The sequence below is a fragment of the Yoonia sp. MH D7 genome, assembly GCF_054439475.1.
In genome coordinates this window covers 974,552-1,032,222 of the sequence record NZ_JBTJCF010000001.1, presented here as the reverse complement: position 1 = coordinate 1,032,222, position 57,671 = coordinate 974,552, and the positions used below count along the sequence as shown (strand labels likewise).

Annotated in this window: 50 protein-coding genes and 1 tRNA gene (2 of these 51 running past the window's edge); 22 read left to right on the top strand and 29 right to left on the bottom strand. The window is 54.5% G+C overall.

Annotated elements, in window-relative coordinates; translation table 11 throughout:
• The 3 genes from ACXLHR_RS05065 to ACXLHR_RS05055 all read left to right on the top strand — a co-directional run.
• Window positions 1-401, top strand: the end of a protein-coding gene (locus ACXLHR_RS05065) for an MBL fold metallo-hydrolase (protein ID WP_458790445.1). It extends 505 nt beyond the left edge of the window; 401 of the gene's 906 nt are visible here — the last part of the coding sequence; the start codon falls outside the window, past its left edge; the stop codon is at window positions 399-401.
• Between the two features lie 66 nt (window positions 402-467).
• Window positions 468-542, top strand: a tRNA-Asn gene (locus ACXLHR_RS05060).
• Between the two features lie 1,031 nt (window positions 543-1,573).
• Window positions 1,574-2,776 (top strand): PKD domain-containing protein, encoded by a 1,203-nt coding sequence (locus tag ACXLHR_RS05055; RefSeq protein WP_458790444.1) that lies wholly within the window; start codon window positions 1,574-1,576, stop codon window positions 2,774-2,776.
• 46 nt (window positions 2,777-2,822) lie between these two features.
• Here ACXLHR_RS05055 and ACXLHR_RS05050 read toward each other — a convergent pair.
• The 6 genes from ACXLHR_RS05050 to ACXLHR_RS05025 all read right to left on the bottom strand — a co-directional run bounded on the left by ACXLHR_RS05050 (window position 2,823) and on the right by ACXLHR_RS05025 (window position 8,845).
• Window positions 2,823-3,955, bottom strand: a protein-coding gene (locus ACXLHR_RS05050; RefSeq protein WP_458790443.1) for an IS3 family transposase whose coding sequence is annotated in 2 segments (ribosomal slippage) — window positions 2,823-3,703 and window positions 3,703-3,955 — 1,134 coding nt in all. Because the reading frame shifts where the segments join, the coding sequence is not laid out codon by codon here.
• Window positions 3,956-4,285: 330 nt separating this feature from the next.
• On the bottom strand, window positions 4,286-4,648 hold the full coding sequence (locus tag ACXLHR_RS05045) for a hypothetical protein (RefSeq protein ID WP_458790442.1): 363 nt from the start codon (window positions 4,646-4,648) through the stop codon (window positions 4,286-4,288).
• A gap of 196 nt (window positions 4,649-4,844) precedes the next feature.
• Window positions 4,845-5,786 (bottom strand): 3-hydroxyacyl-CoA dehydrogenase family protein, encoded by a 942-nt coding sequence (locus ACXLHR_RS05040; protein ID WP_458790441.1) that lies wholly within the window; start codon window positions 5,784-5,786, stop codon window positions 4,845-4,847.
• Between the two features lie 2 nt (window positions 5,787-5,788).
• Complete coding sequence (locus ACXLHR_RS05035; protein WP_458792471.1) at window positions 5,789-7,396, bottom strand: TRAP transporter large permease subunit; 1,608 nt, start codon at window positions 7,394-7,396, stop codon at window positions 5,789-5,791.
• A gap of 110 nt (window positions 7,397-7,506) precedes the next feature.
• Window positions 7,507-8,508, bottom strand: coding sequence for a TRAP transporter substrate-binding protein DctP (gene dctP, locus ACXLHR_RS05030; protein WP_458790440.1), 1,002 nt, complete (start codon window positions 8,506-8,508; stop codon window positions 7,507-7,509).
• A 196-nt stretch (window positions 8,509-8,704) separates the two neighbouring features.
• Window positions 8,705-8,845 (bottom strand): hypothetical protein, encoded by a 141-nt coding sequence (locus tag ACXLHR_RS05025; RefSeq protein ID WP_458790439.1) that lies wholly within the window; start codon window positions 8,843-8,845, stop codon window positions 8,705-8,707.
• A gap of 133 nt (window positions 8,846-8,978) precedes the next feature.
• Between ACXLHR_RS05025 and ACXLHR_RS05020 the strand changes: the two genes are divergently transcribed.
• On the top strand, window positions 8,979-9,923 hold the full coding sequence (locus ACXLHR_RS05020; protein WP_458790438.1) for an AraC family transcriptional regulator: 945 nt from the start codon (window positions 8,979-8,981) through the stop codon (window positions 9,921-9,923).
• 689 nt (window positions 9,924-10,612) lie between these two features.
• Window positions 10,613-11,239 (top strand): class I SAM-dependent methyltransferase, encoded by a 627-nt coding sequence (locus ACXLHR_RS05015; RefSeq protein ID WP_458790437.1) that lies wholly within the window; start codon window positions 10,613-10,615, stop codon window positions 11,237-11,239.
• On the opposite strand, the gene ACXLHR_RS05010 is transcribed toward ACXLHR_RS05015, so the two are convergent.
• Window positions 11,229-13,526 carry a Tex family protein gene (locus ACXLHR_RS05010; protein WP_458790436.1) on the bottom strand — a complete coding sequence of 766 codons (2,298 nt, stop codon included), beginning with the start codon at window positions 13,524-13,526 and terminating at the stop codon, window positions 11,229-11,231. The two genes, ACXLHR_RS05015 and ACXLHR_RS05010, sit on opposite strands and share 11 nt — an antisense overlap.
• A gap of 160 nt (window positions 13,527-13,686) precedes the next feature.
• On the opposite strand from ACXLHR_RS05010, the gene ACXLHR_RS05005 reads away from it, so the two are divergent.
• Window positions 13,687-14,865 carry a metallophosphoesterase family protein gene (locus ACXLHR_RS05005; RefSeq protein ID WP_458790435.1) on the top strand — a complete coding sequence of 393 codons (1,179 nt, stop codon included), beginning with the start codon at window positions 13,687-13,689 and terminating at the stop codon, window positions 14,863-14,865.
• A complete protein-coding gene (locus ACXLHR_RS05000) occupies window positions 14,862-18,260 on the top strand; it encodes an AAA family ATPase (protein ID WP_458790434.1) in 3,399 nt (1,132 codons plus the stop codon). Before ACXLHR_RS05005 ends, ACXLHR_RS05000 begins: the two co-directional genes overlap by 4 nt.
• A gap of 84 nt (window positions 18,261-18,344) precedes the next feature.
• On the opposite strand, the gene ACXLHR_RS04995 is transcribed toward ACXLHR_RS05000, so the two are convergent.
• Complete coding sequence (locus tag ACXLHR_RS04995; protein WP_458790433.1) at window positions 18,345-18,845, bottom strand: hypothetical protein; 501 nt, start codon at window positions 18,843-18,845, stop codon at window positions 18,345-18,347.
• 531 nt (window positions 18,846-19,376) lie between these two features.
• Between ACXLHR_RS04995 and lexA the strand changes: the two genes are divergently transcribed.
• The gene (gene lexA, locus ACXLHR_RS04990) at window positions 19,377-20,066 is read left to right on the top strand and encodes a transcriptional repressor LexA (protein WP_458790432.1); all 690 of its coding nucleotides are present in this window, start codon (window positions 19,377-19,379) and stop codon (window positions 20,064-20,066) included.
• On the opposite strand, the gene ACXLHR_RS04985 is transcribed toward lexA, so the two are convergent.
• A complete protein-coding gene (locus ACXLHR_RS04985) occupies window positions 20,063-22,192 on the bottom strand; it encodes a ComEC/Rec2 family competence protein (protein ID WP_458790431.1) in 2,130 nt (709 codons plus the stop codon). The two genes, lexA and ACXLHR_RS04985, sit on opposite strands and share 4 nt — an antisense overlap.
• A gap of 43 nt (window positions 22,193-22,235) precedes the next feature.
• Between ACXLHR_RS04985 and gltX the strand changes: the two genes are divergently transcribed.
• Together gltX and ACXLHR_RS04975 are read left to right on the top strand one after the other, a co-directional pair.
• Window positions 22,236-23,639: a glutamate--tRNA ligase gene (gltX, locus tag ACXLHR_RS04980; protein WP_458790430.1), complete on the top strand. Its 1,404-nt coding sequence runs from the start codon at window positions 22,236-22,238 to the stop codon at window positions 23,637-23,639.
• Between the two features lie 94 nt (window positions 23,640-23,733).
• Window positions 23,734-25,029, top strand: coding sequence for a citrate synthase (locus ACXLHR_RS04975; RefSeq protein ID WP_458790429.1), 1,296 nt, complete (start codon window positions 23,734-23,736; stop codon window positions 25,027-25,029).
• 416 nt (window positions 25,030-25,445) lie between these two features.
• Here the strand turns inward: ACXLHR_RS04975 and ACXLHR_RS04970 are convergent, their stop codons facing one another.
• The 9 genes from ACXLHR_RS04970 to murI all read right to left on the bottom strand — a co-directional run bounded on the left by ACXLHR_RS04970 (window position 25,446) and on the right by murI (window position 32,486).
• The gene (locus ACXLHR_RS04970; protein WP_458790428.1) at window positions 25,446-26,222 is read right to left on the bottom strand and encodes an enoyl-CoA hydratase-related protein; all 777 of its coding nucleotides are present in this window, start codon (window positions 26,220-26,222) and stop codon (window positions 25,446-25,448) included.
• 69 nt (window positions 26,223-26,291) lie between these two features.
• Window positions 26,292-26,735, bottom strand: coding sequence for a cytochrome c-type biogenesis protein (locus ACXLHR_RS04965; RefSeq protein WP_458790427.1), 444 nt, complete (start codon window positions 26,733-26,735; stop codon window positions 26,292-26,294).
• The gene (locus ACXLHR_RS04960; RefSeq protein WP_458790426.1) at window positions 26,732-28,705 is read right to left on the bottom strand and encodes a heme lyase CcmF/NrfE family subunit; all 1,974 of its coding nucleotides are present in this window, start codon (window positions 28,703-28,705) and stop codon (window positions 26,732-26,734) included. Before ACXLHR_RS04960 ends, ACXLHR_RS04965 begins: the two co-directional genes overlap by 4 nt.
• A gap of 99 nt (window positions 28,706-28,804) precedes the next feature.
• Window positions 28,805-28,999 carry a pseudouridine synthase gene (locus ACXLHR_RS04955; protein ID WP_458790425.1) on the bottom strand — a complete coding sequence of 65 codons (195 nt, stop codon included), beginning with the start codon at window positions 28,997-28,999 and terminating at the stop codon, window positions 28,805-28,807.
• On the bottom strand, window positions 28,986-29,489 hold the full coding sequence (locus ACXLHR_RS04950; protein WP_458790424.1) for a holin family protein: 504 nt from the start codon (window positions 29,487-29,489) through the stop codon (window positions 28,986-28,988). The genes ACXLHR_RS04955 and ACXLHR_RS04950 overlap by 14 nt, the downstream gene beginning before the upstream one ends.
• Complete coding sequence (locus ACXLHR_RS04945) at window positions 29,480-30,091, bottom strand: holin-associated N-acetylmuramidase (protein ID WP_458790423.1); 612 nt, start codon at window positions 30,089-30,091, stop codon at window positions 29,480-29,482. Before ACXLHR_RS04945 ends, ACXLHR_RS04950 begins: the two co-directional genes overlap by 10 nt.
• A gap of 45 nt (window positions 30,092-30,136) precedes the next feature.
• On the bottom strand, window positions 30,137-30,595 hold the full coding sequence (gene ccmE, locus ACXLHR_RS04940) for a cytochrome c maturation protein CcmE (RefSeq protein ID WP_458790422.1): 459 nt from the start codon (window positions 30,593-30,595) through the stop codon (window positions 30,137-30,139).
• The gene (gene argC / locus ACXLHR_RS04935; protein WP_458790421.1) at window positions 30,592-31,620 is read right to left on the bottom strand and encodes an N-acetyl-gamma-glutamyl-phosphate reductase; all 1,029 of its coding nucleotides are present in this window, start codon (window positions 31,618-31,620) and stop codon (window positions 30,592-30,594) included. The genes ccmE and argC overlap by 4 nt, the downstream gene beginning before the upstream one ends.
• A 53-nt stretch (window positions 31,621-31,673) precedes the next feature.
• Complete coding sequence (murI, locus tag ACXLHR_RS04930) at window positions 31,674-32,486, bottom strand: glutamate racemase (RefSeq protein WP_458790420.1); 813 nt, start codon at window positions 32,484-32,486, stop codon at window positions 31,674-31,676.
• Window positions 32,487-32,859: 373 nt separating this feature from the next.
• On the opposite strand from murI, the gene ACXLHR_RS04925 reads away from it, so the two are divergent.
• From ACXLHR_RS04925 to grxD, 4 genes are all read left to right on the top strand, one after another.
• The gene (locus ACXLHR_RS04925) at window positions 32,860-33,765 is read left to right on the top strand and encodes a LysR family transcriptional regulator (protein WP_458790419.1); all 906 of its coding nucleotides are present in this window, start codon (window positions 32,860-32,862) and stop codon (window positions 33,763-33,765) included.
• Window positions 33,766-34,105: 340 nt separating this feature from the next.
• A complete protein-coding gene (gene purL, locus ACXLHR_RS04920) occupies window positions 34,106-36,265 on the top strand; it encodes a phosphoribosylformylglycinamidine synthase subunit PurL (protein ID WP_458790418.1) in 2,160 nt (719 codons plus the stop codon).
• Window positions 36,266-36,316: 51 nt separating this feature from the next.
• On the top strand, window positions 36,317-36,553 hold the full coding sequence (locus ACXLHR_RS04915) for a BolA/IbaG family iron-sulfur metabolism protein (RefSeq protein ID WP_458790417.1): 237 nt from the start codon (window positions 36,317-36,319) through the stop codon (window positions 36,551-36,553).
• 68 nt (window positions 36,554-36,621) lie between these two features.
• Window positions 36,622-36,981 (top strand): Grx4 family monothiol glutaredoxin, encoded by a 360-nt coding sequence (gene grxD / locus ACXLHR_RS04910; RefSeq protein ID WP_458790416.1) that lies wholly within the window; start codon window positions 36,622-36,624, stop codon window positions 36,979-36,981.
• Window positions 36,982-37,134: 153 nt separating this feature from the next.
• Here grxD and ACXLHR_RS04905 read toward each other — a convergent pair whose 3' ends face one another.
• Both ACXLHR_RS04905 and ACXLHR_RS04900 read right to left on the bottom strand, forming a co-directional pair.
• Window positions 37,135-37,518 (bottom strand): cell division protein ZapA, encoded by a 384-nt coding sequence (locus ACXLHR_RS04905; RefSeq protein WP_458790415.1) that lies wholly within the window; start codon window positions 37,516-37,518, stop codon window positions 37,135-37,137.
• Window positions 37,519-37,521: 3 nt separating this feature from the next.
• Window positions 37,522-38,013: a hypothetical protein gene (locus ACXLHR_RS04900; RefSeq protein WP_458790414.1), complete on the bottom strand. Its 492-nt coding sequence runs from the start codon at window positions 38,011-38,013 to the stop codon at window positions 37,522-37,524.
• A gap of 80 nt (window positions 38,014-38,093) precedes the next feature.
• Here ACXLHR_RS04900 and ACXLHR_RS04895 point away from each other — a divergent pair, with 80 nt between their 5' ends.
• Both ACXLHR_RS04895 and tkt read left to right on the top strand, forming a co-directional pair.
• A complete protein-coding gene (locus ACXLHR_RS04895) occupies window positions 38,094-38,237 on the top strand; it encodes a hypothetical protein (RefSeq protein ID WP_458790413.1) in 144 nt (47 codons plus the stop codon).
• Between the two features lie 23 nt (window positions 38,238-38,260).
• Window positions 38,261-40,279, top strand: a complete 2,019-nt coding sequence (tkt, locus tag ACXLHR_RS04890; RefSeq protein ID WP_458790412.1) for a transketolase — start codon at window positions 38,261-38,263, stop codon at window positions 40,277-40,279.
• Window positions 40,280-40,291: 12 nt separating this feature from the next.
• Here tkt and ACXLHR_RS04885 read toward each other — a convergent pair whose 3' ends face one another.
• Window positions 40,292-40,681, bottom strand: a complete 390-nt coding sequence (locus tag ACXLHR_RS04885; protein WP_458790411.1) for a DoxX family protein — start codon at window positions 40,679-40,681, stop codon at window positions 40,292-40,294.
• 202 nt (window positions 40,682-40,883) lie between these two features.
• Between ACXLHR_RS04885 and gap (ACXLHR_RS04880) the strand changes: the two genes are divergently transcribed.
• The 3 genes from gap (ACXLHR_RS04880) to gap (ACXLHR_RS04870) all read left to right on the top strand — a co-directional run bounded on the left by gap (ACXLHR_RS04880) (window position 40,884) and on the right by gap (ACXLHR_RS04870) (window position 43,188).
• Window positions 40,884-41,888 (top strand): type I glyceraldehyde-3-phosphate dehydrogenase, encoded by a 1,005-nt coding sequence (gap, locus tag ACXLHR_RS04880; protein ID WP_458790410.1) that lies wholly within the window; start codon window positions 40,884-40,886, stop codon window positions 41,886-41,888.
• A gap of 61 nt (window positions 41,889-41,949) precedes the next feature.
• Window positions 41,950-42,093: a hypothetical protein gene (locus ACXLHR_RS04875; protein WP_458790409.1), complete on the top strand. Its 144-nt coding sequence runs from the start codon at window positions 41,950-41,952 to the stop codon at window positions 42,091-42,093.
• Window positions 42,094-42,183: 90 nt separating this feature from the next.
• A complete protein-coding gene (gene gap, locus ACXLHR_RS04870) occupies window positions 42,184-43,188 on the top strand; it encodes a type I glyceraldehyde-3-phosphate dehydrogenase (protein ID WP_458790408.1) in 1,005 nt (334 codons plus the stop codon).
• A gap of 845 nt (window positions 43,189-44,033) precedes the next feature.
• Here gap (ACXLHR_RS04870) and coaD read toward each other — a convergent pair.
• The gene (gene coaD / locus ACXLHR_RS04865; RefSeq protein ID WP_458790407.1) at window positions 44,034-44,525 is read right to left on the bottom strand and encodes a pantetheine-phosphate adenylyltransferase; all 492 of its coding nucleotides are present in this window, start codon (window positions 44,523-44,525) and stop codon (window positions 44,034-44,036) included.
• Between the two features lie 63 nt (window positions 44,526-44,588).
• Window positions 44,589-45,023 (bottom strand): CBS domain-containing protein, encoded by a 435-nt coding sequence (locus tag ACXLHR_RS04860; RefSeq protein ID WP_458790406.1) that lies wholly within the window; start codon window positions 45,021-45,023, stop codon window positions 44,589-44,591.
• A 327-nt stretch (window positions 45,024-45,350) separates the two neighbouring features.
• On the opposite strand from ACXLHR_RS04860, the gene ACXLHR_RS04855 reads away from it, so the two are divergent.
• On the top strand, window positions 45,351-45,695 hold the full coding sequence (locus ACXLHR_RS04855; protein ID WP_458790405.1) for a cupredoxin domain-containing protein: 345 nt from the start codon (window positions 45,351-45,353) through the stop codon (window positions 45,693-45,695).
• Window positions 45,696-45,853: 158 nt separating this feature from the next.
• Window positions 45,854-46,867 (top strand): enoyl-CoA hydratase/isomerase family protein, encoded by a 1,014-nt coding sequence (locus ACXLHR_RS04850; RefSeq protein WP_458790404.1) that lies wholly within the window; start codon window positions 45,854-45,856, stop codon window positions 46,865-46,867.
• A 9-nt stretch (window positions 46,868-46,876) separates the two neighbouring features.
• On the opposite strand, the gene uvrA is transcribed toward ACXLHR_RS04850, so the two are convergent.
• The gene (uvrA, locus tag ACXLHR_RS04845) at window positions 46,877-49,732 is read right to left on the bottom strand and encodes an excinuclease ABC subunit UvrA (protein WP_458790403.1); all 2,856 of its coding nucleotides are present in this window, start codon (window positions 49,730-49,732) and stop codon (window positions 46,877-46,879) included.
• Window positions 49,733-49,966: 234 nt separating this feature from the next.
• On the opposite strand from uvrA, the gene ACXLHR_RS04840 reads away from it, so the two are divergent.
• The gene (locus ACXLHR_RS04840) at window positions 49,967-50,818 is read left to right on the top strand and encodes a DUF4394 domain-containing protein (protein WP_458790402.1); all 852 of its coding nucleotides are present in this window, start codon (window positions 49,967-49,969) and stop codon (window positions 50,816-50,818) included.
• 63 nt (window positions 50,819-50,881) lie between these two features.
• Here the strand turns inward: ACXLHR_RS04840 and lpdA are convergent, their stop codons facing one another.
• From lpdA to ACXLHR_RS04815, 5 genes are all read right to left on the bottom strand, one after another.
• Complete coding sequence (lpdA, locus tag ACXLHR_RS04835) at window positions 50,882-52,276, bottom strand: dihydrolipoyl dehydrogenase (RefSeq protein WP_458790401.1); 1,395 nt, start codon at window positions 52,274-52,276, stop codon at window positions 50,882-50,884.
• A 93-nt stretch (window positions 52,277-52,369) separates the two neighbouring features.
• Entirely contained in the window at window positions 52,370-52,942 is a 573-nt protein-coding gene (locus ACXLHR_RS04830) for a DUF924 family protein (RefSeq protein WP_458790400.1), read from the bottom strand.
• A gap of 64 nt (window positions 52,943-53,006) precedes the next feature.
• Complete coding sequence (locus tag ACXLHR_RS04825; RefSeq protein WP_458790399.1) at window positions 53,007-54,272, bottom strand: MFS transporter; 1,266 nt, start codon at window positions 54,270-54,272, stop codon at window positions 53,007-53,009.
• A 101-nt stretch (window positions 54,273-54,373) separates the two neighbouring features.
• A complete protein-coding gene (gene queA / locus ACXLHR_RS04820) occupies window positions 54,374-55,423 on the bottom strand; it encodes a tRNA preQ1(34) S-adenosylmethionine ribosyltransferase-isomerase QueA (protein WP_458790398.1) in 1,050 nt (349 codons plus the stop codon).
• Window positions 55,420-57,671: the 3' portion of a DUF3971 domain-containing protein gene (locus ACXLHR_RS04815; protein WP_458790397.1), read on the bottom strand. Its footprint extends 1,030 nt past the window's final position; only the last 2,252 of its 3,282 coding nucleotides appear in the window; the start codon falls outside the window, past its right edge; its stop codon occupies window positions 55,420-55,422. The genes queA and ACXLHR_RS04815 overlap by 4 nt, the downstream gene beginning before the upstream one ends.

Below are 57,671 nucleotides of genomic sequence, written 5' to 3'. Positions count from 1 at the left end.
ATGCAATATTCACCGGTGATCATGTGATGGGCTGGGCCAGTTCGCTGGTCTCGCCGCCCGACGGCGACCTGACGGATTTCATGCTATCTTGTGAAAAACTACAACAAATCCCCGCACGGATTTACTATGCAGGTCACGGTGCGCCGATCAATGTCCCCAAGGCGCGGCTTACATGGCTGATCGCCCACCGGAAATCCCGCGAGGCGCAGATTCTTGCCGCGCTGGGCGATCAGCCGGCAACAGTGCAAACGCTGACCCGTGACATCTATACCGACGTACCTATGGCACTATTGCCAGCAGCAGAACGCAACGTCTTTGCGCATCTTGTCGACCTGCATCAAAGGCGGCACGTCGCGGCAAATCCAGACCTCTCACAGCATGCAATTTTTAAACTTTTGTAAGAAAAGCAAAAAATTGCAAAAAACCTCTAGACGCCCCTGAACACCATTGCTATATCGCCCCCATGTTCCGACGTAGCTCAGTGGTAGAGCAGTTGACTGTTAATCAATTGGTCGTAGGTTCGACCCCTACCGTCGGAGCCATTTTACTCTTTGAGTTAAATGGCATAGTCACTCAAATTGAAGTGTGCCTCTGCACTTCAAACTGTACGGAAAGCATAGCGAAAGCAACATGCTTAGAGTGCTATGCGCTGCAGTCCAGCAACAGATATGTATAAAAAATTATTATGCATTTATGCAATCAGATAGGTCCGCGGCTCGAGTCCGTGTGGGGCACCGTCTATCCACTAAATTTAAATGCTTAGATGATTTTGAATTTTGGAAAAATTGGCGAAAATAACTCGGAATCTGATTTGAAGCTATGTCGTTTGAAATACGACCCAACAATCTTATCCTTCGGATGTTGAACAAAGTTGATTCGGACCGTTCGGCCCATTCCAGACATTTACCAAGCCACCCTGCGCATAAAGGCATCAGAAAGCTAAATTGAAACCTAATATTAACTCGTTTATTTTATAAAAAGCGTAGTTTTGCCGCTTTCAAACATTGATTATGTAACATAACTTCTGCAGACGCTGAAAAATTAACCAATGTTCTGCGACAACGGTCCGGAATCACCGGATGCAAATTGCATCAGATTTATGCGCAATATTTGCGTGCGCGCAAAGGTGTGCCGCGTGCGCAAGTCGACGCAGCAATAACAACATATACCGCCTGATGGTTGGGCAGGGTAACCGGAGGCCGCGATGCCAAATTCAAACTGGATCAAACGGGCCCTATACACTGTTAGCATAGGCGCAGCCGCATTAAGTGCGTCGGCGCCTGCCACGTCCGCGTTCACGGCCGCAGACACCATGTCCGCATCGGGACCTTTTGGAGTAAGGTCGTGCACCGTGAATCGCCAGGTGACACCGGCCGGTAACGCCTTCGTCAAAGTGTTTAACGGATTCAATTATTTTCATGTGGACGAGACATCCTACGATAATGGCCTACCAAAGCATGAGGTCAACACGATCTTTCCCGCTCTTCTAGCGTGGTGCCTCAATACCCCGGAGACAAATATAAAGTACTTCTCACAAAACGGGGCGGACGGCGCATTTTCAACAGACACATACATGGGTTTCAAATTCACGCTCTTGGTCGCGGCGGGCGGCTTGTTCGCAGGGGTACACGAATACAATGTTGGGCCTGGCTCATTAAACACGGCACCCACCGCCAACGCCGGAACGGATGCCAACGCAGCCTCTGCCGCGACCGTCACGCTAGGCGGTGCCGCGTCAAACGCAAACGATGCGGGGCAAACACTGACCTACGCTTGGACCCAGACCGGTGGCACTTCTGTCACCCTCTCGGATGCAACTGCACAAAGCCCGACATTCACCGCACCAACGCTGGCCGTGGGTGATGCAGATGAGGCACTGACCTTCTCGCTGGTCGTGAATGATGGCATTGAGGCATCATCAGCCGATGCCGTAACCATCACTGTCACAGCCCCATCTGACACGACACCTCCAGATGCGCCAACAGCTGCAAACACATCAATCACGACTAATTTTGATGGGTCTATCACCGTTTCCGGTACAGATGTAGAATCTGGCGCGACGACGAGTGTTACTTTCCCTGACGGAACAATTGGCGCTGTGGCGATATCATCCAGTGGGACCTATTCTGTCACGTCAGGTCCATCACAACCTACCGGCAACGTTGGCATTGTTATTGTCGATGCTGCTGGAAATGCCTCTGGCATCCTGTCTCAGAGCTTTGTTGCGGTTCCATCTGTCGCGCGAATACAGACAGAAATCGCCACCTATATGCAAAACCGTGCAAGCTTGGTAATTGCCGCCCAACCCGACCTTATTGGTCTGCTGTCCGGCAATGTTGCTAATGCGTTCAACGCACAGGCCACCCAAGCCAACGGTACATTCGATTTCGCCACCGCTCGCAATCAGCCTGTTTGGGCGCGTATCCAAGGGAGCTGGACGAACAGCGGAGATCACAAAAACAATTACTTCTTCGGAGTTGCTGGTGCCCACGTTAATCTGTCGCCTGATGCAATCGCGGGTGTAATGTTACAATTCGACCGACTGTCTCAGAAGAACAGCGATAGCATAACAGAAGGAAATGGCTACCTTGTCGGACCTTACTTTGTCGCCAAATCGCCTGACCAACCGCTCTATTTCGAAGGACGCTACTTGTTTGGCAAAACGGATAACTCCGTTAGCATTGACGGCGTCGCTGAGCAGAACTTCGAGACCGATCGTAATTTGTTGAGTATGAAAGTCGCAGGCGAACTAAGTTACGGCGAGAGGTGGTCCTAGATTTTAGACCAGTTTACATCCTTGTTAAGGTGGATCTGGGTTTTATTTAGGCTGCTAATCTCATTGGTTCTGTTTTGCTGACATAGGCCTCATCTGGGGTCAATATGCCGTGAGTTGAATGCGGGCGCTCAGAGTTGTAATACGTCAGCCATTTGCCGATCCCAGCCCGCATTTCCGAGCCTGTCTCAAAGGCATTCAAATAGACGCATTCATACTTCAACGATCGCCAGAGCCTTTCGATCATGCGATTGTCGCGCCATGCGCCTTTTCCGTCCATGCTGATCTTGATGTCTGCGTCGACCAGCACGTCGATCCAAGCGCCGCTGGTAAATTGGCTGCCCTGATCGGTGTTGAAGATTTCCGGCGTGCCGTGCTTGGCGAGCGCCTCTTTCAAAGCCTCGACGCAAAAGTCTGCATCCATACTGTTGGACAGCCGCCACGAAAGCACTTTGCGGCTGTGCCAATCCATGATCGCCACGAGATACAGGAAGCCGCGTCGCATCGGTATGTAGGTAATATCTGCGCACCAAACCTGATTTGGGCGGTCAATTGCCGCATTCCTCAGCAAGTAAGGCCAGATCTTGTGATGCGGATGCTTTTTACTTGTGTTGGGCTCCTGATAGATCGGAACCAGACGCATAAGCCGCATCAAGCGCCGGATCCGGTGGCGGCCACATTGGTGATTGTTGCGCTTCATGTACCGGGCCATCTGACGCGATCCATACCAAGGCGTTTCCAGGAACTGTTTGTCGATGATTTCCATGAACCGCAGGTTCTCAGCGCTCTCGCCGACGGGCTGGTAGTAAAGCCGCGAACGCGACAACTGCAATAGTTCGCACTGTTTACGCATGCTTAACTTATGATCTCGGCTCACCATTTTTTGCCTCGCATCCCGAGCAACTGCTGCGAGGCATCCGCCAAAAAATATCGCTCCACAACAAGCTGACCTATCTTGGAATGCAGCTTGTCGACGTCAACGGCACTTACCCCATCGGGCGCTGAACCTTTGCGCGTAAATGCCGTCGCCATATTCTCTATCGCCGCCCGTTTCCAAGTCCCTATCTGGGTCGGATGAACGCCATATTTTTTGGACAGTTCCGCCATCGACATCTCCTCGCGGATTGCTTCAAGCGCAACCTTGGCTTTGAAATCGGGCGAATGGTTCTTTCGTTTTGTCATTTGGGATCACTTCTTTCGTCATGCGATCCACCTTAACAACTGGTCCGAAAATCCGCGACCACCTCTGTTGCCAGTGGCCGCCTGACCTTGACAGGAGGTATAGCGGGCATCTGGTCTGCAGCAGACGGCGATGGTTTTGCCAGAACGGTTACACCCGAGTTTGATGGCCGCCGTGGACGAATTCATCTTGGCACAGCTTACATGTTAAACAATGGGACGACATTGAGTGCCGGTGCTACCTACGATGGCATTGGAACAGATGACTATGAGACCTGGGGACTGAACCTTGGTCTTGAAATGAAAATCTAAAGATCGGCAAAACCAGCCTAATCAATCAACACAGAAAAATGAAGGGCGGGGAAATTCCTTGCCCTTTGCTATGCTGGCACTTACCGCTCTCCCCTCGGTCACGCTCGGCGATGTCGGCGCGTTGATCTCCAACGTATTATGGGGTCGTAAGTCCGGTTTAGCGCTCTGTTGATCAGAGAAACGTAAGCGGGAGAAAACCAGTTTGCCGTTAGGTTCGCTAGGCTGCAGGACGATACGATCAATCAAACCGCGTAGTGTGTCCTTTTCTTCAAACATGCCATCAGGTCGCAAAAGTTGACCGATATGCGTCGCGACCATGCCAAGATCGGCCTTACCATATCCGTTGTTTTCTGAAGGGCGTCGCTTCAGCGTTCTTGCAATCATTGATCACTTCAGCCTTTAGAATTAGTGCTGATATTTGAATCGGCGTTACCTAGGCCAACAGATTGCATCCTTTTCCCTGACTTCCACTGTTCTCCAACATCCACTTCTATCAATGGGTGAAGGTTGCGGTTACATCATGGACATGTTCTGCAGCAACTTTCGCGTTGATCGCATATTTTACAAATACTCTTTCAATTCACTTGGCGATGTTTGATTGGTGACTGGTCGCTGCCAATACATATTGAAGCACCAATTCATCTCGCTTTTTTGCCAAATCCGACATGGAGGTATTTTCAACGGCCGCACGGACCCCCGCCTCCAGCGCATCGACAACTTCAGGGGTAATCCGAGGCTGACCAAGATCTTCCCACCAGCTTTCAAACGGGCCGCCCAAATGTTTGCAGAACGCACGAATGCCGCCTTCTCCACCGCCTAGATGCAGTAGTGTATTTGGCCCCATCGCCGCCCATCGCAATCCTGGGCCAAAGGCGACTGCCTTGTCGATGTCTTCCACACTTGCAACGCCCTCCATAACTAGGTGAATGGTTTCGCGCCAGATTGCCGCCTGCAAACGGTTTGCGATATGTCCTGGAACCTCTTTATTCAGGCGCACACATACTTTGCCGATGCTTTCGTAGAAATCGCTCGCTGCCTGTAAAACGCCAGCATCAGTCAGTTCGTTTTCCATAAGCTCCACGAGCGGAATAAGATGTGGTGGATTGAATGGGTGCGCCAGAATAAAGCGTCCAGGGTTTTCGAACCCCGCCTGCATTTCAGAAAGTTTCAGGCCAGAGGTTGAGCTACCGATTACTACATCGCTCTTTAGATGCGGCTCGATCTGAGCATAAAGTTGGTGTTTGACATCCAAACGCTCAGGAACACTTTCTTGAATGAAATCCGCATCAGAAACAGCTGCTATAGGGTCATCTGTAAAACTCAGTTTCGTGATGTCGCCTGCATGCTCCCAGCCAAGGGCTGCAATTGTTTCTGCGGCATTTTCCATGAACGCCAGTACTCGGTATTTGGTCTCGGGAGACGGATCATACACGGTAACGTTTCGCCCAGTCGCCGCAAATAGAGCGGCCCAGCTCATTCCGATTGTGCCTGCACCCAAGATCGCAATATTTGGATAAATCATGTTCATGTTTCCTCTTTCAGTCCGGCATAGATTGCGTTTCGCAATTCAATACGATGGGTGGCTCGGTGGTCAGGTGCATGCGTCAGAAACACGACAATGAGATCGTTTTCCGGATCAACCCAGAAGTTTGCTCCAGAAACGCCGGGCCAGAGGACTTCACCGATGCCACCTGGAAGATGTTCCGTAACTTGTGTTCCTACTGCAAACCCAAGACCAAATCCCAAGCCGTTCTCTGGCCAAGGCGCCGTGATGCCCAATGCAGCAGTGTATGTGCCATAGCCCACGTTTTCCGGCAAGTAGTCCTGACACATGAGAGCGAGTGTTTCAGGTCGAAGGATTTGAGTACTATCTAAGCTGCCGCCATTCAAAAGCATGCGTGCAAATCGCATATAGTTCGCTACGGTCGAACAAAGCCCGGCCCCGCCTGACCACCAAAGTTGTTCTGAAGAAATCAGTGGAGCAACAGTATCCCGAATAAGCGAGGCGGGAATGTCAGCCAGTGGACCATAGACGATCATTGCGATGCTCGGTGGGATCAAAATGCCCAATGTGCCTCCGGCAGCAAGAACACCGTAAGCCAGTTCTGGTTTATATCCCGCGCGTATCATTTCCGGTCCAGCGACACGCCCCATGGTGGCTGCAGTCGCAATACTGGACCCTGAAACAGCGGCAAAAATACCGGATGCAAAAATCGACGCATGCGCTAAACTTCCGCGAATTCGCCCCATTCCAAGACGTGCAGCCTCAAACATCTCGGACGACGCGTTGCTGCGGACCAAGATCGAACCCATTAGAACGAACATCGGGATCGCAGCAAATTCAAACGTGTTGACAGCTTCCCACGAGCGTTCACCAATATAATTGAGCGTCACGGGTGGAAGCCAAAAGATCATCGCAAAGATACCAATGGCAAAAAGGCAAAAAACGACAGGAAGACCGGAAAACAGTAGGAAAAACAAGACGGCGATAAGGGCCATGGACTTAACTGAGAGTCCCGCATCATTGGTCAAAATGAAAAGTATAACGACGGGTATCACCACTATTCCAACAACAATCAATGCCCGTACACCTCCGGCCAGTCCTGCGCTGATTATTGTCAATACACCCAGACAAAGGATCGACGTTGAAGGCGACAAACCAAAGGACAGCAATCCAGTCCCGTCAATCATAGCAAGCACCATGGCGGCGAGGACAGGCAGAGCAGCAAATACGCCAAATTTTGCAGTCTCGTTGAAAGTCATTGCAAGCACGAGCGCTGCAAGACCAATTACGGCTGATAGTTGAGGTATCCAGAGCGGCGTATTCAGCAGACTCCAGCTTCGCGCACCGCTGTCAAAGTTCTCTTTCCAAAAACCAGTTACCTTCCACAACGCCACAAGTGCTACAAAGATCGCAATCCAAGTCAGTGAATTCTTAATTTCAATCTGTCGTTGCTCAGAAAATAGCTTCAACACCAAATCCACCCGAACGTTACCGTCTCGGGACGCCACAAAGGCGGCTCCAATGAAGGTGATGATCACGACAAGGTAAGTTGAAACCTCAGTAACCCAGATTGTGGCGTGACCAAAGAAACTACGGCCAATGACCTCGTAGTTCACGCTAACAAGCATCGCTAGAACCGACAGAATTGCGAGCCATCGCGATATGGAGCCGATGAATTGCCCAAGTGTCGGGGGCGTTGCCGCTCCCGACTGGGTTTCTCCCTGTGAACCCATTGGTTTTACTCGACAGCCGATTGGGCTGTTGCCAGCACGGCGTCGGCGTCGAGTCCCACACGTTCCATGTCTTCACGCCATGCAGCAATAACAGGAGCCTGAATTTCTTCAGCATAGACACGCGCTGTCTCTTCGCTAGATATTTCGGTGAATTCTACGCCCTCCTCGCGCCACAATCCGGGCATTTCAGCCGCGCGTTCACGCCAACGCGCTTCGAAATCCGCTTCGATCGCCTCGAACTCTGCGGCGACTTTAGATTGCAGATCTTCCGGCAAAGCATTCCAAGCGTCATTATTTACCAAGACGTGTGCAGGAACGACACTGCCCAGTTTCCAGTCCGATGCATGAGTGACAACCGTACCAAAGCCTGCGCCATAGGCCCAGCAACTGTCGGTGATTACGCCTTCAATCACACCACGCTCCAACGCTGGCAGAACTTCGCCCGCCGAAAGCGAAACGGTAATTGCACCGAGTTCCGCGCCCATAAGTCCGGTGCCGCGGTTGTTAACACGTAGCTTACGGCCGTTCCATTCGTCCACTGTCGTGATCGGAGCAGTGGAGAACAGAGTTTGTGGGCAGAAAGCCGTCTCCATCAACTGGGTCGAGTTGTAAGTATCATTATAAACGGCACGTACCTGATCTCCATATTCCGATGCTGACAGCGCCTTAAGGTCGTCGTAGCTCTCGGAAATGCCCGGCAAACTGGGAACGGTGAAAAGAGGTTGAGACCCAGTGTAATATCCGGTCAACGGCAGTGTCATCTGCACCAATCCATCGCGCACGCCCTCAAGCAGGCGATTGCCCTTAACCAGCGATGAATTCGTAGTGATGATAAGCTGGCCATCTGTGGCTGCAGAAATGCGCTCAGGGATCGCAAGGGCCACTTCTTCATAAATGGTGCCCTGGACTGCCAGATAGGCCAACGTCCAGTTGGTTGTCTCTGCCTGTGCCGCTACAGCAAAGAATGAAGTGCTTCCTAAAAGCACTGCAAAAGATATTTTTTTCATCTTGTTCTCCCACAAGTTCTGGATTTTAGACACCTTGTCTGATGCCGATAGATACGAAAATCAAAGCGATTGCCCCCTAGGTCAGACCTCACCGGACCGCTTCTTTAAACAGCGCGTTGCCAACGAGTTCAGGGACAATCTTTAACCCATTTACCACAATCACATTTTCAATGCTGTGTAGCTATCCTCAGGTCATTTAGCCAAATGAGCCTGTATCGTATGTCATTGCATCGTCGCTCTCGAGGCAAAGCAACAGTGTGTCGTCGCAATGGCCAGATACAACATAATTACTCCCATCACACGATACGATCAAATCATACTGCGGTGTTCCGTTCATAACGAATCCTCCCTAGGTTCGAACTATAATATGATTATTTCTTGGCGCTCCGCTTGCGTCCGAAGACACTATTTTTTGTGACAGCGTCCACTTTCACTTGCTCGTTTATTCAAAACGCGCAACACTCCAACCTATGGATCATAATCATCAACTCCCCTTGATAGGCCGAACATCGGATGTCGATCACGCTCGGATTGAGGAACACTGGCGCTCTGTCTTTAGCGGTGTATGGGGCGGGAATTTAGAGTTTCAGCCTGTTAAGGAAGGTCAGATATCTGGAAGCCTCCATAGCCAAAAGGTTGGTGACTTAACGTTCAACAGAATAGAATTTGGACATCAGCAGTTTGAACGATCAAGGGGCCGACACAAGCAGTCGGATGAACCATTTTATTCGCTCACATTTCCAGAGAGCGGCGAGGCAATGTGTCAGATTGGTGAATTAAATACCCGCTTGGTCCCCCAGAAAGCCTATTTGTTGAACAATGGTTTGACTGCGAAACTGCGGGTGGAACGCGATTACTCAACCTTCAATGTACAAATTCCAGTTTGTGCGTTGGAACACCGGCTCGGGCGCAAAACGAATGTACTGTCCAAGCCAATTGTTCAACCTGACGCTATCTTTCATATGATGCAAAGGTTGGTAGCGGAACTTCTCAATAACGTAGAAACGTTCGATGCGAAAACAGCTGGTTTCATGACCAATCAAATGCTGGATACGGTCGCATTTTTCCTCACTTCGAGCGGGAGTGAGTCTGAAGACAGTTTGGCGATGCAAGCTGTAAGGGCGCGGATCCTAGCTTTCATCGATGCCCGATACAACAATCCCGATTTGACGCCAAAAACTATAGCGCAACATTGTGGAATTTCTCGCAGCTATCTGTACAAAGTGTTTGCGGAAGGCCCGTCTGTGATGGAGAGGCTTCGGCATCGCCGTCTGGAAGCCGCAAGAGGTATGATTGAGTTTCAAACACCTTCCTTGAACATGACAGAGGTCGCAATGGCTTGCGGGTTCTCAAATTCAAGCGAGTTTTCTAGACTATTCAAAGGAGAATATGGCACGGCTCCCAGCAAGTATTAGTCGATTGCTGTAGACCCCGTACGCCTGCAGAACCTTCGCAAAGACCTTGACGCGATCCTCTAGTCACTTGGAGGTGCCGGGGTATAAGGTTTTGTCCATCAGCATTTCCTCACAACTGACATTGGAACCGAGGTGGTCCCAATAATTCGACCAGTTTGCGGCCAACTAAAGCTGGATCAGCGTTTCATTTAGTCTGCCACTCTCATTAGTTCCATTTTTCTGACATATCCTTCATATGGGATGAATATTTCCTGCGTGGAATATGACCGTTCTGCGTTGCAATACGCTATCCATTTTTCAATTCCGGTGCGTACTTCTGAACCGGTCTCAGATGCCTTGAAAAATTGCACCCATAGCAACCGCCTGCTGGATTGCACCTTGCACAACGTCCACCGCGAAGGTCGCCAGCAGGCGTAGAACTTGCACGTATCCCGGCTTTAGCTGCAGAGTTGCGTCACCAACTTGCATTAGCTATAAAGTACTACATTATACTTTGCCATCGACCACGGTTACGTCACAATAATTTATTTAATTTCCAATGACTTACAACGTCATCGAAAATGGCTCTGGCCTCTACCGTCGGAACCACAGGACTGAAGGACCTGATGATAAATCACCGGGTCCTTTTTCTTTTTGACGTGTAAGGTGCTGTCATTACAGATTTCTTAAGACGAGCAACGGGGTAAATCATGAAAGACGAACGCGGCATTAAACGGGCGACCCCGCTGCAAGTGGATTTTGTGTCGGGCGCAGTGGGACACCGCTTGCGGTTTGGTGGCGGACGCGGTCAGGACATTGCCAAGGCCATGGGTTTGCGCGCGGGCAAAACGCCCGTGATCATTGATGCAACGGCAGGTTTGGGGCGTGATGCGTTCATGCTGGCATCTTTGGGTGCGCAAGTTACGCTGATCGAACGCTCTGCCACCATGCATGCACTCTTAACTGACGGCATGGCGCGCGCAGAAAATGCGGGTGGTGAATTTGCGGAAATTATCGCCCGCATGACCCTTCTGCACGGCGATGCAAAAGACCTGATCCCCACGCTGAACGGCGAGGCAATCCTGATTGATCCGATGCACCCGCCGCGTCACAATTCGGCGCTGGTCAAGCAAGAGCTACGTCAGGTCCGCGAGATTGTTGGCGCTGACAACGATGCGCTGGCCTTGATGCAAGTGGCGCTAAACCACGCCCGCAACCGCGTGGTTCTCAAGTGGCCCGCCAAAGGTGCGCCGATGGCGGGACTGCGACAATTCACCCATCAAATAAAAGGAAAGTCCACACGTTACGATGTGTTTATGATCCCTGCTAGCGTTTAAGCGCTGCGGCCAAGGCAGACCCTAATGCGCCTTGGCTATCCGCCGTTTGAGGGGCCGCACTCGTCTTTTGTTTGCCCTGCGCCTTCTGCGGTGAAGGTCCGCGTGCTGCTGGTTCGTCGCTGTTGTCCTTGCGCATGGTCAACCCGATCCGTTTGCGCGGCACATCGACTTCGGTGACGCGCACCCGTACAATATCGCCGGTTTTAACGACCTCATGGGCGTCCTTGATATAGCGGTCCGCAAGCTGGCTAACATGCACCAATCCATCCTGATGCACGCCGATATCGACAAACGCGCCAAAGGCCGCAACGTTGGTCACGGTGCCTTCCAGCGACATGCCGGCCTTGAGATCGGTGATACTGTCGATACCGTCGGCAAAGGTCGCTGTCTTGAACGCTGGGCGTGGATCTCGGCCAGGTTTTTCCAGCTCGGACAAAATATCGCGCACCGTCGGCAGACCAAAACTGTCATCCACAAACTGTTCAGGGGTCAGACCCGCAAAAGCCGCGCTATCGCCCATAATCGCGCGCACATCTCGCCCGCAGGCCTGCACAATTTTGCGCGCGACGCCGTAGGCTTCGGGGTGCACCGAGGATGCGTCAAGCGGCTCTGTGCCTTCGGTGATGCGCAAGAAACCTGCGCATTGCTCGAACGCTTTTGGTCCCAGTCCCGCAACCTTCAACAGGGATTTGCGGGACGGAAATGCGCCGTTGGCATCACGGTGAGCGACGATGTTTTGCGCCAGTGATGGCCCAAGTCCTGCGATATGTGACAATAACGGCGCGGAGGCCATATTAAGGTTCACGCCCACCGCGTTCACTGCATCCTCAACGACGGCTGCAAGGGAAAGTGCCAGTTGTCGTTGGTCAACATCATGCTGGTATTGTCCGACGCCAATGGCTTGCGGTTCAATTTTCACCAGTTCCGCAAGCGGATCTTGCAAACGGCGCGCGATCGACACCGCCCCCCTGATCGACACATCTACATCGGGGAATTCGAGCGAGGCAAGTTCCGAGGCGGAATAGACCGACGCACCAGCCTCCGAGACGATCACAGGGGTTGGCCGTGCCACACCTGTGGGCAGGTTTCTCAGCACGTCGGAGACCAGTTTTTCGCTCTCACGGCTGGCGGTACCGTTGCCAATCGCGATCAAGGCAACGCCGTGTTTTTTAATCAGATGCAGCAAGGTCTCCTCAGCGCCGCGCAGGTCTTTGCGGGGCTGGAACGGATAGATCGTGGCAGTGTCGAGCAGTTTGCCAGTCTCGTCGACCACCGCGATTTTACAGCCGGTACGGATGCCCGGATCAAGCCCAAGCGTCGCGCGCGCTCCCGCAGGGGCTGCGAGCAGCAAATCTTTAAGGTTACGTGCGAAAACTTCGATTGCGGTGGCGTGGGATCGCCTGCGTAAATCAGTCATCAGGTCCATGAACATGGTCAGGCTGAGTTTGATACGCCACGTCCAACTGGCCGCGTCTTGCAGCCATTTGTCACCAAGACCCTGCCCTTTGATGCCGATTTCAGCGGCGACAATGGTGATAACCTTCTCAAGACCCGTCTCGGGATCAGGGGCAATATCAACGGTCACAATTTCTTCTTTGGCGGCGCGTAAAATCGCCAATGCTCGGTGCGACGGAATCGTCGCCCACCGCTCGGTATGGTCGAAGTAATCAGAAAACTTCGCGCCCGCCTCTTCTTTGCCTTTGTTCACGCGAGCGGTGACTTGCGCCTCTTGCTGCATGACCTGACGCAAACGTCCTAAAAGCCCCGCGTTTTCGCCCAATTCCTCGGCCAGGATATCACGCGCCCCGTTCAACGCGTCTTTGGTGGTAGCAACGGCCTCGGATAGATACGCCTCGGCCAAACCTGCAGGGTCCGCCGTGCGTTGATCAAGAATAGCCCGCAGCAATGGCTCCAATCCATTTTCACGCGCAATCATCGCTTTGGTGCGGCGCTTGGGCTTGAATGGCAGGTAAAGGTCTTCGAGAACGGATTTTGTATCAGCCCCCGCAATTGCCCGCGCCAGCGCATCGGTCAGTTTGCCCTGCCCCGTGATTTCACCCAAAATACTCGCACGCCGCTTTTCCAGATCACGCAGGTAACTCAACCTCTCGGCCAGTTTGCGCAGTTGCGTATCGTCTAGCCCGCCTGTAACCTCTTTGCGGTATCGCGCCACAAACGGCACCGTGTCGCCTGCATCCAGCAATGCGACAGTAGCATTGACCTGTTCGGGACGTGCGCCGATCTCGGTGGCGATATTACGGGAAATGCGGTCGGCAACAGCGGTCATGGCAAGCTCCTAAAGACGTTCGGAAGGCTTTGATATCCCTGCAAAGGTCGAGGGCCAAGAGCCAAATGCGTTATCTTATGCCAGAATTCGCACCCTTCCCATTGCCTGTCAGGTGGACCCCCTGCATATTGGACCTGACCCAAGAAAGACATTAATCCTCATGCGCCTGCTTATCTCTGCCGACATCCACCTCGGCTCGCCGATCCGCTCGGCCGCGCTGCGCAACCCGTCTCTCGGAGATCGGTTAAAACAAGCAAGCCGTGATACGTTCAAAGACATCATTGATCTGGCAATTTCCGAGAATGTCGATGCTTTGGTGCTGGCGGGCGATATCTTTGACGCCGGCGTTCCCGACCTTAAATCGCGGGCGTTTCTAGTAACGCAGCTCGCGCGGGCCAGTGCGGCCGGTGTGCCAACAGTGCTGATCCGCGGGAACCACGACGCACTGCTTGATCCTTCTGTGCATGGCGACTTGGGGCCAAATATCCACCTGCTACAAAAAGATAACCCTAGCATCGAGATTGCGGGTGCGATGTTTCACGGGCTTTCATTTGACACCAGCCATGTCGCAAACAGCTTTTTGCCCGATTACCCCGCACCCGTGGCCGGCCAGCGCAATATCGGCCTGATGCATACCTCGCTCGGCGGCACGTTCGGCCATGATCCCTATGCGCCCTGCGCAGAAACGGATCTGATGGCGCACGGCTATGATCTTTGGTGTCTGGGGCATATCCATGCACCCTTTGTGCGCAGTGCCGGTCCGGTGCTGGCGGTCATGCCCGGCATCCCGCAGCCGCGTCATTTCGGTGAAAGACTAGGCGGTAACGTGGCGCTTGTTACCCTAGGGGACGGCGTGCCTGTGATGGAACCGCGCCTCGTCGGGCATCTACGTTTTGTTGAAATTGCGGTGGATATTTCCGACTGCGCCAACCAGCAAGAGGTGCTGCAAAGCCTTGATGCCGCTTTCAAAAATGCGCAACATCCAACCTGTGATACCGCAGCACGGCTGATCGTTACGACACGACGCCACACCGGCGACGAGGTGCAGGCGCTGGCAGACGAATTGTTGGAAAACATTGATCGCGTCTATCTTGATAAGGTGAAAACTGCACCCCCACGTCAGGAAAATCAGGACGAGGCCGATGATCTTTTGCGCCTGATGCGCGCGGAATTGCAAGAAATCGGGTTTATGCAAGCCAGCAAACAGGTGCTCGATGAATTACGCGCAGCCTTGCCCGCTGCGATCAGGGATGAACTTAGCGAGGATGCGCTGGGCGATCTGTTAGAAGAAGCGCTGCACGAGGTGTCGCTTTCACTGCATGGGATGGACGCGCAATGAGGTTGAACCGGCTCGACCTGACCCGCTATGGCCGCTTTAGCGATGCACAAATTGTGCTGCCAGCACCCAAAGGCGACGCGGCGGATGTGACTGTGATCTACGGGGCAAACGAGGCCGGTAAATCGACCGCTTTCACTGCATATCTAGAACTGCTGTTCGGGATGAAATCACGCGACCACCCTTACGAGTTCCGCTTCAAACGCAGTGATCTGTTGGTTGGCGCAGAACTGGACTTGCCCAATCACGGACCGGTCGTTTTACAACGCAACAGCAAAAAGAACGGGTCACTGACCGACGACCAAGGCCGCCCCGTCGAGGATACATTCCTGACCGCCGCCCTGCACGGGCTGACGCGCGACGCCTATGTGGAGCGGTTTTCGCTCAATGATGACGGGCTGCGACGTGGCGGCGCGCGGATTGCGGGCGCACAGGGCGATCTGGGGCAATTGCTGCATGCGGGTGTCTCCGGGCTGACCGGCATGGCAACCACGCTGGATCAAATGAGCACACGCGCCGACCAATTTCATAAAAAGGGCGCGCGCGCCACGGTGTTGAAAACCGGCAAAGACCGCATGGTCGAGATCGAGCGTGAATTGCGCGCAACCCAGCTGACCCCTGAACGTGAAGGCGTATTGCGCGCCGCAAACGAAACAGCACAACGGGCGTTTGAAGCTGCCAATGACGATCTTAGCACCGCTCGCCTGCGCGAAGCGGCCTTTAAGGCGGCGCAAATCTGGTATGACCGAACCGGCGATATCGAAACGCTTGACGCCGCGTTGACAGATTTTCCTGACGGACCTGATCTGGGCAAAGGGGCCGCAGAGGCGGTCGCCAGCCTTGTCACAACCTTGTCCGAAAAATCCGAGCGTATTGGTGAGGCGGATCAGACAATCGCGACGCTGGAAACACTTGTGGCAGATAATCCGGTTGATCCTGTCGCAGACGCCATCGCGACCGAGCTTACGCACCTCGACCAGCTGACAATTGACGGCGCGTCCCTGATGGCGCGCGCGACCACGGCCACCTCCGATCTGGATAAACGGTGCGCGGACCGTGATCTTCTATCCACGCAAATCGCTGAAATTCTCACAGGGCTTGGCCTGCCTGATGTATCCGCTGCGTCTTTGGCACTGACCACGCAAGAACTTGAAGACCTCGCACGTGGCGCGCAGGCAGTTTTGACTCTGCAAAATACAGCAACAGCAACATCGGACGCCGCCCTCTCAGCCAAGCAGCAATTGGGCACTGCGCCACCTGCGCCGCAAGACATGTCTGATCTGCAAACCGCATGGGATCACTGGCAAGCGGTGGCGGATATATCCGTGCCGCAAAACGCCGTCACCACAGAAACCGCGCGCCTTGCCAGCGCCGTGGCAGAGCTCCCCGAAAACTGGGCCACACTGGTCAGCGCAGGCCTGCCCGCCCGCGAAACCCTGCTGGATACCGCGCGCGAGACAGTGATCTTGGCGGCTGATCTCGCGTCGGCGCGCGCAGATTTTGACGCCCGCCACGCCGACTACCTTCTCGCGCAAGCCAAACGACAGGCCGAGGCGGACAGCCCATCGTCCGTAGATACCACAGCAACCCAGCAAGCACGGCGTCTGCGCGATGCCACATGGGTATCCCACCGAGACACGTTATCGGCAGAAACCGCTGGTGAATTTGAACGCGCAATGCACAGTGACGATGACATCCACGCCAGCTTTGCCGCAGGGACGGCTGCGCGTGAACAGCTTGCCACCGCACGGCGCGACGAGAATGCAGCGCTGGTCTTGCGTGACACGGCACAGGCACGTCTCGACCGGCTGACACAAACGCAAAGCGATTTGCACGCACAGTCAGCAACGCTTGCCACCGCCCTTGGCTATCCGCCACAGACCAGCTCTGCCGCATTCACAGAACGATACGCGGCACTGATGCATGCCGCACAGGTCGCTGCCCAATTGACCACGGCCCGCGCCCGATTTGAAACGCTTAATGACCAACTCGAAACCCGCACGAAAAACCTGAAAAACGCGGCAAAGGCAGTGGGCATAACCACCACAGACAGCGATTTGCCAAACGCGGTGCGCAGGGTTTTGACACTAGATGACAGCCTGCGCCAGACATGGCAGACATGGAACCGCGCCAATGACAGCGTCACCGAGCTAAACCGCAAGGCCACACAGGCCGCACAGGACCAGGATGCCGCACAAGATGATCTGGCGCGCCTGCTCGCCACCCTGCCCCTGGCCGGATATAACGCCCAAGACTTGATCGATACCCTGCCCCCACTGCGCAATTTGCAGCGCTTGCAAAGCGACCATAGCAAAATTTCCCTACGGATCACCGCGTTAGAGCGAGCCGTTTCCCAATTACGCGACAGCGCGGGCCGGATCACTGCGCTGCTGACAGGCGATCCTTTAGACGACCCACTGACCACCATCGCAACCGCCCGCAATCGGGTCGCAACCGCACAGCGCATGACCGCAATCCGCTCCGACGCCCAACACCGGCTGACGGCAGAAATCGCAACGCGGAAAAGTGCTGAAAACGCTGTGAAAGATGCCAAAACCTCCCTTAACAGCTGGTTTGACGGGCAAAGTGGCGACGATTTACCCCCCATGACACGCATCAAACTGCTGGCCGAGCGTGACGCATTGCGCAGCACCCGCGTAGCACATGACAGCGCGCGCAAGATCGCCCGCACTGGCGCACAGGCCGCACTGTTTGACGCGGAACTGGCCTTGCTGCCTGATGTGACCCGCGCCGCAGTTGTCGCGCAACTCTTGGCTGACACACAAGACGCGCGCGAACATGCCCGCGACGCATACCGCGAAACAACACGGCTATATGCGGCAGCATTTGACGCGGCTGACCGCAGCGAACTCGCCACCGAGCAGGCAACATTGCAAGAGGATTTGCGCGCAGGTGCACGAAGGGCTGTTGTTTCGCGCCTTGGTGTTCTGGCCGCAAAAGGCGCATTGCGCCGCTTGGCATCAGAACGGCGCACCACAATGCTGCGTGACGTCGAGCACGCCTTTGTCGCGATCACAGCGCCAGCATGGAGCAGCGTAGATGTTTGGAGCGAGGTTGAAGGTGAAAAACTGGTCGGCGTGCAACCGGACGGCACCGCAGTCCCCGTAGAGATGATGTCCACAGGCACCATGGGACAGCTCTACTTTGCACTACGGGTTGCCGGCTACCGCAGCTTTGCGCGCGATCTTGGATCACTGCCGATGATTTTAGACGATATCATGGAAACCTTCGATGACGGTCGGGCCCGCGCCGCATTACAACTTTGCGCCGATATCGGACGTAGCGGTCAGGCGATTATCTTTACCCACCATGCTCATTTAGTCGATCTGGCCCGCGACACCATTCCCGGCGTGAACCTTGTCGAGATGCCGCGCTAAGACTATCGCTCCAAAGACCTCGCAAACAGTCAATACCGCGTCCCGTTGTTAGCCAAGCGCATTAAGTAAAACTTGATCGTGCGATCAACAGGGCGTGTAACCTTGCCGGATCAATTCAGCACCGCTGAGCTGATAGTAGCCTGTTGTCCGATACCTTGCCGTCGTCATAAACCACGAACGCAGCGGCTCGCGATAGTTATCGGCCATGAGCTGCGAAAAATGGTCAAACTCGCGTCCCATAAGCGGCTGACCGTTGCGGGTAGGTCCATGACATCCGAAAGTCGCATTTGACGCGACGCATGTGTTGGTAAGGCCAAGATACATTGTGCATGCAGATAGACATGTCCCCCGCAGCTCGACACGCTGGCCCGCTGCGCGAAAGTTACCAATCTGCTGGCTGCGCTGCCCGATCAAGCCACCCCTGTCACTCTGCACGACAATTGCCGCGTTGGTCTGGGCTACAACGGGAGCCGCTACCATAGTCAAAAACCCCAACACTGCCATGCAGGGCAGCAACTTGATTTTCGCCAGATGACGTTTTGCAAGACAAAGCCATTCCCGCAAACGGGTTTCTCTAAATTCCATCGTGCCACGTCCTGTTCCCAAGCCGGCGTCTCAGATCTCGCGTCATGCAAAAAAAAACACCGCTATATTGCGCTTAGACAAACGGATTAGGCTTAAGGTTTGGTATCAGGCCCGCCCCTAAGTAATGAGAAAACTTATAAAATATGAGAACTTCAACTGAGACTTGGATTTGAATCAAAGCGGTCAGAGATAGGTTGAGGTGTGGTTGTGAACCGGTTTCTCAGGGCTCAGGCCTGCCTTCTCTCGTCATATCCATTCGAAATCTCCTCATGCGTAACGCCGAACAGAATCTATTTCTCCAGTGCCTTAGTTTCTAAGGAGATGAGCCATTTTGCGGCACCACCTGGGTAATTGGTGATCATGCGAAAAATTCGCACCAATTACACTTCCGAACAGCCATAAAATCCGAGATGATTAGCTCCCGAATATAAGGTTCTAAATCAATATAATTGTAGACAGCCATTGATTGACACAAAACAGGAACATGACTAGAACATAGGCGATACGCAGTGTTATTGGGAGAAGCGGCCTATGCTAACAAAAAAGCAACTCGATCTTTTGGGATTTATTCATAAAAGAGTGCAGCGGGACGGCATTCCGCCCTCTTTTGACGAGATGAAGGAAGCGCTGGATCTGAAATCTAAATCTGGCATCCACCGGTTGATTACGGCCCTTGAAGAACGCGGATTTATCCGCAGGTTAGCGCACCGCGCGCGCGCTTTGGAAATCGTCAAACTTCCCGATTCCATGCTGCCTAAAACCGGATTCTCCCCGCGTGTGATTGACGGCGACCGCCCTGCCACAACCCCGCGTACAGCTATGCCTGTTGAGAATATGTCGGTTGAACTGCCCGTGATGGGACGCATTGCGGCTGGTACTCCGATTGCCGCGATTTCCGAGGTATCACATAACATTTCCGTGCCGCATTCGATGTTGGGTCAAGGGTCGCATTACGCCTTGGAAGTGCGCGGCGATTCGATGATTGAAGCGGGCATCAATGATGGTGATATTGTCGTTATTCGCGAGACGCAGAACGCCTCAAACGGTGATATCGTGGTGGCCTTGGTCGAAGATCAGGAAGCAACATTAAAGCGTTTCCGCCAGACAGGCAGCACCATTGCGCTGGAGCCTGCAAACTCAACGATGAGTCCGCAAATTTACCGTGATGATCAGGTGAAAGTACAAGGTCGTTTGGTCGGGTTGATCCGCAACTACAATTAAGGTTTCTCAGCCATAAGTGTCACACCTTCCCCGTTAATGTCCGGGGAAGATGTGGTCCATGGGCGTTGTCCTGCAATTTGCGCTGCTGTGGTGATGACGAGGTTGCCCGCCGTATCCAAATCAAGCGCCAATGATCCCGTGGCGCGCAAAATGATCGGGTCGAAAGTCAGGCAAGGTCGTTGTTGATCGTCTTGCGTGCTGGTGATCAGGATATCGGCACCGTCGCAGTCTGTGACCTTGGCGAGTTCGGTTTTTCCTGTGATTTGTGTGATTTTCCAAGGACCAAGGGTAGCATCCATGCGCCGTGGTGATTGGCCCTCGTCACGGTTCAAGGCGGCTTGGGCTTGTGGTATGGGATTGCCGTCGTTTTCGAGCCAGATGCTGGCGACAAAACCGCTACCGCTGGCACGCGATAATATGCGCCCGTTTTCGCCCATCACGCCGATCAATCCACCATTATCGGCAACCAAAATTGCGGGCCGTGTAGATTGCACCCAGAGGATCGCCGCCAAAGCAGCGACCAACAAGCCTGTGAAGCGCACGCGTCCTTGCCAGAGCGTGAACCATAACAGACCCAGTGCAAGAAGTGGCAAAACACCAGCGCGCGGCACGATGATGTGGCTGACGGCGTTTTCGATGTCGGCGACCCGCGCGGCGACAACCAGAATCCAGCGCAGGCCCAATTCCATCAGCCAAAGTCCAAGCCCCCAGCCGCCGAAAGGCGCAAGGCAGACTGCCAAGACGGCGGCGGGCATGATCAGAATGCCCATTAGCGGGACACTGAGGATATTCGCGATCAACCCGTAATGCGCAAATTGGTTAAAATGTGCGGCGGCAAAGGGTGCTGTCGCAAATCCCGCCACGGCGGAAGATAACACCACCGAAAACACAGGTCGCGTCCATTTGGGCAGGGCTTGCGTGTTGAATTTACGCAGATTGGCAAAGACCAGAACCAAGGCTGTTGTGGCAGAGAATGACATTTGAAAACCGGGGCCGACGAGTGCTTCGGGTTGGAACAGCAGCACGATTGTGGCGGCCATCGCCACGGCGCGCAGGGTGAGCGCGCGTCTGTCTAACAGCACGCCGACCAGCATCACGGCGACCATGATATAGGCGCGTTCGGTGGCGACATTGCCGCCAGAAAGTGCGAGGTATCCTGCGCCGACGATCAGCGCCACGATGGCAGCAATTTTCTTGGTCGCGATCCGCAATGTGATGAACGGGATCAAGGCCAGGGCGTAACGCACGACGGCAAAGACAAAACCCGTCAACAGACCCATGTGTAATCCAGAGATTGCCAGAAGGTGGGCGAGGTTTGTGGCGCGCAGATTGCCCAATGTGGTTTGGGACATGGCGGATCTGTCGCCCGTCATGATGGCGGCGGCAAAGGCGCCTGCTTCGCCCGGAATTTCGCGCCTGACGGCATCGGAGAGGATCATGCGTTGCGTAAAAATCCACAAACGCCAATCGCCGCCTTTGGCTGCGGTCAGGCGCACAATCGGGTTGCGTGTGTAGCCGACGCCGCCGAGCCCCATGAACCACGCGTGACGTTGGAAATCAAAACCACCCGGTTCGGCCGGACCTGAGGGCGGGGACAGGTGTCCAGTGGTCAAAACCTTATCCGCGGGTAAGAAATTGGCTGAAAGATGGTCGCCGTGCACGGAAATGCGCACATATTTCGGTGTACGTTCGGGGCTCATCCGCGACAGGACCACTTGGTCAAGCATGAGCCGCACTGCATCGCTGCCAGAGCGGTCGATATTAACGATTCGCCCCTCAATGGGGCCATAATACCGGAAGCCCAAAACCGGACCTGCAACAGTGTCGGTGCGCAGTTTGGCGGCCCCTGCCCCGACGCCGATTAAAACAAGGCCGATCAGAAGTGGGGCTGCGGCCACGTTCACCATGCGTGAGACGAGCACCAGCATGGCAAGCCCGACCGCGAGACCTGCAAACAGGATGCTGTCTGGTTCGTTTTGCAGTGCAAAATAGCTGCCGATCCCGATGCCAAGGCAAACGGGTGTCCAGCCGAACAGGTGTCCGCGTTGCGCGAGCAGTGCATTTTCGATGATGCCAAGCGCGCGCACTTGTTTTAGACCTCCGGGCTTAGTATCCCCAACGGACACCAGTCATCATTCGCGCATGTTGGTGAACAAGAGGTTAATATTCATGTCCAAATCCAAAATTGTCACTCGCTTCGCTCCATCGCCCACTGGCGCACTGCATATCGGCGGCGCACGTACCGCGTTGTTTAACTGGCTGTTCGCACGCGGGCATGGCGGCACGTTTTTACTGCGCATTGAAGATACCGATCGCAGCCGCTCGACGGATGAAAATCGCCAAGCGATTTTGGATGGTTTGACGTGGTTGGGACTAGATTGGGATGGCGAGCCTGTCAGCCAGTTCGAGAGCGCCGCGCGGCATGTCGAGGTTGCTCATCAAATGTTAACTGCTGGCAGTGCATACAAGTGTTTTGCAACCCAAGACGAGATTGAGGCCTTTCGTGAAGCAGCGCGCAGCAACAAGACATCGACACTCTTCCGCTCAAAATGGCGCGATGTGGCCGAGGCGGATCACCCTGATTTACCCTTTGTTATTCGCGTCAAAGCCCCACGCGAAGGATCGACAACTTTGCATGATGAGGTGCAGGGCGATGTGACATTTTCAAATGACCAGCTGGATGACATGATTTTGCTGCGATCCGATGGCAGCCCCGTTTATATGCTGGCCGTTGTGGTCGATGATCACGATATGGGTGTAACCCATGTGATCCGTGGCGACGACCATTTGGCCAATTCATTCCGTCAGAATTTGGTTTATCAGGCGATGGGATGGGATGCGCCAGTGCTCGCGCATATTCCGTTGATTTTTGGGCCTGATGGGAAGAAATTGTCGAAGCGCCACGGTGCGACCGGTGCTGCGGAATATCAGGCGTTGGGCTATCCTGCGGCGGGGATGCGCAATTATTTGACGCGCCTTGGCTGGAGCCATGGGGATGACGAGTTTTTCAGCGACGAACAGGCGAAAGAATGGTTTGAACTTAGCGGGATTGGCAAATCGCCTGCCCGTTTTGACACCAAAAAACTTGAGCATATTTGTGGTCAGCACATTGCCGTGGCGGATGATGCTGCGCTGCTGCATGAAATGCAGGGTTACCTTGCGGCAATAGGTATGCCCGATTTCACAAAAGAGCAAAAAGATGGGATGTTGCGTGCGATGTATTGCCTAAAAGAACGGGCGAAAACTTTCCCAGATCTTATTGAAAAGGCACACTTTATTCTGACTGATACGCCAATCGTGCCGGATGAAAAAGCAAGTGCGCAATTGACCGATGTATTCCGTAGTATACTGTCGGAATTGACGCCGCAGCTGCAAAATGTTAGCTGGGAGCGTGACACTCTTGAGGGGGTCGTTTCAGAGGTGGCCGCGAGTCACGATATGAAGCTTGGCAAACTGGCCGGTCCGCTGCGCGCGGCATTGTCTGGTCGCCCCGTCTCGCCGAGTGTTTTTGATATGATGCTGGTCCTTGGTCGTGCGGAAACAATTGCGCGTCTCACGCAGGTAACTGCCTGAAACCTTTTCGTGACGCTAATTCGTTACGAGGGGCAAATGACCGGAAAATTTGCGCTGCCACCAGAAGGGTGTGCGGCTTACATGGGGAACGAAAATGGCTGAACCGACCAAGACCGCGACATTAACCATTGATGGGACGTCCTACGAATTACCTATTCTCTCGCCAACGGCGGGTCCGGATGTGATCGATATTCGCAAGCTCTACGCACAGGCCGGTGTGTTTACTTATGATCCCGGGTTTACCTCTACGGCGGCTTGCGACAGCACGATCACATTTATTGATGGTGACAAAGGCGAATTGTTGCATCGTGGGTATCCTATTGACCAGCTTGCAGGTCAGTCACATTATCTCGAAGTGTGTTATGCCCTGCTTTACGGCGAGCTGCCGGATGCTGAAACGCTCGAAGAGTTCGAGGCGCTGATCACCCGTCACACAATGATCCACGAGCAGATGCATATGTTTTTCCGCGGTTTCCGCCGCGATGCACATCCTATGGCGACGATGGTGGGTGTCGTGGGTGCGATGTCTGCGTTTTATCACGACAGCACTGACATTGATGATCCGCATCAGCGCGAAGTGGCGTCGATCCGTTTGGTTGCGAAAATGCCAACGATTGCGGCGATGGCTTATAAATACTCCATCGGCCAGCCCTTTGTTTATCCACGCAATGATCTAGATTATGCCGCGAACTTCTTGCATATGTGTTTCTCGGTGCCTGCCGAAGAATATCATGTGAACCCTGTTCTGGCTAAGGCGATGGACCGGATTTTCACATTGCATGCGGATCACGAGCAAAACGCGTCTACCTCGACTGTGCGTTTGGCGTCGTCGTCGGGCGCAAATCCGTTTGCTTGTATTGCGGCCGGTATTGCCTGTCTTTGGGGCCCTGCCCACGGTGGCGCAAACCAAGCCTGCTTGGAAATGCTGAAAGAAATCGGCACTGTTGATCGTATTCCAGAGTTTATCGCGCGCGCCAAGGACAAGGACGATAGCTATCGCCTGATGGGTTTTGGTCACCGCGTTTACAAGAATTTCGACCCGCGCGCGACTGTGCTTAAGGAATCGGCGGACGAGGTTCTTGAGCTGTTGGGTATCGAAAATAATCCACTTTTGCAGGTTGCGAAAGAGCTGGAGCGTCAGGCGCTTGCAGATCCGTATTTTGCCGAGAAAAAGCTGTTCCCGAACGTCGATTTCTATTCCGGCATCATTCTCGAAGCGATGGGATTCCCAACGTCCATGTTCACGCCAATTTTTGCAATGGCGCGCACGGTGGGTTGGATTTCCCAGTGGAAAGAGCAGCTTGCTGATCCGCAGTTGAAAATTGGTCGACCACGTCAGTTGTATTCGGGCGAAACCGCCCGGGATTATGTCGATATCGAAAAACGCTAAGTAATCGGGGTCGCGCATAACGCGGCCCCTTTTTTTTGATGTTGAGAACCGATCACCTTGCTTTGCGTGCTGTGTGAGTTGATGATCTAATGGCGTTGCACGAGTTATTTTGCGAGCCACGCCATAGGTGCAATTATCACGTATATTTGTGTAATCACCGGCGGGTCTGCGCTTACCGCGGATGTTGATCCATCACTGATCGCGCTCGCTAGCTGACTGAAAAGGCTAAGTTTTGTCTAAAGTACAGGGTCCGTAGTGCCCTGCAACTGATCTGGCAGACATTGGGTCACACGGTGAATATGCGCAGTTAGTTGATTGATCATCGGTTCCGAGCCGCGCAATCGACTGTGAACTTGCTAATATATCAAGAAAGTCCCCTGCAAGCGGCGTTTGATCCGAGAACAGGGGATGTAATGCTAGTGCCCTTCAAATTTTGCTGGACGTTTTTCGAGGAAAGCCAAGACGCCTTCCTGGAAGTCACGGGTTTGGCCGCATTTGCCCTGAAGTTGTGCCTCTACCGCCAGTTGCTGGTCGAGTGTATTTTCAAACGAGCCTCGGATTGCGGTTTTCAAGTGGCGGTATGTCTCGGTCGGGCCATTGGCCAAAGCGGCGGCACGGGCGCGCCAGTGCGCTTCAAACTCGGTAGCGGGTTTTGCTTCGTAGATCATGCCCCAATCGACGGCCTGTGTGGCAGTGATATTGTCGGCAAAGAGAGCCGCCCCCATGGCCCTTGCCGCGCCAATCTGACGCGGTAGCCAATAGGTGCCGCCCGCGTCGGGGATCAGGCCGATACGAGTGAAAGCTTGGATGAACACAGCATCTTCCGAGGCAATCACCACATCGGCAGCCAGCGCTAGGTTTGCGCCTGCGCCTACTGCGGGGCCGTTCACGGCGCAGAGGGTTGGCACCCGGCAGTCATAAATTGCCTTGAGCATCGGCACATATTCGTCGCGCAATGTCATTTCTAAATCAAGCGTTGCAGCGGAGCCGCCATCCCCCAGATCTTGTCCCGAGCAGAACCCCCGCCCTGCCCCTGTCAACACGAAACAGCGCACGGCGGTTTCGGCAGTTTTGACGGCATGGGTGATTTCGCTGCGCATTTGTGTGTTCAGCGCGTTCATCAGATCGGGTCGGTTCAATGTGATAACACCGATACCGTCCGCGATGTGCAGCGTGATTGCTTGATATTCCATGGGGTGCATCCTGTTTAACTGTTGGTCAACCCTAACGCGCAGGCTGGCAAAAGAAAGCAGGACGGTGCGTCAGTTGCGCAGGATTTGATCCAAGCGGGCCTGTTCGGAGGCATCGAGTTTTGTCTCTGCCGTTGCTGCGCGTTTACGGATTGTTGTAAAACCGATCAGCAATGCCAAAAGCAACATTGTCGGTGCAGCGCCCCACAGGACCCAGTTTGCGCCGCCTTTGGTGGGCTTGAGCAGCACGTATTCGCCGTAGCGTTGCACAAGGAAGTCGACCGCCTGCGCATCGCTGTCACCTGCAACCAACCGTTCCCGCAGGATTAAACGCAAATCTTTCGCAATGCTTGCGTTGGATTCATCGATAGACTCATTTCGGCAAACAGGGCAGCGCAGCCCCGCTGACAGCTCGCGCGCCCGGGTTTCCAATACAGGATCGGCCAGCATCTCGGACGGTTCTACCGCCAAGGCAGGTGTCGCAAGAAGCAGCAGCAGTGCAATGAGACGCATCATGCGGTTTGGGCCTTTGCAGTGGTGGATTTGCGCGCGCCTGCCGCCATGCGCATCCGCCGGTCCAGTAGCGAAAAGATACCGCCAAGCGACATCAATATCGCGCCGCCCCAGACCCAGTTAGCAAACGGCTTTATATAAACCCTGACGACATAGCCGCCGCCGGCTTGTTCATCGCCGATCACCACATAGATGTCGCGCGCGATGCCGTTGCGAATTGCAGCCTCTGTTGTGGGCATTTGCGCGACCGGATAGAACCGCTTTTCAGGATATAGGGTTGTGACGTTGCGCCCGTCTTTGCTCACGACGATTTCGCCCATGGTGGTCAGGTAATTCGGGCCTTCGGCTTGGGTTACGTCGCGCAGCTCAAAAGTGAATCCGCTTACGTCATAGGCCTCGCCGACGGTTGCCACGCGAATGTCCTCTTGTTGCCAAGCGGTGATCGCGGCCACACCAAAGACCATCACACCCATACCGATATGCGCGATAGCCTTGCCCCAATCAGCCCCCGGCAGACGGAACAGTCGCCCGAGGCGTGACATAATGCTGCCGCGCCCTGTACGGGTCGCGATGTCGACAACCGCGCCAGCCACGACCCAGACGCCCAGAGCTGTGCCAATGGGTCCAAGCGCCGACCGCCCCGATTGCATTGCATAGATCAAAGAGCCGATTGCCACAGCGAGTAGGGCAAAAGGCCACAGGTGAGACCAGACTTTTGACAGGCTGCCCCGTTTCCACGACAGCATCGACCCAAGCGGCAAGGCAAGTGCCAGACCAATCATGAAAGGTGTAAAGGCAGCGTCAAAGAACGGCGGGCCAACTGACAGAGTGCGTCCCAAGATCAACTCGGCCACAAGCGGCCAAATTGTGCCGACAAAGATGACTAAGGCGCTGACAGCGAGCAGGATGTTGTTCAACACCAGCCCACTTTCGCGGCTGACGCCGCCAAACACACCTTTTGCCTCTAATGTGCCTGCGCGTGCGGCATATAGTGTGAGTGCGCCGCCTGTGAATACGCCAAAAATGATGAGCATGAATACGCCCCGCTCGGGGTCGTTTGCAAAGGCGTGCACGGAGGTTAGCACGCCGGATCGCACGATGAATGTGCCAAGGAGCGAGAAGCTGAATGCGACGATGGCTAGCAGCACAGTCCAGCTTTTCAGGGCTTCGCGTTTTTCGACGACAATCGCCGAGTGCAGCAAGGCGGTTGCGATCAGCCAGGGCATAAACGACGCATTTTCGACCGGATCCCAGAACCAGAAGCCACCCCAGCCAAGTTCATAGTAGGCCCACCAGCTGCCAAGTGCGATGCCTATGGTGAGGAACATCCATGCCGCAAGGGTCCACGGGCGCACCCAGCGCGCCCAAGCGGCGTCCACGCGTCCTTCGATCAGAGCCGCGACTGCAAATGAGAACGCCATGCTCAGGCCGACGTAGCCAAGATAGAGAAACGGCGGGTGGAACGCCAAACCGGGGTCTTGCAACAGCGGGTTGAGGTCAAGACCGTTTAATGGTGGCACTGCGAGACGTGCGAATGGGTTTGAGGTGAGCAAGATAAATAGATAAAATGCAACAGAAATAGAGGCTTGCACGGACAAAACACGTGCACGTAGACGGTCTGGCAAGTTGCCACCGAACCATGCGGCAGAGGCGCCAAAGATCGTCAGGATTAATACCCAAAGAAGCATCGAGCCTTCGTGGTTGCCCCAAACGCCACTAATTTTATAGATCAGCGGTTTGGCTGTGTGCGAGTTTGCATGCACCAACGCGAGCGAAAAATCCGATTGCACAAAGGCCCAGATCAGCACGCTAAACGAAAAACCGACAAGGATCACCTGACTGGTTGCCGCAGGTTCGGCGATGGCCATCCACGATCGCCGCCCCGTCTGGGCGCCAATCATCGGGACGATCATTTGAATAACTGCGATCCCAAAGGCAAGAATCAGCGCGAAGTGTGCAAGTTCATTTAACATAGAGCGAAGCTAGCGCAGATTTGGCCTAAACAACATACGCGGCATTTGCATTATTTTGTGATCGCCCCGCGCATTTCGCCGCAGGGCGATCTTGGTGTTTTAGATCATGAAGCCGCCTTGAACCGCGTAGGTAAGCCCTGCCAGAACCAGTCCGCCGATGATCAGGCGCACCAGCCATTGCAGCATTTCCTCTATCGAGGCCAGTCGCGTGCCGATGTTCAGACGGTGAACGTCTTCGACTGCATTGCGCAATTCGAGTGCTGCGATCCGTCGTTCCAGTTCAAGTGCGTCCATCGCCACCCTGCCAATCCAGCAGTGCGGGATTTTCCGCAAAATCGGCGGTCGGAGGTGAGGCGACATTGACCGCGGCGACGGTTTGCACCGCTTGTCGTTGGAATTCCTGGCCTTTCGTCTGATGCCTTGCGCCAAAATAGAAACTGACAATTGCGCCCATGAGCCACCAAAGCGGTTCTGGCACTGCCGAGATGCCAATCATGCGGAATTCGAACCAGACCGGATCGACCATAGCCATCACAAACAATCCAATTGTGCCAAGCGCCAGCAACGGGCGCGGCAAACGGTTTAACCCGTCTATAAAACGGTCAAAACCCGATTGGCGCGGCTGGCTGAATTCGGCAGCAAATTGCGCCAGCGCTGCGGTTTTTTGGTCTGCAGCGCGCACCGCTCCGTTTTCGGCATTTTCACGGCATACCTCAACAGTTTCGGCGACGATATTACGTCCACCGCCAAAGACACCGCTCATGATTTTGTCGATCACGCCCATGCTGCAACCCTCGCGTTATGGGCCGCGTCTGACAGGTGATATTTTGGCGCGATAAACTCTTCGGCGCGGGTGATCCAGCCGCCTTTGCCGCCATCCTTGCGCCGCGCGTATTTACGGCTGGCGGGGCGCGCATCGCCCAAAGCGTAGTAATAGTTGCGCCGTGCAATGCCGTAGGCATCGACAAAGTGATCTGGCGCGGCGGCCATGGCCTGTGCTGCGGCCGCGGCGGTTTGCGGTCCGATTGCACCGTCGACGCTGACGGTGACCCGCATTTGATTGAGCAGGAGTTGCAGGATTTTCACGGAATTATTGCCTGCGTTCACATACATATCGAAAACCGACGCCTGTAGTGGCGGTGGCAGCAGCGCGAGATTTGGTTTGTGGAAGTAGTCGTTGATGAAAATCTGTAAAGCTTGATCGGCGGTCAGGCGCCGCACATCGCTGGCGTCCACCTTGCCGTCGCCTGTCAGATCAAGGCCCAAGCGGCGCATTGTATGCACCGTGACCCCATGGTTTGTGGCCCCACCCGGATCATCGGGATCGTTTACATAACCACCTTCGCGCGCAAGGATCGCCCGCGCAATATCGTTAACCGTCTGCATTTTGCACCTCACCATTTAGATGTGTGCAAGATGCATATGGTTTGGTTAATTGATCGCGGCAGCACCGTCCGGCGCGACGTACACGCCTTGCTCTTTCAGTGCATCAAGCACCTCTTTTGGCATGTAAGTCTCGTCGTGTTTTGCAAGGATTTCAACGGCTTCGAAGGTGCCGTTAATCAAACGCCCCTGCCCGACCATGCCTTGATTTTCGCTAAACAGATCAGGCAGGATACCCGTGTAGACCACGGGAATTGTCGCCCCGCCGTCAGTTACAGCAAAGGAAACCTGTTCGCCTTGACCGCGTAAAATCGAGCCTTCGGCGACCAAACCGCCGATGCGGAACAGCTCGTTTGGTGCGGGAGGCGCATCGGCGACTTCGCTGGGAGAGCGGAAATAGTTGATGCCGTCGCGCATGGCGTAGCCAATCAATCCGGTCGACAAAGCCATTGCCACAAAGGCCAGCGCGATCACCTGCATGCGGCGTTTTTTCTTGAGGCCCTTCATGGGTACACCGCCACGGACATCAGTCCTGCGGTTTCGTCTAGTCCCAACATCAGGTTGGCGTTTTGAAGGGCTTGTCCGCTGGACCCTTTGGTCAGGTTGTCGAGTGTGGCGATGATGATGGTGCGCCCTTTGATGCGGTCTGCGACCACGCCGATGTGGCAGAAGTTGCTGGCGCGCACATGTTTGATTGCAGGCGTTTCACCCAGAGGGAGAACCTGAAGGAATGGCTCGTCTTTATAAGCGTTTACAAAGGTTTCGTGGATGACATTCGCGTCGCCGTCCACATAGATCGTCGCCAGAATACCGCGGTTTGCGGGGATCAGATGCGGGGTGAATTGCACGGTGACGGGACGCCCAGCGATGGCGCTAAACTCTTGGTCGAACTCGCCAAGGTGACGGTGTGTGCCGCCGACCGCGTAGCCATGCGCATTCTCGGAGAGTTCGGCGTGCAGCAGGTTTTCTTTCAGCGCGCGCCCTGCCCCAGACACGGCGGCTTGTAGGTCGATGACGATGCGGTCGAGATCAATCACGCCTGCGGCGATCAACGGGCGCAATGCGTATTGTCCAGTTGCCGCGTTGCAGCCGGTGCCAGCCACCAGACGCGCGGTTTTGATTTCGTCGCGGTAAAACTCGGTTAGGCCATAGACAGCTTCGGTTTGCAGATCCAAGGCGGCGTGGTCTTGACCGTACCATTTTTTATAGGCGGCAGGATCGCGCAGGCGGAAGTCGGCGGAGAGGTCGACCACTTTCACCGACGTTGGCAAAGCCGCGATCACCTTTTGGGATGTGGCATGTGGCAAGGCGCAGAACACCAGATCAACGCCGTCGAACGTCATGTCTTCGATTGTGGTCAAGCGCGGCAAGTCCAAGTGGCGCAGATGCGGATAGACTTCTGACATCGCCATGCCCGCCTTGGAGTTCCCCGAAAGGCCCACAATTTTCATCGCGGGATGGGTAGCAATCAGGCGCACCAATTCGGCGCCTGTGTAGCCTGAAGCGCCTAAAATGGCGACGTTTTTCGTCATGGTTATGATCCTTTTGTCAGGATGAATGTAGGTCGGCGCATGGTGGCAGACAATCAGGCAGATTCAAATGTGATCTGACGTCGCAGGAACTGGGTTGCACGCGAGGACACTTTTTTCGGGTCGCCTGTGGTCAGGAATGCGTTTTGTGTGCCTGCGCCAATCATTTCAGGGCGACGGGTCAGATAATCGGCGAGGCTTTCTGCGACCAGATCGGCCTGACTATATACTTTCACCTCTGCGCCAAGCGCGTCTTGGAACATGTCTTTCATCAAAGGGTAGTGTGTGCAGCCCAGGATTGCGGCGTCGGGTGTTGGCATTTTACGCTTTAGGGCGTCGACATGGCTGCGCACCAAGGCTTCGGCCAAGATGTAATCGCCGTCCTCGATTGCATCGACCACGCCGCCGCAGGCCTGCGCCTCGACATCAACGCCAATCGCGCGGAACGCCAATTCACGCTGGAACGCGCGGCTGCTGACGGTTGCGGGAGTTGCGAACAAAGCGACGTGTTTCACCGCAACTTCGCGCGGCGGCGAGTTATCGCCCCACTGACGTTCGGTCAGGGCTTCGATCAAGGGCACAAAGACGCCCAAGACCCGTTTTTCCTTTGGAACCCAGCTTTCTTGCATTTTACGCAAAGCCGCAGCACTGGCCGTATTACAGGCCAAAATCACCAGATCGCAGCCTGCATCAAACAGGCGTTCGGTTGCGGCGGTGGTCAGGTTGTAGATATCTTCGGGCGTGCGCACGCCGTATGGTGCATGTGCGCTGTCGCCCAGATAGACAAACGGCACATCAGGCAAGCGCGCTTGCAGCGCATCCAGCACCGTTAACCCACCTATACCACTATCAAAAACTCCGACTGCCATTTTATCGCCCCCACCGTTCCACGGTAAATTGCATTATTCGTGCGGCCGTTTTACTGCGCCACTTACCGCCCTTATAGCCGACATAGATTGCCAAGTGAAAGACCACCGTGACCGCGCCGCGCGCTTTTCGCCGGCCCCATCCCGAAACCTGACGCAGAACCCGCCGCGTATCGAAAAAATTTGATGTATTGTATAAATATTGCACATTTATGCAAAAAACGCCCAACATTTCAGCTAGACTGTGGTTTGAGATGTTTAAAGCGTGATCGCGCTTGCTTATATTTTCATCTGTTCATAGTGCATCTGTTCAGAATGGATCAGCGTGCTTTTTCATAGTCGGCTTTATGAGTTTAGGAATTTCGAGGATAATCAAATGGATTGGGACAAGTTACGGATATTTCACGCCGTCGCAGATGCAGGGTCGCTGACCCATGCGGGCGAGATATTGCATCTGTCGCAATCGGCGGTCAGCCGTCAGGTGCGCGCGCTAGAGGAAATGCTGAACACCACGTTGTTTCACCGCCATGCGCGGGGCCTGATCCTAACCGAACAGGGCGAGTTGCTGTTTGACGCTACGAAATCGATGAATAAACGCCTGGAGTCCGCCTCTGCGCGCATTCGCGATAGTGAAGAAGAAGTGTTTGGTGATTTGCGTATCACCACCACCACGGCATTCGGCACATTGTGGCTGGCTCCGCGTCTACCGAAACTTTATGAAAAATACCCTGATCTGCGTATTGATTTGATGTTGGAAGAGCGGGTTCTGGACTTGCCAATGCGTGAAGCGGACGTGGCGATCCGTATGAAAGAGCCGTCGCAGGCCGACCTGATCCGTAAGCGTCTGATGTCGGTGCGAATGCGGCTCTATGCGTCCCAAACATACCTTGATCAACGCGGCGCGATTAACGTCATCGAAGATATCAGCAACCATAGGTTGATCAGCCAAAGCCTGTCGTCCGCGCAGGTTGCAGCTGGTGCATCGCTGGTGCAGCATTTGATGAGCTTTGACGTACAAAGTGTGTTTACCGTGAACAACTACTTTGGGGTGTTGCAGGGGGTGTTGAACAATTTGGGTGTTGGCGTGCTACCCGACTATATAGTAGAGGACTTTCCCGACCTTGTACGGGTCCTGCCGGAGATCGAATCGGTTGAGGTGCCTGTGTTCCTCGCCTACCCGGAAGAATTGCGCCAATCCAAGCGGATCAGCGCATTTCGTGATTTTGTGGAAGAAGAGATTTTTTCACATCGGAAAAAAATTCGTGACAGACAGGCAACTTAACCTATTGCCCTCATGACTCGCCACCAGCCATGCTCTGAGTGCATAGCGGCAATGCGAATTGTGAGGTCCGTTTTGTCTTGAATGGTTAAATATTGCGCACTATCTAAACTTTCGAAGGCAGTGATGCTTCAACGCTCACCGCTTTCACCTCCCTGTTGGACTTTGCCGGGCCTTGTGCCCGGCATTTTTTTGTCTTGTGGTCCATATTTTTAACGTAAAAGCATAGCCCTGCTCGCCAAGTCAGGCGCGTTTTTTCAATCTGCCCATATTTACAGCAGTATTCGCGCTTCCCCCTTGGGCGATCCCCCGTTAAAAGCGGATCAACTGCTCGGAGGCCCCCATGCAAGATCCCATCATCACTGACGACCTTATTGCCGCTCACGGATTAAAGCCCGATGAATACGCCCGCATTTTGGAAATTATCGGACGCGAACCTACGTTCACCGAGCTTGGCATTTTTTCTGCCATGTGGAACGAGCACTGCTCTTATAAGTCGTCCAAGAAATGGCTGCGCACTTTGCCCACCACAGGTCCGCAGGTCATCTGCGGCCCCGGTGAAAACGCGGGCATCGTGGATATTGGCGATGGCCAGTGTGTGGTATTCAAGATGGAGAGCCACAATCACCCGTCTTATATCGAGCCCTATCAAGGTGCTGCGACGGGAGTTGGTGGCATTCTGCGTGACGTGTTTACGATGGGCGCGCGTCCGATTGCCGCGATGAACTCGCTATCGTTTGGCGCGCCAAGCCATCCGAAAACCCGCCAGCTTGTGAATGGTGTAGTTGCGGGCGTTGGCGGCTATGGCAACTGCTTTGGCGTGCCGACAGTGGGCGGCGAAGTGCGGTTTGATCCAGCCTATAACGGCAACTGCCTTGTGAATGCCTTTGCTGCGGGGATCGCGGATACCGACAAGATTTTCTATTCCGCTGCTTCTGGTGTTGGCATGCCCGTTGTTTATTTAGGGGCCAAGACCGGTCGTGACGGGGTTGGCGGGGCCACGATGGCGTCGGCTGAATTTGACGACACGATTGAGGACAAGCGCCCCACCGTACAGGTTGGTGATCCGTTCACAGAGAAGCGTTTGATGGAAGCCACGCTTGAGCTGATGGCCACGGGGGCTGTGATTTCGATACAAGACATGGGGGCCGCTGGCCTGACGTGTTCTGCGGTGGAAATGGGAGATAAAGGCGGGCTAGGTGTCCGGCTTAATCTGGAAGACGTGCCGCAGCGTGAAGAGAATATGACGGCTTACGAGATGATGCTGTCGGAATCTCAAGAACGCATGTTGATGGTCTTGAAGCCCGAGTTGGAAGCCGAAGCCCGCGCCGTGTTTGTAAAATGGGATCTTGATTTTGCTATTGTCGGTGAAACGATTGCCGAAGACCGTTTCCTAGTGATGCACAACGGCGTGGTGAAAGCCGACCTACCGCTGGCGACGCTCTCTGGTTCTGCGCCTGAATATGACCGGCCTTGGGTGCCGACGCCAGCTGCTGCGCCATTGGGCGATGTGGTCGGTGTTGATCCGATCGACGGATTGCGCGCGCTGATCAGCAGCCCGAATTATGCAGGCAAGCAGTGGGTTTACGAACAATATGACCAGCAGGTTATGGGCGATACGGCCCGTACGCCGGGTCAGGGTTCGGGGATTGTGCGCATTCATGGCACGGACAAGTCGCTGGCCTTTACCTCTGATGTGACGCCGCGCTATGTAAAAGCCAACCCTGTTGAGGGTGGCAAGCAAGCCGTGGCCGAAGCGTATCGCAACTTGACCGCCGTGGGGGCGACGCCGCTTGCGACAACTGACAATATGAACTTTGGCAATCCGGAAAAGCCCGAAATTATGGGCCAGTTTGTGGGTGCGATCCAAGGGATCGGCGAGGCGTGCATCGCGCTGGATATGCCGATCGTGTCGGGCAATGTATCGCTATATAATGAAACCGACGGTAAGGGTATTTTGCCGACGCCGACCATTGGCGCAGTGGGCATTATTGCGCATCCTGACCTGATGATTGCCGGTCAGATCCGTACAGGCCACGTTTTGTTACTCGTTGGTGAAACGTGTGGCCATCTTGGGCAATCGGCACTGCTTGCGGAGGTTTACGGACGCGCCGAAGGTGATGCACCGCACGTTGATCTGGAAGCGGAGAAGCGTAACGGTGATTTTATCCGCGCCAACCATGCTGCGATCCACGCCTGCACTGATCTATCCGACGGCGGGCTTGCGCTTGCTGCGTTCGAGCTGGCGGAAGCTGCTGGTGTTGGTATCACGCTCGATGCTGAGGATACGCCGACCTTGTTCAGCGAAGATCAGGCCCGTTACCTGATTGCCTGCAATTTTGATCAAGCCGAAGAGTTGATGCTGGCCGCAGGGCGCGTCGGTGTCCCGCTCGCAATGGTTGGGAAAGTCGGGGGTGACGTGGTGACATTCGGACGCCACCACGCCCCGCTTGCCGACCTCGCCACAGTCTTCCGCAGCAGTTTTGCAGCAGCCATCGCTTGAAGCCCCGTGCATCTACCCCTAGTTTATACATAACGTGTAAAGGAAATCAAAATGCCGATCACCGCCCATGAGATTGAAACACTGCTGCGCGCAGAATTCCCCGATGCAAAGATCGCAGTGCAAGGCGATGATGGTGCGCATTTTGCTGCTGAGGTGATTGACGCCAGCTTTGCGGGCAAAAACCGGGTGCAGCAGCAACGTGCGGTTTACGCGGCACTGAAAGGCAAGATGGACGGAACATCAGGCGAGCTTCACGCCCTTGCATTGACCACAAAAGCCCCTGAATAATCCGAATTTTCTAGAGAATTCGGGACTTACGATTATTTTAGAATAATCGCCTACCCAAAGGATAGAACATGACAACCGCCGATCAAATCAAACAAACCGTGACCTCCAATGATGTTGTGCTTTTCATGAAAGGCACCAAAGACGCGCCGCAATGCGGGTTCTCGTCCCGCGTAGCTGGCGTTTTGAATTTCATGGGCATTGAATTTGCCGATGTGAATGTGCTGGCCGACGAAGAAATCCGCCAAGGCATCAAAGATTATTCCGATTGGCCAACCGTGCCGCAGCTTTACGTTAAAGGCGAATTTGTCGGCGGGTGTGATATCATCACCGAGATGATGTTGTCGGGCGAACTAGACACGCTGCTGTCCGATAACGCTGTGAGCTTCAATAAAGAAGCCGCCGACACAATCCGCGAAGCAAACGCGTAACGACGTTTACTTGCTTTCTCGGCATCACTTTTGTCGAGATAAATTAGTGGTGTTACCGCGCCGAGGGTTTTGCCCTGCTGGCGCGGTAACGAGTAAAACAATAGCACGATTTCAAATCGTAGTTGATGCAATCACCCAAATAAAATGGCAGGCTTACGCCACTTCGCCTTCGATCTGATCAGCTAAGGCTTCTGCGCGGGCAGCGATTTCGGCCAGTGTTTCGGTCACACGCGCGGGCACAACCGGCACCTCGACGCGTGCTGCAGGGCGGGATTCCAAGGCGTGGACCTGTGCCTGCAATTGGGCGACGCGCGCTTCGGCCTCGCTGACTTTATCTTCTAGTCCTGCCGTCTTATCTGCTAGCATCAACCCTGACATCAACAGCATACGGGCCTCGGTGATACGCCCTACTTGCGCGGCAAGATGGGTCGCTTCTGCATCTAGCATGGCAGAGGCGGAATAGAGGAAGTGCTCTTCGCCGTCCTGACAGGCTACCTCGAAGTTGCGACCACCAATTGTTATTTCGACGTGTGGCATATTCTACGCTTTCTCGATCAAAGGTTTCAGCTCGGAAATAATCGCATCAATCTCGGCGGCATCAATGGCACGTTGCGCCGTCAGAGCTTCGATTTCTTCAACAGCTGCGCGGTTCATCAACTCTGGCGATCCGTTGGTGTCTTGCGCCGCGTTGCGCAGTGTCTCATTTGAGGCGGTCAATTCGGCATTGGACAGGCTCAACTCCTGAATTTCGGCTTCCAGCGCGGTGATCTTATGGGTCTGGGCCTCTGCCCGTGCTTTCATTTCGGCGACGTTGCCATCTTGCCGCTCGCGCAGGACACTTACCCGCTCTTCCAAACGGGCGGTTACGTTCTGCTCTTCTTGCAGCTGATAGCGCAGGGCTGCGGTTTCGTCTTCGACTTCTGGCTTTGGCTCTGCCGCTTTTGCCACAGCTTCGCTCATCTGCCCGACGCCTGCGCGAATACGGTCCAAAGCTGCCGTTATCCTGCTTTCTAGTTGATCAATTTCACTCATCTGTCCGTCCTTCCACACGCCCGAACCCGGAGCGTAATATGCCATCGGGTACTCAGGGCCACTGTTTGCTGGCACCCGTAATGACCGAATCGTGCCTCTTGATCGCCAGCCTAAGCGATCACGGCCTTGCCAGCAAACAGGCACATCGTAACGATATGAAAGACTTACGCAGCGCGCTTGATCTTACACCCTGCCCTGATATTACGCTGACAACACCAGATTAACGCCAGCCAATAGGACATGACCCTTGGATATTGCAGCACTGCGCACAGCACACCCCGACCATTGGATGAAAGCCGCCGCCATCCGCACCCTGACACTTGACGCGGTTGCCGCCGCAAATTCGGGTCATTCAGGTATGCCAATGGGCATGGCCGACGTGGCGACGGTTCTTTTTGAGAAGCACCTGAACTTTGATCCCAAAGCCCCGGAGTGGCCGGATCGTGATCGTTTCATCCTGTCTGCTGGCCACGGTTCAATGCTGCTGTATGCGCTGATGTACTTGACGGGCTACGAAGACATTACGCTTGAGCAAATCAAGAATTTCCGCCAGTGGGGCGCGAAAACCGCGGGTCATCCAGAATATGGCCATGCACACGGCATCGAAACCACAACCGGCCCGCTTGGCCAAGGCATTGCGAACTCTGTCGGCTTTGCGATTGCTGAAGAGATCCAGCGCGCCCGTTACGGTGTATCTGTTGTCAACCACAACACCTACGTGATCGCTGGCGACGGCTGCTTGATGGAAGGCATTAGCCAAGAGGCGATCGGCCTTGCAGGGATGCAAGAACTGGGTCACCTGATTGTGTTCTGGGACAATAACAATATCACCATCGACGGCACGGTGGATATTGCGGACAAGACTAACCAGATGATGCGTTTTGCGGCGTCAGGCTGGCATGTGCAGGAAATCGACGGTCATAACCCCGACGACATTAACGCCGCGATTGCGGTCGCCAAGAACGATCCCCGTCCTTCAATGATTGCGTGTAAAACACACATCGCACTGGGTCACGCGGCACAAGATACATCAAAGGGTCATGGCGCGTTGACTGACGCGGACCAGATGGCAGCCACTAAAGAATTGTATGGCTGGCCTGCGGGCTCGTTCAATGTTCCTGCGGAAATTAAAGCGCAGTGGGAAGAAATTGGCGCACGCGGTGCTGCAACCCGAGCAGATTGGGAAGATCGTTTTACAAAGCTCTCCCCCACCAAACAGGCAGAATTCACCCGTGCCAACGCGGGAGAAGCGCCTAAAAAGCTGATCCCTGCAATCCGTGCGTTCAAGAAAAATGCCAGTGAGACTGCGCCCAAATACGCGACCCGCAAATCGTCCGAGGAAGTGCTGAAAGTAATCAATCCGATCATGCTTGAGACAATCGGCGGCTCGGCGGACCTTACAGGCTCTAACAACACGAAAACCGGCGACATGGGCGTGTTCCACCCTGACACCCGCGAGGGCCGCTATATCTATTATGGTGTGCGCGAGCATGGCATGGCGGCGGCAATGAACGGCATGGCGCTGCATGGCGGCGCGCGGGCGTATGGCGGCACGTTCATGTGCTTTACCGACTATGCACGCGGCGCGATGCGTCTGTCCGCGCTGATGGGCGTGCCTGTAACTTATGTGATGACCCACGACAGCATTGGTCTGGGTGAAGACGGCCCAACGCACCAGCCTGTCGAGCATCTTGCGATAATGCGTGCGACACCGAACACCCACGTTTTCCGCCCTGCGGATACCGTGGAAACCGCCGAAGCCTGGGAAGTGGCCCTGACATCAACAAGTACCCCGTCGGTGCTCTGTCTGTCGCGCCAGAACCTGCCGACTGTGCGCTTGGAGCATAAGGTCAAGAACCTTACAGCCCAAGGCGGCTATATCTTGGCCGATGCAGGCGGCAAGCGTCAGGCGATCATTATGGCGACTGGTTCCGAGGTCGAAGTGGCTTTGGCTGCGCGTGATTTGCTGCAAGCTGAGGGTATCGGCACCCGCGTTGTGTCCATGCCGTGCCACGAGTTGTTCCTTGACCAAGAGGAAAGCTACCGCAAGCGCGTATTGCCTGCGGGTCCTGTGCGCGTCGCTGTCGAAGCAGGCGTGCAAATGGGCTGGGATCGTTTCCTGTCGGGCGAGCGTGGCGCTTCCAAGAAAGCCGCCTTTGTGGGCATGGACAGCTTTGGCGCCTCTGCACCCGCCGAGACCTTGTTCGAGAAATTTGGCATCACAGCAGAAAATGTTGCGGCCCAAGTGAAATCGCTGATCAAGTAAGTAGGATGGATTTCAATCCATCGGTCGGTCGGGGCGCATCGCAATGCGCCCCGACCCTGCCACGGCAAGCGCCAAACAGCCTCCAGAAACTGCCCAGTTCTTTACGAAAATACTGATCTGCCACGGGTCCGCGGGGATCCAGTGGAAAATGCTTGTGAACGCGCAATAGGCCGCCAACGATAGTGCCACCGAGCGCACCTGCACCCCGACCACAAGCGCAAAACCGGCCAATGCGTTGTATGCTAAAGCAAGATAAATCAAGCCCGCAGGCATTGCCCAGTTTTGCAACAGATCTGCAGCCCCCTCTGGAGACGTGGTTTTTTGAATTGCACCACCAAGAAATAGAGCCGCGATTAGCAGGCGTGCGCAGAAAAGAGTTTTATCTGCCATTGCTTTGGTCATGCTCTAATCCTTTGATTGATTCGCCGTGGTGTGTGTCGTGCCATGCCAGCGGCTGAAGTGTTAACGCAAACAGTTAGCGCCACCAGACACAATGTCACTCTTTTATCGCTAACATATTGAAGAATATCACAATATGCCTTCCCGCCCCATGCCAGTGTTGCCTATACCAGCCTTAACGAAATCGCGCGAAAGAGGAATAGCCATGACTGTTACTATCGGGATCAACGGATTTGGACGCATCGGTCGTTGCACCTTGGCGCATATTACCGAAGCCGCGCGCAACGATGTGCAAGTGGTCAAAATCAACGCAACCGGGCCGATTGCCACCAATGCGCATCTTCTGAAATACGATTCAGTGCATGGCCGCTTTGGCTCGCCGATCACGGTTTCGGGCAACACCATGGATTTGGGCCGAGGCCCGATTGATGTAATGTCGACTTACAACCCCGAAGAGCTGGACTGGTCAGGCTGTGACGTGGTTTTGGAATGCACAGGCAAATTTAATGACGGCAACAAAGCACACGTTCACCTGACACGTGGCGCAAAGAAGGTGCTGATTTCGGCCCCCGCCACCAACGTCGACCGCACAGTTGTTTACGGCGTGAACCACCGCGATATGCTGGCTAACGAGCGTATGATATCCAACGGGTCATGCACGACGAACTGCCTTGCACCACTTGCGAAGGTGCTGAACGACGCAGTGGGCATCGAGCGCGGCATCATGACAACGATCCATAGCTACACGGGCGACCAGCCAACGCTGGACCGCCGCCACGACGACCTTTACCGCGCCCGCGCGGCCGCAATGGCGATGATCCCGACCTCTACCGGGGCTGCCGCAGCGCTTGGTCTGGTATTGCCAGAACTCGCAGGCAAGCTCGATGGCACAGCCATGCGCGTACCAACGCCAAACGTCTCGGCTGTGGATCTGACATTTGAAGCGGGCAAGTCCGTGACCGTGGAAGAAATCAACGCGATCATGGCAGAGGCCGCCAACGGCGCGATGCGCTCTGTGTTGGCGTATGACGACGAAGCTAAGGTCTCGATCGACTTCAACCACACCACGCAGTCCTGCATTTTTGCGCCCGACCAGACCAAAGTTGTTGGTGGCCGGACGGTGCGCGTGTTGGCATGGTATGACAATGAATGGGGTTTCTCGGCGCGTATGGCCGACGTTGCATCCTCCATGGGACGCTTGTTGCATTAATTCTGAGGAGCGCTACAGCGCTCCTCTTTCGCTTGGCGCTGCGGCGCGCTAAAGCTGCACTATGACAAATACCATTGCCATTTGGCTCGGCCTACTCATCATCGGCTTTTTTACCATTGACCACTTTTTCCTGCACTTGGGTGCGGTAGAAATTCTGATGCGTGGCTTGCTACAACTTATCTCCAAGATTGCATTCTGGCGTTAGATCGGGAATTGTCACCGTCTAAACCTTGACCTTCGCGCAAAAATAGCGATGTTAGCGCAAACACACCAGTGTCATGTCAGGAGGCGAACCATGTCAGTCAAAGTAGCAATTAACGGTTTTGGTCGTATCGGGCGCAATATCTTGCGCGCTATTATCGAATCCGGTCGCATGGATATCGAAGTGATCGCGATCAACGATCTGGGGCCGGTCGAGACCAATGCGCATTTGCTGCGGTTTGATTCTGTGCATGGGCGGTTTCCTGCGACTGTGATGACAACGGACAACAGCATGGACGTGGGCCGAGGGCCAATCCGGATGACGGCGATCCGCAATCCCGCTGATCTGCCGTGGGGCGACGTGGATGTTGTTCTGGAATGCACTGGTATCTTTACGTCGAAAGAGGCATGCCAAGCGCATCTTGACAATGGATCATCCCGTGTGTTGATCTCGGCACCTGGTAAAGATGCTGATAAAACAGTTGTTTACGGTGTAAATGACGGACTTTTGACCAAAGACGATATAGTGGTGTCCAACGCATCTTGCACCACCAACTGTCTAGCCCCCGTTGTGAAGATCCTGAATGACACCGTTGGGATTACCAAAGGGTTTATGACCACGATCCACAGCTACACCGGTGATCAGCCGACGCTGGATACGCTGCACAAGGATCTGTATCGCGCGCGTGCTGCGGCCCTGTCGATGATCCCGACCTCCACCGGTGCGGCCAAGGCGGTTGGTTTGGTTCTACCGGAATTAAACGGTAAACTGGATGGTGTCGCGATCCGTGTTCCAACGCCGAACGTCTCGGTGGTTGATCTGACGTTTGAAGCAACACGCGCCACGACTATTGAAGAAATCAATGCGGCGATTGTGGAGGCTGCGACCGAAGGCCCGCTGAAAGGCATTCTGGGCTATACGGACCAGCCGAATGTCAGCGTCGATTTCAACCATGATCCACGCTCGTCTGTTTTCCATCTTGACCAAACCAGGGTCTTGGACGGAAATATGGTGCGGATCCTGACATGGTATGACAACGAATGGGGTTTCTCAAATCGCATGGCTGACACGGCTGTGGCGATGGGAAAACTGATTTAAAACCCATAAATAGCAAAAGCCGACCGCCTGTCTGGGGTCGGCTTTTTGCTGAGCTATGCACAGGGCGCATCGCGGGTAGCTGAAACGGGCAGTGGTGCGACGTGTATGTAAGGCGTAGAGAGCGGGCAATCAAACCTCATTTTCTATTGGAATATTAAATTGTCTATCCTTAAAAAAATACTCGGTGCACTCGCTACTCGCAAAGCACCAACATACCGCGCCTGTGAAATTAGCCGCGCCGACGCAGCACGCATCATGAACATCAACGCTTACTGCTAAGCCATTGGTTATTATTGAATACTTTCTTCGATAAGTCTTTCAATATGGCAAGCGCAGATGTGATCGTCTGATGGCCAGCGCCCTGCGCTGCATGGAACCGGGTCGCGAGACCGGCGCGAGTTAACCGTTTAACCACCCGATGACCATTCGCCTGTGCCAGAGATCCCCGACTTTTGCGCCCTAGGCACCAGACATGCATGCAAGCGTGATTTCTGTGACATGTGTTTGCACATTCGCGTAAATGGGACGTCCGTTATCACACCTTTGACCGCGCATGCTCGCCGGATTGAGCGCCATGCACAAAACAACGGCCCACCGGTTTCGGCCGCACCCTTCCCGAATAGCCCAGAGCCGCAACGTGGTGTCCTACCGCCTGCTATGCCCAAGGGACACATCACCGCATGCCCCTGCCCTGAGGCCAAGATAATATGCAGATTGGGGGCTCATCTCATTGACCCAAAATCAGGCCAGCATAAATAGCTGCTGATCAAGCGGATAGGCAAGCTGAGATGAATCGCTAAAGGTTAGACCATGCGCATCTCCAGCGATCAGCTGGCGGCGCAGGATCATGTCAATCGGGCACGCAAAGCATCTTTCACGGCGGCAGGGACAAATTTGGTCACGTCACCACCAAGGCGGGCAATCTCTTTCACCAGTTTGCTTGCAATGGCCTGATTCTTGGCGTCAGCCATCAGGAATACCGTCTCAATCGAGTTGTCCATCGAGCGGTTCATTCCAACCATCTGGAATTCGTACTCAAAATCAGCTACCGCACGTAGACCGCGAATAATCATGCTGGCCCCCACATCACGGGCGCAATCAATCAACAGGTTTTCGAACGGATGCACTATCACCTCGCAGCCCACTTCGGTTCCGAGCGGCACACATTCGGCTTTCACCATTGCAACTCGCTCTTCGAGGCTGAACATAGGCCCTTTGTCGCGATTGATCGCCACGCCAATCACCAAACGGTCGACTAGCGTGCAGCCACGGCGCACAATATCCAAATGTCCGTTTGTCACGGGATCAAATGTGCCCGGGTATAGTCCAACACGCATAGCGTACCTCGTGATTCATAATTTGAATGCACGCAACATTATCGCGCAAAAGAATGCAAGGGGTCAGTGGCCCCTAATCATGCCTTCAAGCGCATCCTTCTCCATCGACAGCTCAGAAAGACGGGCTTTCACCGCGTCGCCGATCGAAATCAACCCGATCATAACCCCGTCATCCACAACCGGAATATGGCGAAAGCGACCTTCGGTCATCTTGGTCAAAATGTCATCCGTCTTATCAGAGGAACAACATGTGACCAGTTTCGAGGTCATAATCGTGCTCACGGGTTCCGACATGAGCGCTGCACCACGACGTCCCAACTCGCGAACGATGTCGCGCTCTGACAGGATCCCGTCGAGCGATGCGCCGTCAGCGGAGACAACTACCGTACCAATACGTTTCTGGGCGAGAATTTCCACCGCGTCCGAAATCAATGCCTCGGGCTTTACCGATACCACACCTGTTTCAGGCTTTGACTTGAGAATATGGGCAACAATCATACACGCGCTCCTAGTGGTTATCGTTCGTTCACCTCAAGTTTCACAAACCAAAGGCACATCTGTCAAGCATACAACGCAGGCAAGTACGCGAAAGCCACGCCTTGCTGCCTAGAAAATACCCAGTATTGTTTCCATGCAGACGCCCCAGAAGCGGTTATTTTCTTTATAGCGTAGATGGATTGCACTGTTAAGCTAGCGCAGAGCCCCTTTAGCCCAGCGGTTAAAAGTAAAAACCGCAGGATGAGTGAAACTCTTTCTACCCGTCGCTCGTGGGTAATTCTAAAGGCAGGACAAAAAAGTTCTGTTTAACTTATAAAGGACTTTATTATGACCGATCCAACACGCCGCGATGCGCTTCGCTTGGGTGCTGCTCTTATCGCCCTGCCCCTCACTGCCTCAATGGCCGCCGCTGAGGGTCATTCAACGGCGCATCGCGTTGTGATAAAGGGTATGAAATTTACCCCTGAAACGCTCGCGATCAAAGCCGGTGACAGTGTGACTTGGGTCAACGAAGACAATATGCGACACACGGCTACAGATCTGAATGGCGCATTTGATACTGGACTGCTAGGTAACGGCCAGTCCGCAACTCTGACATTTGGCGGCGCGGGTCGTTTTAACTACCGCTGCACCCCGCACAGCAATATGCGCGGCACGATTACAATCAGCTAGGTCGGGCCTTGTTGGCTCTGCGGGCCGACTATATCCATAAGCGGCTTTGGCTTTGACCCACCACATGAACAACGGTTCGTGGCCAAGGAGACGTTTATGGATTTTAGACTTTTGACTGCTCCCGCAGCACTGACGACCGCAACCCTGATGAGGCAGGTATGAGCGACATTATCACACGCCGAAATGGCGTTGCTGGGCATATCACGCTGAACCGCCCGCAGGCATTGAACGCGCTGACCTGGGACATGTGCACGGCCATAGAGACCGCAATTGACGATTGGCGCAATGATAGCTCTGTCGCACTTATTATCATCGATGGCGCAGGCGAGCGTGCATTCTGTTCGGGCGGGGACATCTCCGACATCTACGCCTCTGCACAGGTCAAAGACTACGCCTACGCGCAGAGATTCTGGCGAGACGAATACCGGTTGAACGCTAAGCTTGCGACCTACTGCAAACCCGTCGTCACCTTTCTACACGGTTTTACCATGGGCGGAGGCGTCGGATTGGGCTGCCATGCAAGCCATCGGGTCGTTTGCGAAAACAGCAAAATTGCCATGCCGGAATGCAAGATCGGGCTGGTACCGGACGTCGGTGGCACGTTGCTGCTTGCAAATGCACCCGGCTATATCGGCACCTATCTTGGGTTGACAGGTGACAGATTAAACGCCGCTGATGCGATATATACTGGTTTCGCTGATTATTTCATTTCGCAAGATCAGTGGGATATCGTGAAGAATACACTTGCCGAAACGGGCGACCTGTCAGCTATAGTGCCGCAAACACCACCGCAGGCAGCAATCAGCGCCCAACAAAAATCGCTCGACACACTGTTCAAGCACGACAGCCTGGCCGATATCTACACAAACCTGCCAGAGGGATCTTACGCCAAAAACCGCATGGACACTAATTCGCCGCTGTCGATGGCTTGTGCCGTGCCGCTGATCAATGCCGTCCGCAACAATCCGACCATTCATAACGCGCTTGAACGTGAATACCGCTTTACACACCGTGCAGTTGAGCACTCGGATTTTATTGAAGGCATCCGCGCTGCGATCATCGACCGCGACCGCGCCCCCAAATGGCAACATACATCTTGGTCAGATGTAACAGAGGCCGACATTAAAAAAATGACGGCCTCACTGGGCGAAGACGCGTTAAATCTACCCTAAATTGGCGAACTACTGCGCCGCGATCTTTGGCTGTAACATCGGTTTGAGATAGCGGCCTGTGTGGCTTTCCGTGACTTCCGCCACCTGCTCTGGTGTGCCGATGGCCACGATGCGACCACCCCCATCACCGCCTTCGGGGCCAATATCGATGATATGGTCGGCAGTTTTTACCACGTCCAGATTATGCTCGATCACAATGACCGAATTGCCCTGATCTACCAGTTCATGCAGTACTTCCAACAGCTTACGCACATCTTCAAAATGCAACCCTGTCGTCGGCTCATCGAGAATATACAGCGTACGACCCGTTGATTGCCTTGCGAGTTCCTTGGAGAGCTTGACGCGCTGTGCTTCGCCGCCCGACAATGTCGTCGCCTGTTGCCCCACTTTGATGTAACCAAGACCTACCCGCATCAGCGCGTCCATTTTGGTCCGGATCGACGGCACGGCGGTAAAGAAACCCTGCGCATCTTCCACCGTCATATCCAGCACATCGGCAATCGATTTGCCTTTGAACTTGATCTCAAGCGTCTCGCGATTGTATCGCGCGCCCTTGCAGGTTTCGCAGGTCACATAGACGTCAGGAAGGAAATGCATTTCGATCTTGATCACCCCGTCGCCCTGACAGGCCTCGCAGCGCCCGCCCTTCACATTGAACGAAAAACGACCCGGTTTATAACCGCGCGCCTTCGATTCAGGTAGCCCCGCAAACCAGTCGCGGATCGGGGTAAACGCACCCGTATAGGTTGCAGGGTTTGATCGCGGCGTGCGGCCAATCGCGCGTTGGTCGATGTCGATGACCTTATCGAGATGCTCAAACCCCTTAATGGTCTCACAAGGACCCGGCGTTTGGCGCGCGCCGTTCAGCTTCATCGAGGCATTTTTGAACAGAGTTTCAATCGTCAACGTTGATTTGCCGCCGCCCGACACACCTGTCACACAGACAAATTGCCCAAGCGGGAAATCCACCGTTACGTTTTGCAAATTGTTGCCCGTAGCCTTGACCACCGTCAGCTTTTTCTTAGTGCCTTTCCTGCGGACCTTGGGCACTTCAATTTCGCGCGCGCCGGTTAAGTATTGACCGGTCAATGACTTAGGGTTCGCCATGATCTCGTCGGGTGTCCCCTCGGCGACCACTTGACCGCCATGAACACCTGCCCCCGGGCCGATGTCGAAAACGTAATCAGCTTCGCGGATCGCTTCTTCGTCGTGTTCCACGACGATCACCGTGTTGCCCTGATCGCGCAGGTTCTTCAAAGTGGTCAGCAAGCGGTCATTGTCACGCTGATGAAGACCAATCGACGGCTCGTCGAGCACATAAAGAACGCCAGTTAGCCCCGAACCGATTTGGCTGGCAAGCCTGATGCGCTGGCTTTCGCCTCCTGACAGCGTGCCGGAATTGCGGCTGAGTGACAGGTATTCAAGACCTACATTATTCAAAAAGCCCAAGCGTTCGCGGATCTCTTTCAAAATCGCTTTGCCTATCTCGTTCTTTTGTTTGGTCAGGCTGTCAGGGACCGCCAAACACCAATCGTAAGCTTCCTTAATGGATAGTTGTACAACGTGGCCAACATGTTGGTCGCCAATCCGTACCGCAAGCGCCTCTGGACGCAAGCGAAAGCCGCCGCAATCAGCACAATGACGATTGTTCTGGTAGCCTTCGAATTCTTCTCTAATCCAATTGCTGTCCGTTTCGCGGTAGCGGCGTTCCATGTTGGGAATGACGCCTTCAAACGCGCGTTCTACAGTGTAAACGCGGCCGCCTTCATCATAGCGGAATTTGATTTCTTCCTTGCCAGAGCCACGCAGGAAAACCTCCTGCACTTTTGGCTCCAGTTCTTTCCAGCGGGCGTTTTTGTTAAAGCCGTAATGTTTGGCAATTGCCTCGATCGTCTGCAAAAAATAAGGCGATTTTCCTTTGCGCCACGGTGCCAACGCACCATCCGAGATTTTCAACGTCACATCAGGCACGACAAGGTTTTCGTCGAAGAATAATTCGACACCAAGTCCGTCACATTTTGGACAGGCCCCAAATGGCGCGTTGAACGAAAACAGACGTGGCTCGATTTCGGGGATGGTGAAACCGCTGACGGGACAGGCAAACTTTTCGGAAAAAGTGATGCGATCGGGTTCCCCTTCGGCGGGTGCGGTTTCGAGGATTGTGATCCCGTCGGTTAAATCCAAGGCGGTGCGGAAACTATCGGCGAGACGTGTTTCCAAGCCTTCGCGCACGACGATCCGGTCAACGACCACGTCAATATCGTGGCGGAATTTCTTGTCGAGCGTGGGCGGCTCGTCCAGCTCGTAGAATGTTCCATCGACCTTGACCCGCTGGAACCCTGCCTTGCGCAGTTCTAAAAACTCTTTGCGATATTCACCCTTGCGGTCGCGAACAATCGGCGCAAGCAGATAGCCGCGTGTGCCATCCTCCAAGGCCATCACGCGGTCAACCATATCCTGCACTTGCTGCGCCTCGATCGGCAGACCTGTTGCGGGGGAATAAGGCGTGCCAACGCGCGCATACAGCAGGCGCAAATAGTCATAAATTTCGGTGATCGTCCCAACGGTCGACCGCGGGTTCTTGCTCGTGGTTTTCTGCTCAATCGAAATAGCTGGCGACAGACCAGAAATATGATCTACGTCAGGTTTCTCCATCATATCAAGGAACTGGCGCGCATAGGCGCTCAGGCTTTCCACATAACGACGCTGCCCTTCAGCATAGACAGTGTCAAACGCCAGACTGGATTTCCCCGATCCGGACAATCCGGTGATCACCACCAGTTTGTCACGTGGAATATCCACGTCGATGTTTTTTAAATTATGTTCTCGCGCGCCGCGCACTTCGATATATTTTAACTCGGCCATGATGCCCCCAACAAACTCAAGCCCAACAGATAAGCCCATCCAACAGGATCGCCACCCCGAATATAGAACATATGACGAACATGCGAGAAATAATTTGCCGGTTTTGCCCTGTTTAGCCCGAGCCATAAGATAAATCACTTTTGAGTGAAACTTATCGGAACGCCCATCCGTTTATATCGTAACGCCTCACTGCAACACTGCAGGCAGAGGTTGAAAATATTAAAGGATACCATCATGAAAACGACTTTGATTTCTGCGACTGCCCTGACTTTGCTTGCTGCGCCAGCGTTTGCTGCCGAACACGCAAGCCCTGCGTCCGGATACGCGCTAACTGATGATGGTATGGCACTGGTGATGTTGCCCGGTCTCGTTGAGGCTGGCGATAAGGTCATGTTGGAGGGCCAGATTGATGCAATTGCCTACCGTCCTGTGACTGGCGAACTGATCGGGGTCACGCGTGCAGGTCAGGTTTATGGCATCGACGTCACCACTGGTACGTTAACAGATCTGGGTGCAACAATTGGCGAGAACGCAATGGCGAGCGCTGATGCGGCTGTCGGGCTCGACTTTAACAACGCGATTGACGCTGTGCGTGCCGTGTCTAGCGATGGCGCGAACCTTGTATACTTTCCGACCGGTTTTGGCGACAATGACGAACGTGCGAATTCTGTGCTGCGCTTTACCGATCTGTTCTACGCTGATGGCGATGTGAACGCCGGCACGACACCGATGATTTACGCCAACGCGTATACCAACGCGGTCAATGGCGCGACACAAGAGACAACAGCGCAGTATGTACTTGATGCGGCGACAGATTCCCTTGTGACACTCGCCAACAATGATGGCACGCTTGGCACGGTAGCCAAGATCACAATTGACGGCATAGAAGTCGACTTGGCTCATTCGGGTGGTTTTGACATTGTTTCCCCTGAGGCAGACACAAACACAGCCTACGCCGTATTAATGATGGAAGGAGCTGATATGTCGGGTCTTTATTCCATCGATCTTGAAACAGGTGCGGCGATCAAAACGACAGATCTAGAAGGGTCGTTCACAGGATTCGCAGCAATGCTTCCGACTATGTAACCTCTTAAATAAAAGGCCGCCGCTATTTCTAGCGGGGGCCTTTTTTGTTGCGCTAATGTCAGATTACATGTGGATTACGCGGCCATATGCATCCAGAACGCTTTCGTGCATCATTTCGGACAGCGTCGGGTGTGGGAACACGGTGGCCATAAGATCTTCCTCAGTGGTCTCCAACTGGCGGCCGACAACGTAGCCTTGGATCAGCTCGGTGACTTCTGCACCGACCATATGCGCGCCCAAAAGTTCGCCAGTTTTTACGTCAAACACAGTTTTGACCATGCCTTCGGGTTCACCCAATGCAATCGCCTTGCCGTTGCCCATGAAGGGAAAGCGGCCGACTTTGATCTCGTAGCCCAACTCTTTGGCTTTCGCCTCGGTGTAGCCGACGCTGGCAATCTGCGGGTGGCAATATGTGCAACCTGCGATGCTTTCCGGTTTGACGGGATGCGCGTGCATGCCGGCCATCAATTCAGCGACCATCACACCTTCATGAGATGCCTTATGTGCAAGCCAAGGCGCGCCCGCAATGTCACCAATCGCATAAAGACCCTCGACCGTCGTCCGGCAGAATTCATCGGTCACCACATGGGTCCGGTCGATTTTCACGCCCAGTTCCTCAAGACCCAGATCTTCGCAGTTGCCGACAATACCCACAGCCGAAATCACAGTGTCAAACTCGTGCTTTTCGACCTTGCCGCCCACTTCGATATGGGCCGTTACCTTGCCTTTGCCGCGATCAAGTTGCTTAACCATGGCTTTTTCCATGATCTTCATGCCCTGTTTTACAAACTGCTTTTTCGCAAAGGCCGAAATCTCGGCATCTTCCACGGGCAGCACACGGTCCATGACCTCAACGACAGTTGTTTCGGACCCCATGGTATTGTAAAAGCTAGCGAATTCGATGCCAATAGCGCCAGAGCCGATGACCAACAGATTTTTAGGCATATGCGGCGGGTTCAACGCATGGCGATAGGTCCAGACCAACTCGCCGTCTGCCTCAAGACCTGGCAATTCACGCGCACGCGCGCCTGTCGCCAGCACGATATTTTTCGCTGTCAGCTCTTCGCCGCCCTTTTCAGTTTCGACTGAAACCTTGCCTTTGGCTGTGATCTTGGCAGTGCCCATAAAGGTCGTGATCTTGTTCTTTTTCATCAAATGACTGATACCACCTGACAACTGTCCCGCAACCTGACGGCTGCGTTTGACCACAGCAGCCAGATCAAAACTGGCCTTTTCGACCGACAGGCCGAACTCTTTGGCGCGGTGCATCAGGTGATAAACTTCAGAGGTCCGCAGCAGCGCCTTTGTCGGAATACAGCCCCAGTTGAGACAGATGCCACCCATATTCTCACGCTCGACAATCGCGACATTCATCCCAAGCTGTGCTGCACGAATTGCGGCGACATAGCCGCCCGGGCCTGCACCAATCACGACAAGATCAAAGTTCTTCGCGGCCATTCTTCGTCCTCCAAATTTAGAATTAGTTTGATGTTAAACTACTTTTCAACGGACCTCTAGTGACCATCGCCTTTCGCGATAAAACCCATTTGATTAATTGCTAAACGCGCGAAATGCCGCTCCATATCCGCCGTCCTGCATGAATTTTTCCTCGGCAGGTGTCGCAACACGCGCCAAGGCTTCATTACGGAATGGAAAGCGGCCGAATTGCCGGATAATCGCGCGATGCACTTTGGCATGCTTTAAGGTGCTGGCCCCATGCTTTGGCATACGCGCATGGATCAACCGCACCGCGCGGTCCTGATCAGTCAAAACCTCGGAATGCATCAAGGGCATGTAGAAGAACTGGCGCTGCGGTTCCACAACCTTGCGGTCCCAGTCGCGTTCAATTGCTGCTTTTGCGACCGCTCGTGCCGCACAATCGGTATCAAACGACCTGGCATCACCCCGAAACATGTTGCGCGAAAACTGATCGGTCAAAATAAGATAGGCCAATGCACCCGTCGGATCCGTCAACCATAGCCCGCAACCGCCCTCTTGCGCATCCTGCCAGACCGACCCGAACTGGTCCCGTATTTTCTGGTCAAGCGCATCGTCGACCAGATACCATCCATCGGGGCCGATCTCATCAACCCAAAACGTCACAATTTGCTTGGTAATATGCACTTGCGTCCCTCCATCCGACCCTTTTGATTTAAACCAAACAGACCGGCGGCCATCAGGCAAGCATTTATACGTTCGCCTGCGCCTCTTCTTCCAGTTCAGCCTCGACATAGGCCTCTTGTGCAACTTCTGCCAAAACCGGGGACGACGACGAGGACACAGCCACATAACTGACACCATCGGTGTCCAGATCAGAGCGGCTACGACGTGTCATCCGGTAAGCTGCGTAGGCCCCAAGCAACAACATCAAAATCGCCGAGAATAGCCAATAGCCAGTTGCACCAAGTTCCCCCATGATCCAGCCTACAATCAATGGTCCTGCAATAGCGCCAACCCCGTTAATGAACAAAAGCCCACCAGATGCGGCCGCCATGTCGTCACGCTCCAGATAGTCGTTTGTATAGGCGATAAGCAGTGCATAAAGTGGGTTTGACGTACCGCCCAGAACCGCAGCACTGAACAATATGACCCCGAAACTATCGGGGATAAAAAACGCGACCAAGCTGCCCAAGCCGCCGACCACGCCCAAAATCAGGATCAGGATCCGGCGGTCGATGCGGTCGGACATCCAGCCGATCGGATATTGCGCGACGAGCGCTGCCACATAAATCACCGAGACAAATAACGAGATTTGCCCAACGGAAAGACCGATCTGCGATCCGTAAACCGCCGACATGCCGAACTGCGACGCAAACACGCCGCCCAACAAGAACATCCCCACACAGCCCAACGGCGAGGCCTCGATCAACCGGCGAATAGTCATCGGTTTTGTCTGCGCAAACTGCGGCGTCGGGCGTATCGACAACAAAATCGGTGCAAACGCCAATGACACCAGTACTGATGGAATGATGAACAAGGCATAGCCAGAAATATCGCCCTGCGACACGATATATTGCGCCGCAACAATTCCCGCCATCTGTACCATAAGATATAAGGACAGCGCCTTGCCGCGTGTGGCATTGGTGGAAGCATCGTTCAGCCAGCTTTCAGCCGTGATATACACACCGCAAAAGCAAAACCCGATGATAACGCGCCCCAGCGTCCATGCCCAAGGTTCGACTAGCACGGGATATAAGATAAGCACCGCGGAAATAGCCGACCCCAAGGCCGCAAATACCCGCACATGTCCGACACGGCGAATGAGCTTCGGTGTCATTTTGGAACTGAACAAAAAGCCCACAAAATAGCCAGACATGATGACGGATAGCGAAAATGTGCTGAACCCTTCCAGATCGCCACGCAGACCCAGCAGCGTTCCTTGCAAACCGTTGCCGATCATCAACATGAACATGCCAAGATACAGCGCCCAAGAGCCACTTAATACCTGAATCATAAACGTGGTCCCTTACCTGAATTCTTTGGACTGCCTAACAGTCCCCGCCACAAAGCCCAAGTGTCTGTTGCGACACCTCAGCAAACGCCAACGTCAGCGCCTTATTCCGGAAGAAGCAAGGAAGCATCGCCATAAGAAAAGAACCTGTATTTTTCGTGAATTGCGTGTGCGTAAATCCGCTTAACGGGGTCAACGCCCATCATTGCGGACACCAACATCATCAATGTCGACTTGGGGAGATGGAAATTTGTCATCAATCCGTCTGCCACTTTGAATTCGAATCCCGGCGTAATGAAAATATCTGTTTCGCCCTTCCAAGGGGCTATTTCTCCTGTGCGCGCAGCACTTTCAATCAGCCGCAACGCCGTGGTACCGACAGGAATAACCCGCCGTCCCTCGGACTTTGCTAGCGCGATTTCTGCCGCAGCAGCCGGTGTGACCTCGCCCCATTCCGCGTGCATTTTATGGGTCGTAATATCGTCGACCTTCACTGGCAGGAACGTGCCGGCCCCTACATGCAAGGTCACATGCACAAACTGCACGCCCATCGCCGCGAGTTCCTGTAATAACGGGCCGTCAAAATGTAATGACGCGGTTGGAGCCGCCACAGCACCCGCGTGCTTTGCCCAAAAGGTCTGATAATCCACCTTGTCTGCATCGTCCGCAGGGCGTTTGGCGGCGATATAAGGCGGCAACGGCATTGCTCCTACCGCATTCAGCGCGTCATCAAAACCGTCACCCGTCAGGCTGAACTGCAACTGTGCCTGACCATCGGCACGCGCCATAACAGTGGCCGATAGTTCGTCCGAAAACACAATTACTTCGCCGTCGTTTACTTTGCGCAGCGGTTTAATCATCGCCATCCATGTGCCGTCGCTGCGCGGATCAAGTAGGGTCACATCCATTTTGGCCGCAGTCATTCCAAACTCGCCATTGCGGTGGCGCAGGCCAAACAAACGAGCCGGAATAACCTTGGTATCATTCAATACCAACACGTCACCGCTGCGTAAAAACGAAGGCAAATCTGCCACCACATGATCCGAAATTTGTGCGCCGTTGGCGACCAACATTTTGGCCGAGGGACGCGGCTTTGCAGGGCGCACTGCAATCAAATCTTCGGGCAGTTCGAAATCAAAATCGGATAGCTTCACTGTGATACCTCTGGTGGCGGACGGCGGAATAGTTCGCGAAACATGCCCGGGGTCAGCGCAGACAACGGGTTTACGCTAACATTGGGACTTGCCGCACTGCCCGTAAGGTTAAAGTTGAAGCCAATCAACCCTTCACCTTTACGGGTGAGAAACGATCCAACGCTATTGATCAGGTAGAACGGCGACACCACCCCTTGAAAATCGATCTGTTTGGACGCAAGCGCATAAATCCCGTCAATCGAAATGCCTAGCCCCGGCCCTACCGCACTTGCCTCTGTCACAATCACACGGTCGGGGGTCAGGCGAAACTTTGCGTCGACCTCGTCAAACGCCAGCCCGCCACCGTCTAGCTGTTGCACCAACCCCACAACGCTAATCGCATCCAACAATGCGGCAATCGACGGGGCATCTCGCACCCGCAATCCGCGCACCGCCAAAGTGCCATCAAACGTACCCGCAGCGCCAACAGGCAACAGCGTCAGGTCCAGCGTGCCGCCAACGCCGTTTTTGACAAAGCCCGCTGCGCCAACCACGCCGCCGGCATCATTCGAGACTAAGCGTACAGCCGAGCGCCCGTTTTGGGGCACCACCGTGCCACGCAGCAAAGGTCCATCATTTACATGCCCCGTGAACGCACCCGAAAACCCGCCTGTCCCGCTAAAGTCACCGCGAAAATCGCGCAGTGTAATGCCTTCGGTGATCTGCAACCGATCTAGCCGAAGGCTCATCGGCCCTAATTGCGTCCCGTTGCCACCAGTTCCGCCAAATGACGCGCCGCGCAAATCCAGCATACCACCACTCAGGCTTACGCCGACAGGTTGGCCCTTGCCACGCCCTGAAACCGTAATCGGTGCATTCATCCAGTTTCCGATACGGACCTGAGTAAATTGCGCCTCGTCCAATGCACCCGCAGGCGTCAATCTGATCGACCCCTTAGCGTCCAAGCCGCCGCCACTGATCTCAAGCTTGTCCACACGCGGCACCGCCCCAAGCGTACCCGAAACCAGCAGCGCCCCGCGCGCATTGGGCTCTTTGCGCCAGCCAATTGCGGGCAGACCCACACTCACCCCGCGCAAATCCGATGTCAGACGAAACGCAGGCGCTTGGTTTTCAACCAAATCTAATGTCAAATCCGCCTGCCCCTCACCACCCAGCGCACCTGCGGGTAATGCAATGCCAAAAGCATCCAATAACGGCTGCGACAGTGTGACGGTCGATGTCAGCTGCGATTTACCCGCCTCCGCAGCCCCAAATGCCTTGCGCCACGTACCATTCGCGGCAATGCCGTCCAACTGGGCGGGACCGGAAATCTGCACCCCATCATTGTCAACTAGCACGTCGAGACGTGAAGCGGTCAACCTGCGCCCCTTAATCACGGTATCACTGCGCAGGTTCGTCATAGCTGCGGCAATATCTAGCTCTACCTCTTCAGGCGGCACGCCTTTGCGTAAAGGAAACTGCAAATAGCCCTGCACAGTGGCACGCCCGTCCGCAATATCAACACTCTGCCCAGCCTTACTGATAAACTGGAACCGTTCGCTATCCAAAAGCGCAAGGGTCGCAGTAATTGTACCGTCCATGCGAAGGTCCAGCGCCGCATTACCGCCTCGCACACGGGTATCCAAAATCGTGATCGCAGTGCCTGTCAAATCAATCGCGCCCCCCTGCGGCGCAGGCACACGACCCGCGTCCAGTGACACTATCAGCTGGTTATCAAGTAAGTTTCCGACACCCACAGCGCCCCGCAACAGGGGCATATCGCGCATATACCTTGCGGTCGCCCCTTCGAACTCGAACCTTGCAGTGATCGCAGGCGGCGCACCTTGCACCGTGCGAAAATCGAATTGGGTATCGGTCAACATCCCCGCAGAAACGTTCTCAACCATCCACAAGCGACTGCGCGGCTTTAAACTCTCGGGCCACAGTGCAACAAGACGCGCCGCATCAATCTGGTCCAGCGCGCCGTTCACCGCCACCTCCCACCCATCGGGAGCAGCAGAAATGCGGCCCTGCGCCGTCAGATGCGTCTCGCCGTCTGCCAGAGCCAACTGGCCGATCTCTACGGCAAAAGGCGCGAACCGCAATCGCGCGTCCACCGACAATGGCGGCAAGGTTAGGCCCTGCGGATACAGGCCGCCCTGCGCTAACGTCACATCGGAAAACGCGATCTGCGCGACCAAAGCCTGTGGCACGCCGCTTTCAAACTCGCGCAGGTAGGCACGGCCGGATGCCGCAACACGCCCCGCAG

Coding starts and splice junctions, on each gene's coding strand:
- ACXLHR_RS05055 (WP_458790444.1), top strand. CDS start 1,574: ATGGGTTTCAAATTCACGCTCTTGGTCGCGGCGGGCGGCTTGTTCGCA.
- ACXLHR_RS05045 (WP_458790442.1), bottom strand. CDS start 4,648: ATGATTGCAAGAACGCTGAAGCGACGCCCTTCAGAAAACAACGGATAT.
- ACXLHR_RS05040 (WP_458790441.1), bottom strand. CDS start 5,786: ATGATTTATCCAAATATTGCGATCTTGGGTGCAGGCACAATCGGAATG.
- ACXLHR_RS05035 (WP_458792471.1), bottom strand. CDS start 7,396: ATGCTTGTTAGCGTGAACTACGAGGTCATTGGCCGTAGTTTCTTTGGT.
- dctP (WP_458790440.1), bottom strand. CDS start 8,508: ATGAAAAAAATATCTTTTGCAGTGCTTTTAGGAAGCACTTCATTCTTT.
- ACXLHR_RS05025 (WP_458790439.1), bottom strand. CDS start 8,845: ATGAACGGAACACCGCAGTATGATTTGATCGTATCGTGTGATGGGAGT.
- ACXLHR_RS05020 (WP_458790438.1), top strand. CDS start 8,979: ATGGATCATAATCATCAACTCCCCTTGATAGGCCGAACATCGGATGTC.
- ACXLHR_RS05015 (WP_458790437.1), top strand. CDS start 10,613: ATGAAAGACGAACGCGGCATTAAACGGGCGACCCCGCTGCAAGTGGAT.
- ACXLHR_RS05010 (WP_458790436.1), bottom strand. CDS start 13,526: ATGACCGCTGTTGCCGACCGCATTTCCCGTAATATCGCCACCGAGATC.
- ACXLHR_RS05005 (WP_458790435.1), top strand. CDS start 13,687: ATGCGCCTGCTTATCTCTGCCGACATCCACCTCGGCTCGCCGATCCGC.
- ACXLHR_RS05000 (WP_458790434.1), top strand. CDS start 14,862: ATGAGGTTGAACCGGCTCGACCTGACCCGCTATGGCCGCTTTAGCGAT.
- ACXLHR_RS04995 (WP_458790433.1), bottom strand. CDS start 18,845: ATGGAATTTAGAGAAACCCGTTTGCGGGAATGGCTTTGTCTTGCAAAA.
- lexA (WP_458790432.1), top strand. CDS start 19,377: ATGCTAACAAAAAAGCAACTCGATCTTTTGGGATTTATTCATAAAAGA.
- gltX (WP_458790430.1), top strand. CDS start 22,236: ATGTCCAAATCCAAAATTGTCACTCGCTTCGCTCCATCGCCCACTGGC.
- ACXLHR_RS04975 (WP_458790429.1), top strand. CDS start 23,734: ATGGCTGAACCGACCAAGACCGCGACATTAACCATTGATGGGACGTCC.
- ACXLHR_RS04970 (WP_458790428.1), bottom strand. CDS start 26,222: ATGGAATATCAAGCAATCACGCTGCACATCGCGGACGGTATCGGTGTT.
- ACXLHR_RS04965 (WP_458790427.1), bottom strand. CDS start 26,735: ATGATGCGTCTCATTGCACTGCTGCTGCTTCTTGCGACACCTGCCTTG.
- ACXLHR_RS04960 (WP_458790426.1), bottom strand. CDS start 28,705: ATGTTAAATGAACTTGCACACTTCGCGCTGATTCTTGCCTTTGGGATC.
- ACXLHR_RS04955 (WP_458790425.1), bottom strand. CDS start 28,999: ATGGACGCACTTGAACTGGAACGACGGATCGCAGCACTCGAATTGCGC.
- ACXLHR_RS04950 (WP_458790424.1), bottom strand. CDS start 29,489: ATGGGCGTGATCGACAAAATCATGAGCGGTGTCTTTGGCGGTGGACGT.
- ACXLHR_RS04945 (WP_458790423.1), bottom strand. CDS start 30,091: ATGCAGACGGTTAACGATATTGCGCGGGCGATCCTTGCGCGCGAAGGT.
- ccmE (WP_458790422.1), bottom strand. CDS start 30,595: ATGAAGGGCCTCAAGAAAAAACGCCGCATGCAGGTGATCGCGCTGGCC.
- argC (WP_458790421.1), bottom strand. CDS start 31,620: ATGACGAAAAACGTCGCCATTTTAGGCGCTTCAGGCTACACAGGCGCC.
- murI (WP_458790420.1), bottom strand. CDS start 32,486: ATGGCAGTCGGAGTTTTTGATAGTGGTATAGGTGGGTTAACGGTGCTG.
- ACXLHR_RS04925 (WP_458790419.1), top strand. CDS start 32,860: ATGGATTGGGACAAGTTACGGATATTTCACGCCGTCGCAGATGCAGGG.
- purL (WP_458790418.1), top strand. CDS start 34,106: ATGCAAGATCCCATCATCACTGACGACCTTATTGCCGCTCACGGATTA.
- ACXLHR_RS04915 (WP_458790417.1), top strand. CDS start 36,317: ATGCCGATCACCGCCCATGAGATTGAAACACTGCTGCGCGCAGAATTC.
- grxD (WP_458790416.1), top strand. CDS start 36,622: ATGACAACCGCCGATCAAATCAAACAAACCGTGACCTCCAATGATGTT.
- ACXLHR_RS04905 (WP_458790415.1), bottom strand. CDS start 37,518: ATGCCACACGTCGAAATAACAATTGGTGGTCGCAACTTCGAGGTAGCC.
- ACXLHR_RS04900 (WP_458790414.1), bottom strand. CDS start 38,013: ATGAGTGAAATTGATCAACTAGAAAGCAGGATAACGGCAGCTTTGGAC.
- ACXLHR_RS04895 (WP_458790413.1), top strand. CDS start 38,094: ATGACCGAATCGTGCCTCTTGATCGCCAGCCTAAGCGATCACGGCCTT.
- ACXLHR_RS04885 (WP_458790411.1), bottom strand. CDS start 40,681: ATGACCAAAGCAATGGCAGATAAAACTCTTTTCTGCGCACGCCTGCTA.
- gap (WP_458790410.1), top strand. CDS start 40,884: ATGACTGTTACTATCGGGATCAACGGATTTGGACGCATCGGTCGTTGC.
- ACXLHR_RS04875 (WP_458790409.1), top strand. CDS start 41,950: ATGACAAATACCATTGCCATTTGGCTCGGCCTACTCATCATCGGCTTT.
- gap (WP_458790408.1), top strand. CDS start 42,184: ATGTCAGTCAAAGTAGCAATTAACGGTTTTGGTCGTATCGGGCGCAAT.
- coaD (WP_458790407.1), bottom strand. CDS start 44,525: ATGCGTGTTGGACTATACCCGGGCACATTTGATCCCGTGACAAACGGA.
- ACXLHR_RS04860 (WP_458790406.1), bottom strand. CDS start 45,023: ATGATTGTTGCCCATATTCTCAAGTCAAAGCCTGAAACAGGTGTGGTA.
- ACXLHR_RS04855 (WP_458790405.1), top strand. CDS start 45,351: ATGACCGATCCAACACGCCGCGATGCGCTTCGCTTGGGTGCTGCTCTT.
- ACXLHR_RS04850 (WP_458790404.1), top strand. CDS start 45,854: ATGAGCGACATTATCACACGCCGAAATGGCGTTGCTGGGCATATCACG.
- uvrA (WP_458790403.1), bottom strand. CDS start 49,732: ATGGCCGAGTTAAAATATATCGAAGTGCGCGGCGCGCGAGAACATAAT.
- ACXLHR_RS04840 (WP_458790402.1), top strand. CDS start 49,967: ATGAAAACGACTTTGATTTCTGCGACTGCCCTGACTTTGCTTGCTGCG.
- lpdA (WP_458790401.1), bottom strand. CDS start 52,276: ATGGCCGCGAAGAACTTTGATCTTGTCGTGATTGGTGCAGGCCCGGGC.
- ACXLHR_RS04825 (WP_458790399.1), bottom strand. CDS start 54,272: ATGATTCAGGTATTAAGTGGCTCTTGGGCGCTGTATCTTGGCATGTTC.